We start from the raw sequence: 56,032 nt of genomic DNA, 5'->3' as shown, positions 1-56,032 counted from the left end.
AGCCAGGGCCTGCCGGCACAACTGCTGCACAGGCGCTGGGCCGAGGCCGGACGCGAGCCGGAGCAACTCGGCAGCGCGCTGAAAAAACTCTTCGTCGACGACTGGATCGCGCTGACGCCGAACAGCGATCCGCCGCATCTGCGCTTCACCGTCGAAGGCTATCGGCGGCTGATCGAGGCGCTGGCTCTGCCTGCCGCCGTGGCGGAGCCGCCTCCGGCGGCAACGCCGGCGACGGCGACGGCGACGGCCGCCGAGCCGGCATCAACCGCCGGCAGCCCGGCGCAGCGCCCGCATTTGAGCGAGCTGCGCCTGCGCAACGACATTCTTGGCGTGTACCGCGAGCTGCGGCTCAAGGCCGACGCCCGGCTGATCGGCATGACCCTGTCGCGCTACTGGCAGGAGATGGGCCACCGCGCCGGCGAGCTGCGCACCGGCCTGGACGTGGTGGTGCGCGACGGCCTGCTGCTGCCGCGTCTGATCGGCATGGACCGCTACTGGCAGCTGACGCGCGACGGCGAAGCCTGGCTGCAGGCGCCGCGCTCGCCCGACGCGCTGCTGCGCCTGGCGCCACCGCTGGCCGAAGTGCAGACCGCGCCGACCGCCGAAGAAGCACATCGGCTGGTTGCCAAGCAGCTCGCCGGGCTGCCCGCCGACGTCGGCTACGAAGCGCTGCATGAAGCCTGGCAGCGCTCCGCGCCGAGCTATGACGACAATGCGCTGCTGACCGGCCTCGATCTGCTGCTGCGCCACGGCCACGCGCGCCTGGGCGATGGCGACGCGCCGCGCTTCACGCTGAGCGATCGCGGCCGCGCCTTCGCCAGCGAAGAGCCGCCACGCTTCGCCAAGCTGCTGGCGGCGATGAACAAGGTGCTCGGCTAGCCGCGCACGGCAAGGCACGCGCGGCCGCCGGTCGCGCCGGTCGCGTCAGGACCGCACGTTCATCGGCGGCGCTGCGCCAGGCAACCCGGCGCGCACTAGCTTGCGTCCATGCCTTACCAACACTCGACACCGCCGCTGCGGCGCGCAGCCCCCCTCGCCGCCGCGCTGTTCGCCGCCCTGCTGCTCGCGGCCTGCGGTGGTGGTGGCGGCTCGAGTTCGGACAGCGCACCGGCCGCAAGCGCCGGCAGCGACGGCGCGACCGGGACGGGCACGGGTAGCGGCACCGGCTCTGGAACCGATGCCGGTAGCGGCACGGGTACCGGAACCAGCGGAAGCGGAAGCGACACCGGAACCGGCACGGACAACGGCTCCGGCAGCACACCGACCCCGACGCCGACCAGCTACGACTGGAGCGCGCTGGCGACCCGGCTCGACGCCAGCGTCGGCAGCGACAGCGGCCAGGTCGCCGGCTATAGCTTCGCGGTGGCGGTCAGCAGCAGCACCGCCAGCAACAGCCGCTACACCCGTGGTGGTGGCAATCTCGCCAGCACCGCGCGCGTGGCCCTGGCCTCGGCCAGCAAGGGCCCGACGGCGCTGCTGGTCCTGAGCCTGGTGCGCGACGGCCTGCTCGATCTCGACATGCCGGTGGTGAACTATCTCGGCAGCGACATCAGCTGGCCGGCGGCCAAATCCGCGATCACGCTGCGCATGCTGCTCGACCACACCTCGGGCATTCCCTACTCCTCGGCCTGCCTGTCCGACACCGCCAGCACGCTCGCCGCCTGCACGCAGGAGATCGCCGATACCGCGCTGGTGTTCCCGCCGGGGACGCGCTTCGGCTATAGCGGTGCCGGCTATCAGGTCGTCGGCTACGTCGCGCAGCAGGTCAGCGGCGTCGCCTGGAACACGCTGTTCCGCCAACGCATCGGCACGCCGCTGGGCTCAGGCCTGAGCTGGGGCGATTCCACACAGAACCCGCGCATCGCCGGCGGCGCCGTCGCCAGTACCGACGACTACGTCAAGCTGCTGCAGATGCTGCTCGACGGCGGCCTCGCCGCCGACGGCACGACGCGCCTGCTCGACGCGGCGCAGGTGCAGTCGCTGCAGCGCAGCGAGATCGACGGCCTGCCGGTGTACTACACGCCGGCGCCGGCCAGCGCCGGCCTGCACGGCTATTCGCTAGGCTGGTGGATCACCGACACCGCGTCCCACCCCGGCAGCGCCGGCCCCGAGTTGTCCAACCCCGGCCTGCTCGGCAGCCTGCCCTGGGTGGACTTCGACCGCCGCTACGCCGCGGTGCTGCTGACCAACAGCGACACCGACACCGCCACGTCGATCTGGGGCGCGCTGCGGCCGCTGATCCTGGATCAGGTCAACGCGGTTCCGAATTGATGCCGTGGATCTACTCCGCCGGATAGCCGGCCTCGCGCGAATGCCGGATTGCCAGCACCAGCACGCTGTCGTCGGCAGGCTCGTAGCTATAGAGCGCCACATACGCCGTTCTGCCGCGTGAAATGATCAGTTCGCGCAGGCCCGCCTCGATGCCACGGCCGATCAGCGGATGGTTCGCCATAACCTGAACCGCTTCGGTGATGAGCGTGGCGGCCTGCGGCGCCATCGGCGCATCGACCTCGAGCAGAAGATCGATCAGGCGATCCAGATCAACGAGCGCCTGCCGGGAATAGATCAGCTGCGCCAAGGCCTAGCCGCGGGCCGGGGCGGCTTTTTTCCCTGCGCACGCTTCTGCAGATAGTCGTGAACCTCGGCTGCCGGATGACCGCTGCCGGTTCGCAGCGTCTCCGCCCTGGCCTCGACCGCTTGCGCAACGAACGCCGCCCGACGCTCCTCGGCGCTGGCAACCTCACGGATCGCCTCGACCATGAAAGCGTGGGAGCTGATGCCGCGCAGCTTGGCCGCGGCAGCGGCCAGTCGCTTGACGTCTTCAGGAAGCTTCAACGAAGTGGTGGCCATGGCGCACTCTGAGTCAAGTGTTACCAAAGTAACACCGCGTCAGGACGGGGTAAAGCCAGCCTCAGCCCTGCTGATCCAGCACCCGCCCGATCAGCGCCACCAGTGCATCGATGCGATACGGCTTGCTCAGGAAGCCGGCCGCGACGCGGCTGGTGTCGATCTCCGGCGGCAGCGCGGCGCTGGTCAGGATCACCGGCACCGGCGCGAACGCCGGCTCGGCCTGCATCGCTTTGATCAGCTCGATACCGTTCATGTGCGGCATCATGTAGTCGGTGACGACGATGTCCGGAATCTCCAGCTTCAGGGTCTCGAGCGCGCGTTTGCCGTTGGCCGCCTGGGTGACGCGATAGCCCATCATCTCCAGCAGAAGGGAGACGGTGATCATGGCGCCCGGCTCGTCCTCGACGAGCAGAACATGGCGGGGCACGGCATTCATCCGCTACGACCCGGCTGGCTTGTGGCGACGCGCATGACCGGTGAGCAGCCCCTCCATGGGCGCAGGCAGGGGCTGCAGCTTGAGCCCTTTCGAGGTGATGGTCAGTTCGCGCAGCGTCGCGTCGAAATCGCTTTCGCGAACCTTGACCAGCGAGAACACTCGACGCAGTGCCGAATCCATTTCGACGTAGCGCAGCAGCATGATGTTTTCGGCGACCGCCGATACCGCGCCGAACGCGATCTCGGCTTCGCCGCCGACCAGCTGCGGAATCTCCGAGGTGAAGATCGAGGTCACGCCCTCGTCGCGCAGCGCATTGGCCAGCGCGGCGAGGAAAGGCGCCAGCCGCGCCGGATAGATCGAGGACTGCTCGATGGCGTCGATGCCGTCGACGAACAGGCGCTTGACGCCGCGACGACGCACCGCGCCGAGCAGGCGGTAGCCGATGTCGTCGAGCAGGGTGTCGGTCAGCGACTGCCACAGCACCTCGACACTGCCGTCGGCGATCTGCTGCTCGATGTTCAAGCCCAGGCTGGCGGCCTTGCGGCAGATGCGCTTGGGCGTTTCATAGAACGAGAAGATCAGGCCGGGCTCGGCGGCGCTGGATTCGCCGACGAACTGCAGGCCGAGCGTGGTCTTGCCGATACCGGTCGGCCCCAGCGCCAGGCTGCTGGAGCCATGCGGCAGGCCGCCGTGCAGCATCGCATCGAGTTCGGTCGCGCCGGTGGGCAGCGGCGGCTCGTCGCTGCCGTTGTTCGGCGCCAGGCCGGTGACGGTCTCCAGCCGCGGCAGCACGCGCATGCCGTCATTGCTGATCAGCGCCATATGCCGGCCGAGCACGAAGCCGCTGCCACGGAACTTGTGCATCTGCAGATAGCGGTAGCTGCGGTAATCGAGCGTCATCATGCCGATCTCGATCCAGCCGTCGACCATCGTGTACTCCGGGCTGGTCGGGCCGCGACGGCTGTTGGTCAGCAGCAGGATGGTGCTGCCGAGCAGGTTGGCCAGGTTCGACAGGTAGTTGATGAACTTGCGGAACTCGCGCTCCGAGGCGACGCTCTCCTCGAGCACGAACAGGCCGTCGATGACGATGGTCGTCGCCTTCAGCCGCATGCTCTCGCTGTTGAGCAGCTTGAGGATGCCCTGCAGACCCTCGCTCTGCAGATCGTCGAAGCCGCTGACGTAGAACACCGAGCCGGGGATCTGGCCCTCGTCGTAAAAACTCATACCGCTGAGGTGCTGCATCAGCCGCGAGTGCGACTCGGCCAGCAGCGTCAGGTACAGCACCTTCTCGCCCTGGGCGACGCGGTGGAAACAGAACTGGTTCGCCAGGATTGTCTTGCCGGCGCCGGGCTGGCCCTGGACGATATAGACCGCGCCGGGAACCAGGCCGCCGTCGAGAATGTTGTCCAGGCCGAAGATGCCGGTCGAGACTCTTTTCGGCATCGCTGCCCGTGACTTTGCCGCGCTGGCCTCGCTCACACGCCTGTCCTGTTGCTGTCGCTGTGGTGATCCGCGACGAGGCTAGCAGATATGCGCCGGGGCAGATGTCCGGCGTCTGAACACCTACGCGCAGGCCGCAGCCGCGGCCCGAAGGCGACTCAGGACAGCCGGCCGCAGCGCAGGTTGGCGGGCACCGCGACGTGCATCAGCTGCGGCACCGGCAGGTTCAGGCCGTTCATCAAACGCGCATATTCGTCGGCGTCGCGCACCTGCAGCCGCGGGTTGTGCGCGCGCTCTTCGGCCACCGTGGACACGGTGCGGCCCTTGTAGTCGTGTGCCGGGTAGACCAGGGTGTCGTCGGGCAGGCGCAGCAGCTTGTTGAAGATCGAATCGTAGGCCGCGTAGGGATCGCCGTTCTGGAAGTCGGTGCGGCCGGTGCCACGGATCAGCAAGGCGTCGCCGGTGAACACCCGGCCCTCGCCCGCCGCGTCGGAACGCTCGACCACCAGGCTGAAGGATTCATCGGTGTGGCCCGGCGTATAAATCGCGCGCAACGCGATGCCGTCCAGGTTCAGGGCCTCGCCATCGCGAAAGCGCGTGCTGACGCAGTCGGCGCGGCTGTGCTCGCCCATGGCGGTGACGCAGCCGGTGGCTGCACGCAGTGCGCCAAGGCCGGTGACGTGGTCGGCATGGGTATGCGTGTCCACCGCGATCGCCAGCTTCAGACCCAGCTCGTCGATCAGCGCGACCAGCTCATCGGTCTTCTCCAGCACCGGATCGATGATCAGCGCCTCACCGCCGGCGCGCGACGCCAGCAGGTAGGTGTAGGTGCTGGAATTACGCTCGAAAAGCTGGCGGAAGATCATGTGTTTTCAGTGGCAATGACCGTGCCGTCTTCGGTTGCCTTCTCCCTTCGGGAGAAGGTGGCGCGCAGCGCCGGATGAGGACGTTCAAGTGCAGCGCTCACGTCGAGTCCCTCAGCCCTGCCCCTTTCCCAAAGGGAGAGGGGTTTTGGCTGCCGCGAACAGGATCGGCGCGAGCCTGGCCGACAGCACCATGCCCGCCGCCATCGCCGCGACGAACACGATGGCGCCGACGCTGCCACCGCTGGCGACCACCAGCACCGGGCCCGGGCACAGGCCGGACAGACCCCAACCGGCGCCGAAGATCGTCGCACCGGCCAGCAGCTGCGGCGTGATCGGCGAACGCGCCGGCAGCGTGATCGGCAGATCGGTGACCAGCGTACGCCGGCGGCGCCGCGCGATCGCGAACACCGGGAACGCGATCGCCAGCGCCGAGCCCATGACGAAGGCCAGCGACGGGTCCCAGTCGCGGCTGACATCCAGAAAGCTCAGCACTTTCTTCGGATCGGCCATGCCGGAGACCAGCATGCCGCTGCCGAACAACAGGCCGGCGAGCAGCGCGATACCGCGGATCAGCAGGTTCATGCGACACCTCCGAAACCCAGTGCGACGACCAGCGCCGCGACGCCCATGAAGATCATCGTCGCGGTGACACTGCGCTGCGACAGGTTGGCCATGCCGCAGATGCCGTGGCCGCTGGTGCAGCCCGAACCGAGCTGTGTGCCGATGCCGACCAGCAGGCCGGCAAACAGCAGCTTGGGCCAGGCCGGGTTGGCCAGATAGTCCGGACGCGACCAAAAGCCGAGCAGGCTCGCCACCCACGGCGCGGCGAGCAGGCCGGTGATGAACCACAGCGCCACCGCGGTGTAACGCCCGGTGATCAGCGAGCCGAACAGCCCGCTGATGCCGGCGATGCGGCCCAGGCCGAGCAGCATCAGGCTGACCGAGGAGCCGATCAGCACGCCGCCGATCAGCGCGTGGATTACCGATTGCAAAGTCATCTCGTCACCTTCAATTCTCTGCCCTCTCCCCTTGTGGGAGAGGGCAAAAAAAGCCTCAGAAATCCCAGTTCAGGCGCACACCGTAAGTCACCGGCGGCGCCAGCGTGTCCTCGCGACCGAAGTCGGTGTGGAACTGCGCGAGGTCGTAGCGCTCGTCGCCGAGATTCTCGCCGAACAGCGTCAGGCGCAAGGTCCAGGGCTCGTAGAGATAACTGATACGCGCGCCGATCAGGTCGTAGTGCGGCTCCAGCGAATTGGGCGAGTTCTGCGCCAGGTAGTAGTAGCCCGAGTTGTAGTAGTAATCGCCGGCGATGTCGAGCGTGCCACCGGGCACGTCGAAACTCTGGCTGATGCTGGCGGTGGCCGAGAACTTGGGCGTGCGCACGATGCGGTTGCCGTCGAAGGAGTTGCAACGCGGGCTGTCGGGATTGCTGCAATCGCTCTGCGCGGCAAAGCCGCTGTCGGTGAAGTAGTGGCCGCTGTCGTAGTCGGTGTAGATCGCCTTGAGCCAGGTCGCGCCGCCGGACAGCACCAGACCCGGATCCCATTCGCGCAGCGGCTGCCAGACGGTGTCGACTTCGACGCCGCGGATGCGCGCCTTGCCGGCGTTTTCGAAGTTGATCGCACCGCCGGACGTGAACGAGACGAAGCCGGTCTGCAGATTCTTGATCTCGTTCTGGAACGCCGCGACGTTGAAACGCAGCGAGCGCTGGAACCATTCCGACTTGATGCCGGCCTCGTAGGACGTGACCTCTTCGGGCTTCACGTAATCCGGCGGCGTGTAGATGTTGATGATGTTGTAGGTCGCGCTCTTGAAGCCCTTGGTGTACGAGGTGTACAGCATGAAGTCCTTGAACGGACGCACTTCGATCGAGGCTTTCGGCGACAGGTTGTGCACCGTCGACGACTGGTCGCTCCACGGGATCAAGGTGCTGTTGCCGCCGCCGAGATTGCCGATGCTGAAATCCGAATCCAGCAGCTTGCGCGTCTCGCGCTGGTAGCGCGCGCCGAGCGTGAAATCCAGCCAGCGGGTCGCGCTGGCCGTGGTCTGCGCATAGGCCGAATACGATTCCGCCTGCACCAGGCCGTTGAAATAGAACGTCAGCGACGACGGCAGCGGCAGGCCGCCGAGCGCTTCCTGCAGCGGATCGCCGAGCGCGTCGGGCAGCGCGTCGAGCACGCCATTGACCACATTCGCCAGCGGCAGGTTGATGCTGTCGACCAGACGCAGATAGCCGGGCTTGTAGCCACCTTCACTGCGCAGGTAGTACAGACCGCCGACCCACTTCAGCCAGCTGGCTCCCCAGCTTTCGGCGTTCGACGTGAACTGCAGTTCGCTGGTGACGATGCGCTGGTAATCGCTGTCGGCGCCATAAGTCGCGATCGGCTGCGACGAGCCATCGAAGTCGTAAACGTAATCGTGGGCGTTGGTGTAGTAGTAGCTGCCGAGCAGCTTCACGTCGACGCCGGGATGCTGCCAGTCGATCTTGCCGTAATAGGCGCGCGTGTCGGTGACCAGCGAAGGCTGCGAGTTGGCGGTGACGACGTAGTCGCGCGTCTGGGCCGGGATGGTGACGCCCAGGCCGTTCGGATCGGTATTCGCCGAGGTCGTCGTCGACGTGCCGCGCTGCTGCATCAACATGCCGCTGAGCACGATCTGCAGATTGTCCGCCGGGTAGAAGCCGAGCTTGACGCGGCCGCCGCGGTTGATTTCGGTCGGCAGGCCATGATCGCCGCCGTTGTCGAGCTGGTAGTAATTGTCGGCACGGTTATAGAAACCCGAGACGCTGAATGCCAGGTTGTCGCCCAGCGGCACGCTGGTATAGACGCGGGTCTTGCTGTCTTCGAAGCGCGGCGCGTAGCTCGCCTGGATCGAAGTCTCCGCAACCGGACCCGGGTCCTTGGTCCACAGCATCACCGCGCCGCCGGTGGAATTGCGGCCGAACAAGGTGCCCTGCGGGCCTTTCAGCACTTCGATGCGCTCCAGCGCACCGAAGGACTGCGCCATGCTGTGCGCCGACGGAAAGTACACGCCGTCCAGATAGGTCGCGACGCTGGGATCGGCCGACGGGATGAAGGCGTCGGTACCGATGCCGCGGATGTAGATCAGGTTGTAGCCGGCCAGATCGGTGAACTGCAGGCCGGGCACGGCGATGCCCAGATCGCGCACGTCGACGATGCCGCGCGCGTCGAGTTGCTCGGCGGAGAACGCCGAGATCGACACCGGTACGTCCTGCAGCGGCTCGGCGCGCTTGCGCGCGGTGACCACCACTTCTTCCAGCAGCACCGGGCCGGCGTCGTCGGCACGCTGCGGCGTCGCTTCGGCCGGCGTCTCGGTCTGCACCGGCACGGTGTCCAGCGCGGCATCGGTCTGCGCCCACACCGGCGCACTCAGCAAAGGCAGCAGCAACAGACCGCTGGCGCCTTGACGGCGGCGGCGGAGACGGCCCGAACTCATCGCGAAACTCTCCCAGAAAAAAAAGAACCAAGGCTTGCCTCTCCCACCGGGAGAAGGGAAAGCATGAGCCGGCGCATCAACGGCGAAACTGATCGAGCAAGGCCGCGCCCTGCACCGCGATGCGCTCGTCGGCCGCCAGCGCGGCCTGCGCGACCCACACCGTGTCGCGCTGCGTATCGACGATCTGCACGCTGCGGCGCACGAACTGCTCCGGCGCCTGATGCACCCAGACCCAGGCCGCATCCGATGTTCCCTGCACGCTCGCACGCGGCAGACTCAAGCTCGTCGCGATCGCCTGTTTAGGCGCGGCATTCAGCGACACCTCGGCCAGTGCGCCGGGCGCCAGTGAAGGCGCCTGCGCATCGAAATCCAGCAACAAGGTCCAGCCCGGCTCCGGCGATGCGGCCGAATAGCCGACCGCGTGCAGCGGATAAGTCCTGGCATCGACCGTCGCGCTGGCGACGATCGCGCCGCGCGTGTAGCGCGGATCGTAGACGCGCACCGCGAGCCGCGGCCGCGCGCCGGCGAGTTCGAACAGCGCCTGGCCACGCGCCACCACTTCGCCCGCGGAGACCGGCGCACGCTGCAGCCGCCCTGCCTCGCCGGCGCGGATCTCGACGCGCCCGGACAAGCCCTGCTGCGCCAGCTCGATCTGACGCTGCAGGGTTTCGTACTCGGCGAAAGCGCCTTCGACGTAGGTGTTGCCTTCGGCGCCGATACCGCTGGCGCGCTGCTGCAGGCGCAGCCGGTCGACGTTGATCTGGGCGATGCTGATCTTTTGTTTCAAGCTCGCCAGATCGACTTCGCGCCGCGCTCTTTCACGCTGGCTCAGCGCCGGCTCCAGCACCGCCAGCAACTGGTTGGCGGCGATGCTCTGCCCGGCGACCGGCCAGCCGCCGCCGACCGCGAGCAGACGGCCGGCTTCCGGTGCCTGCACGCGCCAGTTCGATTCCGGCCGCTGCAGCACTTCGCCGGTGAGCTGCAAGGCCGTGGCGGCGCGCGCATCGCCGACACGCGTCGTCGTGATCGCCAGCTCGTGCTGAAGGTTCTTGCTGACGGTGACGACCGCAGCCGGCGCGGCCACCGCGCCGCCGCCGTGGTCTTCGCCGTTGTGTGCCTGCGCACCGACGTACACACACAGCAGTAGCAGTAGCCCGGGTGAAACCCGGGAGATTTTCCAGCGGAGCACAACCCCGGGTTTCACCCGGGCTACGAAGTTCATCGCAGCCGCAGCAGGCTGGCGGCATCGACGACGACGCGGTCCTGCTCGCCGATGCCGTCGGTGACGATCAGGCTGCGCTCGTCCGCTGCCGCGAGCTTGACCGTGCGCGGCACGAAGCGCTCGGCGGCTTCATGCACCCAGACCTGGGACTCGTTCCGATCGAGAAACGCGCTGGATTTCGGCAGGCGCAGCTGCGCGGTTTTCAGCGGCACGTCGATCGCCAGCATCTGCCCCGGCGTCAAGCTCGCGACCGCATCCGCATCGACCGAATACAGCGCGCGCCAGGCACGCAACGCGGCGTCGTAGCTGTCACCGATCAGCTTGAGCTTGGCCGCGCCGAGCTGCGCGCCATCGAGCAGCAGTGGCTGGCGATCGTCGTGGACCAGCTCGATCACCAGGCCGTCGGCGGCCGCACCTTCGAACAGCGCGTCGCCCGGAGCGGCTTGCTGCCGGCTTTGCGCGAAGCTCGCCAGCAGCACGCCAGCGGCCGGCGCCTTCAAGGCGATGCGGTCGGACAGCGCGCGATCCAGCACTTCGCCGCGCGCCTGCGAGCCGTGGTAGTCGGCGACGATCGCCATCGACGGTGTCGGCAGGCTGATGTCGATCTGCTTCTCGGTGTCGATGTCGAAGCGCCGCACCTGGACCTGCGCCAGATCGAAATCACGCTGCTGCGCGCGTCGCTCGGCCAGCAGATCGCGGCGCTCGGGATCGGTGTAGGACGGCCGTATCCAGGCCAGCACCTGCCCGGCGCTGACGCTCTGCCCGGCCACCGGGAAACCGCCGGCCGGCGCCTCGAGCACCCCCGGCTGATCGCTCATCGCGCGCCAGCGCCGGCGTGGATCGGCGAGCACGCGGGCACTGAGTTTCACGCGGGTCTGCAGCTGCGGCTGCTGCGTGGTGATCGCGAGCTGGTGTTGCAGTTGCTTGTCGATCTGCAGCGAGGGCGGTGCGGAGAATGCACTGGACGAAACGGCCGCAAACAACAAAAAGACTCCCCGCTCCCGCGTGCGGGAGAGGGTGCCCCGCCAGGGGCGGGAGAGGGCGATGCGCGCGCCGCCCTCTCCCCCCGCTTCGCGGGACCCTCTCCCGCAGGCGGGAGAGGGGAATTCGGCAGCTCGGCGCGACAAGTTCAGCTCAGGGCGTCGCCGTCGCCGGCTTGGCTTCGAGCAGCTCGACGATGCGCGACAGGCCGCGCAGCTGCGCGACCTTGACCGGCGTGTAACCGGACTGCGTCGCGATCGTCGGGTCGGCGCCGTGCGCCAGCAGCAGCTGCACCTGCGGCTCGTGACCGGCGGCGCTGGCCAGATACAGCGCGGTCAGGCCGCGATTGTTCTGCGCGTTGAGCTGGGCGCCCTTGTCGATCAGCAGGCTCAGCAGCTCGTTGCCGGAGCCGAAATACGCAGCGTGAATCAGCGGCGACCAGCCGGCGTGATCGGCCAGGTTGACGTCGGCGCCGCGCGCGATCAGCTGCTTGGCGCATTCGACCTGGTTCTGGCTGACGGCGGCGATCAGCGGCGTCTGGTCGAGCGTGTCGAAGCCGTCGATCGGCAGACCCGACTTCAAGGCCGGCTCGATCTTGTCGCATTCGCCGCGACGCACGTCGTTGATGAAGAACGCGAGGCGGTCCTGCGGCGTGAGCTCGGCTTCGGCCGGCGCCGGGTCGGCAGCGGCGGTGGTCGCCGACGGGTTGTGGGCGCAGGCCGCGAGCAGCAGCGGCGCAGCGAACAGCAGCCGGTTCAGCAGCTTGTTAAGCGAAGTGGTTTTCATCGTCGTCAGGCCTTACTTGTTGCTCTTGGCAGCGCCGCCGCCGTTGCTGGCGGTCGCGCCGGGGCCGGTGATCTTGGCGCCCTTGGTCAGCGAGGCCGTCAGTTCTTCGATCTTCAGCTGCGCGGTGCGCTGACGCAGCGCTTCATGCGAGCCGTCGTCGAGCTGGTCGTACGGCAGCGGCTTGGCGACCGGGCGCGGCCCCTCTTCGAGCTTGACCACGTGCCAGCCGAAACGGCTGCGCACCGGCGCCTTGCTGTATTCGCCCTTCTTCAAGGCCACGACCGCATCACTGAAATGGTGGTCGACGAAAATATCGGGACGGAACCAGCCGAGGTCTCCACCATTGGACTGGCCACCCGGATCCTGGGTGTAGCGCTTCGCGACTTCGGCAAAGTCTTCGCCTTTCTTCAGCGCGGCCAGCGCCTCAAACGCCGAGGACTGCGACGAGGTCAGGATCTGGCGCACGTGATACTCGGTGATCTTGCCGTTGGCGCGGTTCCACTCGTAGGCGGTGCGCAGGCTGTTGTCGTCGACCGGGTTGGCGTTGAAATAGTCTTCCAGATACGCACGCGACAGGATCAGGCGCTGCTGGTAGGCGAGCTGGTCGGAGACGTCGGGCTGCTTGTCCAGACCTTTCTTGCGTGCGGCCTGGGCCAGCACTTCTTCGGTGATCAGTTCGGCGCGAGCTGCATTCTTGACGTCGTCGCCGTTGAGCTGGCGCGCACCTTTCTGCTCGTCCAGGCCCGAGGACATCAGCCGCACGTGGTTGACGCTGATCGGCTGGCCGTTGACGACCACATCGGCGGCAAGGCCGGAGTTATCAGGCAAGGCCTGATCATCGGCGGCGAAAGCGCTGCCGGCAACGGCGGCCAACAGCGCGGCACCGGTGAGACGGCTGACAGTTCGGAACACGGGCAACTCCTCTGAAAAATACTGAATCGAATATCGAGACGAAAGATTGGAATCTCATCACTTAAGAATTCCGTCGCCCGCGTACGGACCAGGGAATTCCTAAATGAGCGGGCGTCGCGACGAAAACCGTGTCGCGACGCCCGCCCCACTACTGACGACTACGGCTTACAGATCGCCGTCCGGGTTCAGCGGCGCGGCCGGGAAGTAGCCCGGGCCGAACAGCGCAGCACCGTCACGCTCGAAGATCGCGGCGTGCGGCTTGGCGCCGCCCTTGGCGCCGCGTTCACCCGGCCACAGCCAGGCATCGCGAGCCGCCGAGTCGAAGTCCAGGCAGGGCGTGCCGAGCAGTTCGTCGGTGAACGACGTGTCGAGCACGGTGGCACCGGTGGTGCGATCGAGCTTGCCGAGGCACACCGTACGATCGCCGTCCGAACCGGTGCCGGGCAGCGGCACGTGGTTGAGTTCGACGAAGTACTGGATGAACACGTAGCGCTCGGTGCCGCTGACCGCCGGCTTGCCGATCACCTGGTCACGCGGCGTCTTGATCGCGCTCGGGGTCAGGTCACGATAACCACCCTCACCGCTCGGCGTGGCCTGGTAGCCAACGCGGTCGATGTTGGTGAAGTGAGGACCACCGTGCGTGTACAGGTTCTGCAGCGAGTTCAGGTTGCCGCTGCCCGGCGAGCCGCCGGTACCGGAGGGTTCGCCACCGGCATGTGCCGCCGTGACGACGATGCCCTGCGGCGTCAGCGCGCGCACTTCGGTCACCGCCTCGGCGAGACGGACGTACGGAACACCAGGCTGGCTGGTGTTGGACGAGGCCGTGGTGGCCAGGCCAACGCCGGTCGGGCCGGTTTCGAACTGACCGATCGCACCACGAACGCGCGGGCAATCGTCGGCTTCGTTGTTGTGATGCAGCACGTTGAACTTGCCGCTGACGCCACCCGACAGGTCGGCGCGCTTGGCCTTGGTGCCGAGCGTGGTGTTGGCGGTACGGCTGGCATCGGCTTCCGGGAAGTCGCAGGCAATGGCCGTGGCCTTGGTGCTCGCGGTGCCCTTGGCCAGCAGCGGACGGATGTCGACGGTCAGCACGCGACGGCTGTGCTCGCGCGGATAGTCACGATCGAAGTCGATGGAGCCGGCTGCGTCGATGGACTTCGGCGATTCGATGCCCGAAACCGGCAGCACCAGGAAGCGATCGTCGTCGGTGATGCTGAAGTACGACACGCCCGAGCAGGGGCCGACGTCGTACACCGCACGCCAGTACGGACCCTTGCCGCCGAAGGCGTTGACCGCATCGCCGCGGATGGTGATGTCCGGGCTGTAGAACAGCACGCCGCCGCACATCGAGGCACTAAACGCGCCCTTGTGCGGAACGTAGTCGGACGAGCCTTCCGAGCAGCTGGTCGCGGACTTGGTCGCCGCGGCATTGGCTGCCACGCCGGCGCTGGAGACGGCCCTGTCGTAGCTCGGGTCGCCGTTGTTGATCCAACCCTTCTGACCGACGCAGTGATGCGACTGGTGCGGCAGGCCGAACGCCATCAGGCCTTCGTTTTCTTCGTGGATCAGGATCGGCTCCTGGCGCGGGCCATCCGGCACGGCCGAAACCGAGCGCAGATACGGGTTGCTCGCATAGACGCCGGCTTCCTTCAGCGAGTCCTTGGTCTTGCCGTAGGTGTACTCGCCGCTCGGTTCCCAGACGCGCACGGACGAGCCGAAGCTCGAACCGCAGACGCCGAGCGGGCCGATGCCGGTGCCGGTGCCGCCGTTGGCGGCGCTGCCGCAGAGTTCGCCGAGCGCGCCGTTGATGGCCGCCGCACCGATCGAAGCGGCAACCGCGTAATCCGAGGTTGCCAGGTATTTGCCGTCATAAGTCAGCGCCATGCCGTGCGGCACGGATTCCAGACCGGCGTCCTTGTTGCCCAGGAAGAACAGACCCTGGTTGGCAGTACGCGTCTGGCGGCTGTCGGGCGAGCTGGTGTAAGCGGTCGGGTTGCGCGGCTGATCCGCACGAACCGAAGCCACGTACTCGGTGATGCCTTTGTGGCCGAGCAGGGGGTTGTCGTCGGCGCCGACGCCGAGATTGGCGATCAGGCCGAACTGCTTGGCGTTTTCGGTCAGGCCGGTGACGGACGGAACCGCCGGCAAGCAGCCGCCGAGCGCGGTCGGGGCAACGCGGCCCGGATCGATTTCGGTGATGGTGCCGCCCGGGCCGTACACGTAGTTGCTCATGTAGGTGTACATGATCTTGTGACCGCCGGTCTTGGACGGCATGACCACGAAATCATCGGTCAGCGACGAGCGACGCAGCTGGGTACCGCAGACCGCGATCTCGGCCTTGCGGATGCTGCGCACGCTGGTGATGTCGTAACGGAACACGTTCTTGGAGATCACGCCGCCGGCCAGCGTGTACTTGCGGCCGGCCTTGAGGCCGTCGCTGCCGTCGGAGATGTACGAGGTGTAGGCGAGCATGTGATGCGGATCGTTGTGCGAATCCGAACCGAGCACGCCGACGATGTTGCCGGCGACGTTGGAGGCGAGCACGTTCGGCAGCTCGGCGGTCCAGATCACGTTGCCGTAGGTCGTCGAGTTCGGTTCGGCGTCGACTACCGCCAGAAAGTCCTGCGAGGTGCTCGGATTGCACAACGGCGTCGAGCAGCCGTCGCCGGTCCACAGCAGCAGCACGGCACCGTTGGCGATCTGGCCGCCGGTGTACTTGTTGATCGCCGGCGGCGCGTTGCCGCCGGTGGCAGCCGCGGCTGCGTCGCGCGTGCTCAGCGACGACGTCGTGCTTTTGACGATACCGGTGGTGGTGTTGAGCACGTTGCCGAGCAACGCTGAGGCCGCGACCGGTGCGGCCGCATTGGCGGCTCCGGAAGCGAGCATGGATGCAGCCGTGAAGCAGGCCGACGCGGTGGATAGCGCGGCCGCCCCCCAGGCCTTGTTTCGTCCCCTGGGACGCGATTTAAAGAAACTCATTGAGGCACTCCTTGTTTTATAAGCAATCGATGGCATCCGGGATGCAACGCTTTTGCTCACTCCTCTTCGTGAGGTGGCCGGCGTCAGTTGCTTTCCGCTCCCTGCGGTGACGCGAAGATACACGCGCAAACTGTTATTAAGCTCACACGGAATTAGACTTTTTTGGGCACCTCTAAAGCGCTTCGGTTCTAAGGCGAACCGCGTGTCAGATTCCACTTACAAACGGTGCTGCAATTGTTCAATCGGTAAAACGGCGGCTCACGACGGCCCCCTAAAACGGCGGTCTCAACCGGTTTTTTGCATATCGATAGATCAAAACCGGCGTCAGGAAACTGTCGAGTGCGGTGCCGATCAGCAGGCCGCCGAATATCACCAGCGCCACCGGATGCAGCACTTCCTTGCCCGGCGCATCGCCGGCCCACAGCAGCGGCGCCAGCGCCAGTGCGGCGACCAGCGCGGTCATCAGCACCGGCAGCAGCCGCTCGCTGCAGGCGCGCTGCACCAGCGCGCGCACATCGGCCTGCGGCGACTCGCGCGCCAGCTGCAGGCAGTGGCTTAGCTTGAGCAGGGTGTTGCGCGCGGCAATGCCGAACAGGGTGACGAAGCCGACCGCGCTGGCGGCACTCAGCGGCGTGTGCGTGAGCGCCAATGCGGCAATGCCGCCGATCGCCGACAGCGGCACGATCGCCATCACGATCGCGCTCAAGCGTGCATCGCGGTAGCGAGCATGGATCACCGCGCTCATCAGCAGCAGCGAGATCAGGCCGAGAGCTAGCATGCGACGCAAGGTCGCGCCCTGCTCCGCCGCCTCGCCTTCCAGATGCGCCTCGTAGCCGGCCGGCAGATGCAACTCGGCCAGCGCGTCGGCGACGGCATCGGCGGCCGGCTCCAACGCATCGCTGGGATACGCCGACACCACCAGCCGCCGGCGCAGATTCTCGCGCTGGATCTGGCTCTCGCCGTTGACCAGCACCGAGTCGGCGATCGCCGCCAGCGGCACCGGCCCGGCCGGCGATTCGATCAGCAGGTCCGGCAGCGTCGCGCTGACTCTCTGCGCCTCGGGTACGCGCAACACCAGATCGAAGCGACGCTCGCCCTCGACGATCTGCCCGAGGGTCTGGCCGCCGGCGAGCGCGGCGATCTGATCCTGCACGCGCGGCGGCGACAGGCCCCAGGCGCCGGCGCGCGCGACATCGACGCGGGTCTGCCATTGCGCGACCGGCGTCTGCCGCTCGACCTGCACGCCGGTCAGCCGCTCGTCGTGCTGCAGATGCGCGGCGAGTTCGGCGGCGAGGCGGCGCAAGATGTCGAGATCGTCACCGATGAATTTCACCGCCAGCGGCGCGCGCACACCGGACAACACGTGATCCAGACGATGTGAAATCGGCGCGCCTATCGACAGCGTGCCCGGCAGCCCGGCGAGCGCGTCGCGAATGCCCGCCTGTGCCTGCGCGCGCGACGCGCCTTGCGCCAGCGTCACTTCGAATTCCGAGTAATGCACACCCTCGGCATGCTCGTCGGCTTCGGCGCGGCCGCTGCGATGCGCCGCGCGAATCACGCCCGGCACCGCGAGCATGCGCTTCTCCGCGAGCAGCGCGACGCGCTGTGATTCGCTGAGCGCAACGCCGGGCTGCATCACCAGATTGACGGTGAGCGTGCGCTCGGAGAACGGCGGCAGAAACGTGCGCGGCAGCAACAGCGCGGCAAGCAGCGCGAACACCGCCAGCAAGCTCGTCAGCAGCAGCGGCCAGCGCGGCCGGTCGAGCACGAGATCCAATGCTTGCGTGTAACGCGCCCTCAGCCGCTGCACCCAAGGTCGCTCGGTCGGCAACTTGCGCAAATCGAGGCCGAGCAGATAAAGAGCGGGCGTCACCGTCAGCGCGACGACCAGGCTCGCCAGAATCGCCGCGACGTAGGCGAACGCCAGCGGCGTGAACAAACGCCCGGCAACGCCGCCCAGCGCCAGCACCGGCGCGATCGCCAGCACGATCACCAGCGTCGCGACCAGAATGCCGGAGCGCACTTCGGACACCGCGCTGACGATGACGGCCGTCGTGCTGACAAAACCCCGTTCCTCCCGAGTGGCGGACTGCGTCCGCGTATCGAGGGACGCATCGCGCAGTCTCCTGACCACATTTTCGACGCCGACCACCGCATCATCGACCAGCTCACCGACCGCGATCGCCAGTCCACCGAGCGTCATCGTGTCGATCGCGAAACCGAAGCCGTGCAACAACAGCACGGCCGCAATCAGCGACAGCGGTATCGCCACGGCCGCGGCCAGTGTCGCGCGACCGCTGCCGAGAAACAGCAGCAGCACCAGCGCCGCGATCAGCGCACCATGCAGCAGCGCGTCGCGCACATTGCCGACCGAGGCCTCGATGAAATCCGCCTGGCGGAATACCGCCTCGACCTGCGCATCGCCAGGCATACCGTCGCGCAACTGCTGCAGGCGCCGATCGATCGCCGCGCTCAACCGCAGGCTGTCGACACCGGGCTGTTTCTGTACCGACAGGATTACCGCGGCCTCGCCGTCGACACCGGCATCGCCGCGCTTGATGCGCTGGCCTTCGCCGACGTCGGCGACCTGCTGCAGGCGAATCGGCGCATCGCCTTTCCAGGCGACGGCAGCCTGGCGCAGTGCGTCGATCTCGAACGGCCGGCCTATCGTGCGCAGCACGCGCTCCCTGCCGTCGTCCTCGACGATGCCGGCGCCGCCATTGCTGCCGTAGCCGCGCATCGCGCTCTCGATCTGCGCCAGCGTCACGCCATTGAGGCGCATGCGCTGCAGATCCGGCCGCACTTCGTACTGACGCAGCTCGCCGCCGATCACCAGCACCTGCGCGACGCCTGGTACGGCGAGCAAGGCCGGGCGCGCCGACCAGTCCGCCCATTCGCGCAGCGCCGCCGGCGTCACTGCCGCATGCGGCGAGCGCAGGCCGAGCAGCATCACCTCGCCCATCAGCGACGTGATCGGCCCGAGCCGCGGCTGCAGGCCAGGCGGCAACGATGCACGCGCGGATTCGAGGCGCTCGGTGACGAGCTGCCGTTGCCGGTAGAGGTCACTGCCCCAGTCGAATTCGACCTGGATCAGCGCCAGTCCCGGTGTCGAGGTCGAGCGCAAACGCTGCAAGCCCGGCAGGCCGGCGAGCGCGGCTTCGAGCGGATAGCTGACCAGCGACTCGACGTCTTCGGTCGCCAGCGTCGGCGCCTCGACCTGCACGGTCACGGTCGGCCGCGTCAGATCCGGCAGCACGTCCACCGGGATCTCGCGCAGCTGCAGCGTGCCGAGCAGCAACAGCACCGCCGCGGCGGCGAGCACCAGCAGGCGCTCGCGCAGACTCCAGGCCACCAGCGCGGAAATCATGCGCGCGGTCGTCGGCGCCAGGCGACGAAGGCGAGCACCAGCAGCGCGACGAAGATCAGTATCGCGAGTGCCAGTGTCACGACGGAATATGCCGGCGGCGCCGCGGCATCCACCGTGCGCGCACGTGGCAGATGCCCGGCGTATTGTTCTTCCCACTCCCGGCCGCGCAGGCTCAGGCTCAGCTCGAATTCGCGCTGATCTGCACTGCCGAGCAGATCGAGCGGTACGCGATAAGTACCGGCTTCGATCGGTTGCGCCTGCACCGATGAGCTGCCGACGCGCACGCTGACGGTGATGTCCGACAGCGGCTGGTTGCTGGCGAAGTCATCGACCCAGACGATCAGACCTTGCGTATCGATCAGCGCGACCGATTCGAGGCGCGGCGACTGGTAGCTGAGGCGCGGCGTCTGTGCAGTGGCGTCGACGACGGCTGCCGCTTCGTGATCCTCGTCGTGGCCTTCGTGTGCGCTTGCGAAGGGCATGCAGGCGAACAGCGAGATCAGCAAGGCCAGCCTGCAGACGCGGCCGGCTCCCTCGATACGCCGCGTTGCGGCTACTCGGGACGAACGGGGATTTGTTCTGTCGTCCAGAATTTCTCGGCCCTCCGTTCGTCCCGAGTAGCGGGCAGAGCCCGCGTATCGAGGGAGCGGACCGCGCTCCCGGCGCCTGGCGCTAGCGCGCCGCTGCTTCTGCAAAACGTCGGTCATGAAGAAAGCGGTCATCGCTCAGGGTTTGTAGGAAGGCCAGCAAGTCGGTGGCTTCGGCGTCGCTCAGCGACGCCGCCTTTTGCAGCTTCGGATCGGTCAGCGCCGCCGGCGCGATGCCGCCGCGGTAATGCGCAATCACCTGCTCCAGCGTATCGAAGCGGCCGTCGTGCATGTACGGCGCGGTCTGCGCGATGTTGCGCAGGCTCGGCACGCGGAACAGGCCGCGATCCTGCTGCTTGCCGGTGATCAGCGCGCGGCCGATGTCGTCGTTGGCGACCCCGTCGCTGCGATATTCATGGTCGGTGAACAAGGGTTCGGTGTGGCAGGACGCGCAGTGCTCGCGAAACGCGACCAGCCCGCGCTGCTCTTCGGCGCTGAACTTCTCGCGGCCGGCGACATGGCGGTCGTAGCGCGAATCGGCGGAAATCATCGTCGCCAGAAACTGGCTGAGCGCGCGCAGGAAACGCTGCGAGTCGATGAGCTGACCGTCGTTGCCGGCTGCGCCGAAGGCGCGCTCGAATTGCGCGACGTACTGCGGATCCGCGCGCAGCTTGGCGAGCACGCCATCGAGTGTTTCGCCCATCTCCACCGGATTGCCCAGAGGCGCCAGCGGCTGCAACTCCAGATGAGTGATGCCGCCGTCCCACATGAAATCGCGTTGCCAGGCGAGGTTGGCCAGGCCCGGCGCGTTGCGCGTGCCGTTGGCGCCATTGAGGCCGTGGCTGAGGCGATGATCGTAGTGCGCGAACGCGGCGAACTGCTGATGGCAGCTGGAGCAGGCGACCGTGCCGTCTTTCGACAGGCGCGTGTCGTAGAACAGGCGTCGCCCGAGTTCGAAGCCGGCGGTCGTGACCGGATTCTGTGTGGCGTCGTACGCCGGCTCCGGCCAGCCGGCCGGTGTGCTCAGCCGCGGCGTGCGCTGCTGATCGAACCAGGCCGCCAGCGGCGTCGCCCAGCCAACCGCGGCCAACGAGCACAGCGCGGCAAGCGCCAGCAGCAACTCACGAAGGCGGATGATGCGGCGCATGCGCCGCCGTCAGTGCCGCGGCTCGTGATGCACGTGGTCGACGCGAAACGCCTGCGCGTATTGATCGGCAACGAGCTTGCCGCCGGCCGGGTCCATGATGCTGGCGTGCTCGGCAATTTTCAGCGTGGACGGCGGTTGAAACAGCGCGCCGATGTCGGCGTGCAGGTGCACGGTCGAGATCAGCTCCGGCGTCAGCTTCAGCGGTTTGCTGCCCAGCGGAAGATAGATCGTGCGCAGGTTGTTGGCGGTGTCGCGGCTGCCGCCGATGTGATAACTGACGCCGTTGCCCGAAGCGCTCGACTGCGGCGAGTGGCCTTCGAGCTTGAAGAAGATGTAACCGGTGTTCCAGGTCCAGAACATGCCGTGCGCCGGATCGAGCGCGCCGGTCTGCGCGCCGGCCGCATTGCGTGCGGCGTCGACACCGACCAGGAACTCGATGCCCTCGTAGTCGCCGGATGAAAAGCCGCTGACATCGAAAATCTTCGAGCTGCCCTGCGCCTCGTCGACCAGGAAATAATTGCGCGCGTCCTTGTCGCTACACGCGGCCGCCGACCAGCTGCCGTCGTGCTTGCGCAGCCGGAAGTTGCTCAGGTAATAGCGCAGCTTGTCGACGCTGAGCTGCTCGCCATTGGACAGGCTCAGCGGCGCGCCGAGCTGCAGCGGCTGCGCGCCGACGACGTGGCTGATCTCGACGTGCAGCGGCGCGCCGGCGTCGTCGCCGTGGCAGGCGCTCAGGCTCAGCATCGCCAGCAGCGCGCCGCCGAAGCCGAACCATCGATCACGCCTGCCTGCTGCCCGCAGTCCATCCGCCGCTGCCATGCGTTGTTGCCTCCCGAAGCCAAGTGCGGCGAATCTAAGGAAGCGCTATAAGCTTGCGAAGGAATATTTGGCCTTACTCTTATGCCCAAAACCTACAGTCTCTCCCCGCGCCCGACTTTTTCGGCGCTATCGGCCGCGCTTTTCGGCATAAGCACGGCCGCCGCGGCGCTGACGTCGGGGCCCGCCAGCGCCGCCGACCGCGTAACCGGCCGCGCTTTCGCCACCCGGTCCGAGGTTATTGCGAGCCATGGCATGGCCGCGACCAGCCAGCCGCTGGTCACGCAGATCGCGCTCGACGTGCTCAAGCAAGGCGGCAGCGCGGTCGACGCGGCGATCGCCGCCGACGCCGCGCTCGGCCTGATGGAGCCGACCGGCAGCGGCATGGGCGGCGACCTGTTCGCGATCGTCTGGGACCCGAAGACGCAGAAGCTTTATGGTCTCAACGCCAGCGGCCGCTCGCCGAAGTCGCTGACCCTGGCCGAGTTCCAGAAACGCGGCTTGACGCATATTCCGCCGCGCGGCCCGCTGCCGGTCAGCGTGCCGGGCTGCGTCGACGGCTGGTTCGAGCTGCACGACAAGTTCGGCAAGCTGCCGATGAAAAAAGTGCTGGCGCCGGCCATCGGCTACGCACGCGACGGCTTTCCGATGACCGAGCTGATCGCCTACTACTGGGATCGCACGGTGCCGCTGATGGCGCAGTATCCGGGTTTCCTGGAGCAGTTCACCCGCAACGGCCAGGCGCCGCGCAAGGGCGAGATCTGGAAGAACCCGAACCTCGCCAACACGCTGGAAAAAGTCGCCAGGGGCGGCCGCGACGCGTTCTACAAGGGCGACATCGCGCGCACCATCGACACCTACTTCAAGGCCCAGGGCGGCTATCTGTCGTACGAGGACCTGGCCGCGCACAAGAGCGAATGGGTCGAGCCGATGTCGACCAATTATCGCGGCTACGATGTCTGGGAGCTGCCGCCGAACAGCCAGGGCCTGACCAGCCTGCAGATGCTGAACCTGCTCGAGGGCTACGACATCAAGGCGATGGGCTTCGGCAGCGCCGAGCACCTGCACACCTACATCGAAACCAAGAAGCTGGCCTTCGAAGATCGTGCGAAGTACTACGCCGACCCGGCCTTCGCCAAGCTGCCGCTGGCCGGGCTGATTTCCAAGGACTATGCCGCCGAGCGCCGCAAACTGGTCGGGCCCAAGGCGGCCAAGCGCGTCGACGCCGGCAACCCGGCGCTGTATGCCGGCGACACCATCTACCTGACCACCGCCGACAGCAGCGGCATGATGGTGTCGCTGATCCAGAGCAATTACCGCGGCATGGGCTCGGGCATGGCGCCGCTGGGGCTGGGCTTCATCCTGCAGGACCGCGGCGAGATGTTTTCGCTCAAGGAAGGCGAGGCCAATACCTACGCGCCGGGCAAGCGGCCTTTCCAGACCATCATCCCGGCTTTCGTCACCAAGGACGGCAAGCCCTGGCTGAGCTTCGGCGTCATGGGCGGCGACATGCAGCCGCAGGGCCATGCGCAGATCCTGATGAACATCATCGATTTCGGCATGAACATCCAGGAGGCCGGCGACGCGCCGCGCATCTACCACACCGGCTCCAGCGAGCCGACCGGCGAAGTCATGAGCGACGGCGGCGAAGTGTTCCTTGAGTCCGGCTTCCCGCTGGAATCGGTGCGCGAGCTGCGCAACCGCGGCCACGCGGTCGGCTGGGGCATCGGCGAATACGGCGGCTACCAGGCGATCCAGCGCGACCCGGTCAGCGGCGTGTATTACGGCGCCTCGGAGTCGCGCAAGGACGGGCAGGCGGCCGGGTATTGAGCGGCGAACGGAAAGCAGCGGGTGGATCAGGCAGCGCGTGCTGCGAGCCTTGCATCGGTAGAACCGAGCGGATCGACATCCGCTGTCGCCATCGTGCGGATGCGCAAGCTGATTTCGGCGTACGGCGGCCACGCCGGCGTGCGCAATCCGGCGGTGTCTGACGCCGCCTGGCAGCTGGCGATTAAGCCGAAATAACCGATCATACGGGGCATGACCCGCCCCCTGAAACCAATCCAAGCGCTGGACTGGGCCATGCTGGTGATGGCGCTGGCCTCGATCGCGCTGCTGCTGTGGGACAGCTTCGCCATATTGAGCGAGGCGCAGCAGCAGGCGATCAGGATGATCGATCTCGCGATCTGCGCCTGCTTCGCCGCCGAGTTCCTGTATCGCTGGCGGCAACAGCGTTGGTCAGCGCGCTATGTGGCACGCAACTGGTACGACGTGCTCGGCATGATCCCGGTGCAACAGCCGGCGCTGCGCGCGTTCCGGCTGGTCCGCATCGTCATTCTGGTATCGCGTTTCGGCATGGCCGCGGATCGCGCTTTCGGCGACGAGACCGCACATCGCCTGAGCTGGCGCTTCAAGCAAATGCTGGTCGACGCTTTTGCCGGCGTGGTCACGCTGGCGGTGATACGCGAAGTGGAAACCGTGCTCTACCAGGGCACGTACACGCGCAACCTGTCGCGCGCGCTGGATCGCAATCGCGACGGCCTGCGCGAACTGGTGCTGGACAAGATGCGCCAGGACCCGAAAACCGGGCGGCTGTCGAAAATCCCGTTCTACGACGACATCGTCGAAAGCGTCGTCGACGCGGCCTTGCGGGTCAGCGGTGATCTGCTGGAGGACCCGCGCGCCGACCAGTTCGTGGCCGATCTGTTGCGCGAGAACCTGGAGCAGATCCGCAGCGCCGTCGAAAAGCGCGAGCAGTTCCATCCGCAGGCGCCGCCAGCGGGCTGAGGGCGCGGCGTGCTTCCGCGGAGAGTCAGGCAACACACTCGATACTCGCGCCGTGTTCGACCTCGCCCGGAAATGCGCCATGCCCCGCCCGCCCCTGCTCTGCCTGCTGTTGCTCTCGTCGCTGAGCATGACTGGCTGCCATCGAATCGAGGCGGTCGAGACGCTGCCGGAAGCGAGCAGCCCGGCGCCGACCGTCGAAGGCTCGAAGACCTCGATTGAACGCAAACCGGTGCTGCGACCATCGCGCGGCGAGGCGCTGAGCATGTGCGACGCCTACATGGGCTTCGAAAAGAACGACTGCCTGTACAAGGTCAAACGCGACTACGACCAGGTGGTCGCTTCGATCGGCTCCAGCATCGCGGGGTGGCGTCATGCAAGCTGAAGGCGCGGTGATTCCGCAAGCACGCCTGCGCTGGCTGGAGCAGGGAACAATCAGCGAAATCATGACGGGCGAGCTGTTCGCGAATCGCACGCTGGTGCTGTTCGCATTGCCCGGTGCATTCACGCCGACCTGTTCGAGCCTGCATCTGCCGCAGTACGAGGAATTGATGCCGAGCCTGCGCGAGGCCGGCGTCGACGAAGTGGTCTGCATCGCCGTCAACGACGCCTTTGTGATGGCGCAATGGGGCGCTCAGCAGCAGGTTCGCGAGGTGCGGCTGCTGGCTGACGGCAACGGCGAGTTCACCGAGGCGATGGGCATGCTGCTCGATGACAGCCGCCTGGGCATGGGCCGACGCTCGCGGCGCTACTCGATGCTGGTGCGCGACGGTCGCATCGAAAAAATCTTTGCCGAAGCCGAGGGCGACGGCGATCCGTTCAAAGTCTCCGACGCGGCAACGATGCTGCGTTATCTGGCGCCGGACAAAGCTGCGCCGCCGCACATCGCACTGCTGAGCAAGCCGGGCTGTCCGTTCTGCGCCAAGGCGCGCGCGATGCTCGACGAACATGGCCTGCGCTATACCGATGTGCCGCTGCCGGATGCGACGCGCGCCCGCGTACTCGCGGCGATCGCCGGCGCCAGCAGCACGCCGCAGGTCTATGTCGACGGTCAGTTGATCGGCGGCAGCGAGCAACTCGAAGCCTGGCTGGGCGCACGGGCACGCACGACGGCCTGAATCCGCGCATCGGTGGCGACACTGCCCGCCCGGGCTGCTAGTGTCATGCGCTGCAAGCATTCCCATCGAACAAGAGGAAGCCGGAGACCGCATGCTGACCGTCCACCATCTGAACAATTCGCGCTCGCAGCGCATTTTGTGGCTGCTCGAAGAACTCGGCCTGCCCTATGAAATCAAGCGCTATCAGCGTGACCCGTCGACGATGCTGGCGCCGAAGGAACTCAAGGCGATCCACCCGCTGGGCAAGTCGCCACTGCTGACCGACGACACCGCCAACGGCCGGCTGACCATCGCCGAATCCGGCGCGATCATCGAATACCTGCTCGACACCTACGGCAACGGCCGGCTTGCGCCCGCGCGCGGCAGCGCGGAGTTCCTGCGCTATCGCTTCTGGCTGCACTACGCGGAAGGCTCGATCATGCCGCTGCTGGTGATGAAGCTGGTGGTCGGCTCGGTGGCCAAGCGCGCGCCGTGGCTGGTTCGGCCGGTGGCCAAGGGCGTGGTCGATGGCATCAACAAGGCTTTTCTCGGTCCGCAGCTGAAACTGCATTTGAGTTTCATCGAAGCCGAACTCGGCAAGAACAGCTGGTTCGCCGGCGAAGAACTGACGGCCGCCGACGTGCAGATGAGCTTTCCGCTGGAAGCCGCCAGCGTGCGCGCCGGAGGCGCCGCGATGCCGAACATCGACGCCTTCGTCAAACGCATTCGCGCGCGCCCCGCCTACCAGCGCGCGCTTGAAAAAGGCGGCAAGTTCGAACTGGGGAGCTGAAACGCAGTCCAAGCCCCACACCGCAGCAGTTGCAGCAACAATTTAAGGAGATCGACATGCCAAGGACGGCAAGCAGCAACAGTCGCAACGACAAGCCGCGCAGCGAGCTGGACTTCGACGACGACAACATTCGAGCCGTCGCTGACGCCAAAGACGACGACGTCAGCGCCGACGATCTCGCGCCGGAAACGCTGCTGGACGAAGAGGGCACGCATACATCCGACGGGCCGGCAGATCAGGGCCTGCGCGAAACACGCGCATCGACCATCGGCGCCGGCGGCGGGCTCGACGAGGCCGAGCTGGCGGACACGCAGCCGGTCGGCAAAAGCGAGGCCGAGCGGCTCAAGCGCAAGGCCGACGAGCATGCCAACGACCCCAACGCGTTCGAGCCAGCCGAGGCCGCGGAAGTCGCCTCACGCAACAAGAAGAAGCGCTGACCTTGGAGCGGCTCGTGAACCGCCCCTTGATTCAACCCCGAACCGCCGCGGCTCTCGACCCGCCCTACTTCGTTCGGCTCACTCCGCCGGTATCCCCGCTGGCCTAAGCTGCGGCGGGACCAACGGGGGAATCACATGGCGGCAGACTGGACTCTGGCGGACATGCCGTCACAGCGCGGGCGTGTGGCGCTCGTCACTGGCGCCAATCGCGGCCTCGGATGGCAGATCAGCGACGCGCTGGCCGCAGCCGGCGCACACGTCGTCATGGCCTGCCGTGATGGCCAGCGCGCCGCTGCCGCCGCGGAGTCGATTCGTGCGCGCCATCCGCAGGCGAGCCTGGAAATCTCGTCCGTCGACCTGGCCGAACTGGCCTCGGTGCGCCGCTGCGCCAGCGCGTTCTGCGAACGCCACGCGCAGCTCGACCTGCTGATCCACAACGGCGCCGCAATCCTGGCACCGCACGGCAAAACGCGCGATGGCTTCGAGACGCATCTCGGCATCAATCACTACGCGCCGTTCCTGCTGACCGGCCTGCTGCTGGAGCGTTTGCAGGCAGCGCCGGCAGCGCGGGTGATCGGCACATCGAGCCTGGCGCACAAAATGACCTCGGGACTCGACCTGTCCGACCTCGACTACCAGCGACGGCCGTACAAGGATATGGACGCCTACGGTGCCAGCAAGCTCGCCGCATTGCTGTTCACTGCCGAACTCGATCGACGTCTGCAACACGCCGGCTCGCGTATCGTCGCGGCGGCCGCGCATCCCGGGTACAGCAACACCAACCCGGAAACCGGCGGCTTCTGGATGCGGCTGGCGACGCGGCTGTTCGCGCAAAAAGCCGATATCGGGGCCCTGCCGGCGCTGTACGCGGCGACGGCCGGCGACGTTCGCGGCGGCGACTACTTCGGCCCGGGCGGATTCAAGGAACTCGGCGGCGCACCCAAGCGTGCGGCGCCGAGCGACGAGGCGAAGGATCCGCAGCTCGCCGCGCAGTTGTGGGAATTGTCGGAGCAGAAAACCGGCATCCGCTATCTCAGCCTGTAGGAGCGGATCCTATCCGCGACTCGACTCTGCGAGTGCACAGTCGCGGATAGGATCCGCTCCTACACTCCGTAGCTAAGCCGGCGCCGCTCCCGGCGGCATCTCCGATGTACCGACGCCTTCCGGCGCCGTGCCGGTATTCGCGGCGACCTTGCTCGGCGCGGCGATGCCCGCCCAGGCGCGGATCGCGGTTGCATGCTCTTCGACCAGACGCCGCCCTTCGCGAATCGCCTCTTTCGCTCGATGAAAATCCATCAGCGCGAAATCCTCCAGCAGCGGCACCAGCGTGACTTCAGGCGGATCGCCGGCCATGCGGCTGCGGGTGATGCGGTCCTGCATGATATTGACGCTGGACGCGACGACGTCGAAAAAACTCGGGTTGTCGCTGGTGCTGCTGGTGAAGTACTCGCCGGCGCGTTGCCAGAAACTGCGCTCGATTTTCGGCACGGCTTCGGTGGCCGCTTGCTCGCCGTGGCCGACCATCGACACGTGCGCGCCCACCAGCTGCGCATTCAAGTTCACGGCGATGACGATGTCCGCTCCCAGCGCACGCGCTGCCGACACCGGCACCGGATTCACCAGGCCGCCGTCGAGCATCCAGCGATCCTCGAACTTCACCGGCGAGAAGATGCCGGGGATCGCGCAGCTGGCGCGCGCCGCCGGCAAAATCGGCCCCTTCGTGATCCAGATTTCGCGGCCGGTCTTCATGTCGGTGGCGACGCTGACATAACGCCGTTCCAGCGATTCGATCAGCGGATTCTTGTGCACTTCCTCGAAGAAGCCGAACAGCTTCTGCCCCTTCACCATGCCGCCGGACAAGGTGAAATCGAGCAGGCTGAACACGTCGCGCGAGCTGAGCTTCTGTACCCACTCGCTGAATTCCTTCAGCTGACCCGACACGTAGACCGCGCCGACCAGTGAGCCGATCGAGGTGCCGGCGATCACCTGCGGACGCACGCCGATTTCTTCCAGGCCTTCGAGCACGCCGATGTGCGCCCAGCCGCGTGCGGATCCGCTCCCAAGCGCGATACCGATCACCGGCGGCTTGGCGGGGTTGATGGGACTCGATGCCATATTCTGTCGCCCTGCTGTAACGGGGAGAAACAATCGCCGCCGTGAAAACGAAAAAGCCCCGCCAGCTTATCGCCGGCGGGGCCGTTGTGCTGGAGCGGCTTAGCTGCTGGCCTTGGCTTCCAGCGTATTGGTCACGCTCTTGACGCCCTTGGTCTTGGCGACCACCTGCTCGGCGAGTTCGACCTGCGCCTTGTTGTCGACACTGCCGCTCAGCGTCACGACGCCGTCCTTGGTCTCGACATGGATGTCCAGCGCACTGAGGCCTTTCTGCGCGGCGAGCTTGGTCTTGACCTTGGCGGTGATCGCCGTGTCCTTGGTAGCCTGGCCGGCGGCATCGAGATTGGCCTCGACCTTGGCGCCGGTGGTGGCTTCCTGGGCGGTGGCGGCGAGCGGCAGCAGCGCGCCGGCGGCGAGAACGGCCGCAGCCATCATCGCAAGCGTGGGAATGTTTTTCATATTGGTCTCCTGTAGGTCGGCGCGGAGCCGGTGGCCCCGCGGGTCACGGCGCACAGTCTCGCGGACCTCACTGAATCTGCTGTGAATCCGTACGATCAGAACAGCTCGCTCTGGCTTTCCGCCGGCTCGGGCTCGCTGAAGTTGCCGAGGCCGACGCCGACGAGGCGGTAACGCGTGGCATCATCCAGCTCGACCTTCGCGCGTAGTTGCAAGGCGAAACCGACGAAGCTCTCCAGGCTGGCCGGCGGCGTCGGCGGGGTGTAGCTGCGCGTCAGGATGCGGAAGTCCGCAGTCTTCAATTTGAGCACCACGGTGCGGCCGACGCGCGGTGTCTTGCGCGACGCGTCCCAGGCCTTTTCCGCGAGTTTCTCGATATGCGGCGCCAGCTCCGACAGCGGCAGATCCTGCTCGAAGGTGTCTTCGGCCGAGATCGATTGGGTCGGCCGGTCCGGCTGCACGCGGCCGTTGTCGATGCCTTGCGAGAGCTGATGCAGACGCGCGCCGTAACGGCCGAATCGCTGCTCCAGTTCGCCGAGCGCGACTTGCTGCAACTCGCCGCACAGCGTGACGCCGAGCGCGGCAAGTTTCTCGCCCATGACCTTGCCGACGCCGGGCAAACGCGCCACCGGCAGGCTCGGCATGAAGGCGGCGACTTCCTCGGGACGGATCACGAAAAGCCCGTCCGGCTTTTTCCAGTCCGATGCGATCTTTGCCAGGAACTTGTTCGGCGCGACACCGGCCGACGCAGTCAGCGACAGCTCGTCGCGTATCGATTCGCGTATCGCCTTGGCGACCTTGGTCGCGGTCGGCAGTTCGGTCTTGTTCTCGGTGACGTCGAGATAGGCCTCGTCCAGCGACAGCGGCTCGACCAGGTCGGTGTGGCGCAACATGATCTCGCGCACCGCGCGCGACACCGCGCGATAGCGCGTGAAGTCCGGCGGCACGAACACCGCGTCCGGGCACAGGCGCTCTGCTCGCACCGCCGGCATCGCCGAGCGCACGCCGTAAGTGCGCGCTTCGTAGGAGGCTGCGCAGACCACCGATCGCGCGCCGCGCCAGGCGACGACCACCGGCCGGCCGCGCAAGCTCGGATCGTCACGCTGCTCGACCGACGCGTAGAACGCGTCCATGTCGACGTGGATGATCTTGCGCAAGACCGCCTCGCGGCCGTCAGCGCGGCGTCACCGCGGCGCGCTGCGCGGTGATCGGCAAGCCCGCGACGCGCTGCATCTCCGCCGTCTGCAGCAGGGCAGGATTGTCCAGCCATGCCATCAGCAGCGGCGTCGAATCATTGCCCCAGAACACCTCGTCGCCGACGACCAGGCTCGGCACCCCGAACACCTGCTTGGCGACCGCCAGATCGTAGTGGTCGCGCAGCGCCTGCTTGACCGGCGCGGCCGAGACGGCCGCGGCGATGTCGCTGATGCCGAGTTGCAACGCGAGCGGTGCCAGCGCTTCGACGCTGTCGCCGGCGCGGCCGTCGCGCCAGATCCAGTCGAAGATCGCGGTGATCGCCTCCGGCGTGCTGCCGGCGGCGATGCACAGGCGCAGCGCCGGTACCGGATTGAACGGATGCGTCGGCGGGAAGCGCAAGGTGCGGCCGGCCTGCTGCGCCTGCCACAGCGCCATGCGATAGGTGAACACGCGCTTGGCCGGCATCTCCGCCGGCCCGACCGTGCCCAGATGATCGAGCAGCGCGCCGAACAGGATCGGCCGCGGCGTAACGGCCACGCGGCCCTGCAGCGCGCGAATGCTCGGCCACTGCAGGTAGGAAAACGGCGAGACGAAATCGAAGAACCAGTCGGCTTGCATGCTGTGCTCCGCAGGGTAAAGCGGAAGCATAGCGCCGGCTTGAGTCTTGAACGTCATTCCCGCGAAGGCGGGAATCCAGGAGACGTCAGGGCCGCACTGGATTCCCGCTTTCGCGGGAATGACAAGGAGCGATCAGTACAACAACCGCGTCTTCAGCGTGCCCGGAATCGCCGACAGCTTGTCCTTGAGCGTCTCGGCCTGGTCTTCGTTGGCGGACACGTCGATGACGACGTAGCCCACTTCGCCGGCGGTCTGCAGGAACTGCGCGTCGATGTTCACCGCCTCGGCCGAAAACAGGTTGTTGATCTGCATCAGCATGCCCGGCATGTTGCGGTGGATGTGCAGCAGGCGGCGGCTGGTCGGGTGCTCGGGCAGCGACACTTCCGGGAAATTCACCGCCGACAGCGTCGAGCCGTTGTCGCTGTAGCGGACCAGCTTGGCCGCCACTTCCAGGCCGATGTTCTCCTGCGCCTCCAGCGTGCTGCCGCCGACGTGCGGCGTCAGGATCACGTTGGCCAGGCCTTGCAGCGGCGACACGAACGCGTCGGCATTGCCCTTGGGTTCGACCGGGAACACGTCGACCGCGGCGCCGCCGATCTGGCCGCTCTTGATCGCCTCCGCCAATGCCTCGATGACGACGACGGTGCCGCGCGAGGCGTTGATGAACACCGCGCCCGGCTTCATCGCCGCGAACTCCGGCGCACCGATCATCCACTGCGTCGACGCGGTCTCCGGCACATGCAGCGTGACGATGTCGCTCCTGGCCAGCAGCTCGCCCAGCGAAGCCGCCGGCGCCGCGTTGCCGAGCGCCAGCTGGGTTTCGATGTCGTGAAAGATCACGCGCATGCCCATGCTCTCGGCGAGCACCCCGACCTGGGTGCCGATGTGGCCGTAGCCGATGATGCCCAGGGTCTTGCCGCGCACTTCGTAGCTGCCGACCGCCGACTTGGACCAGCCGCCCTCGTGGCACTGCTTGTCTTTCTCCGGAATGCGGCGCATCAGCATGATCGCCTCGGCGATCACCAACTCGGCGACGCTGCGCGTGTTCGAATACGGCGCGTTGAACACCGGGATGCCGCGCGCCTGCGCGGCGCCGAGCGCGATCTGGTTGGTGCCGATGCAGAACGCACCCACCGCCATCAGCCGGCGCGAGTTCTGGAAGATCTCCGGCGTCAGCTGGCTGCGCGAGCGGATGCCGACGATATGCGCGGACGCCACCGCCGCGGCCAGCTCGGCCTCGGGCAGCGATTTTTCATGAAACTCGATGTTGCTGTAGCCAGCGGCGCGGAACGTTTCGAGCGCGGTACGGCTAACGCCTTCGAGCAGCAGAACCTTGATGTCCTGCTTGGGGAAAGAGGTCTTCTTCATCCGCATCACCCGGGGGGCCAGATTGGGGGCGCGCACTATGCCAGAGGGGGGCGGAGCTGAACATGTTAGGAAGCGAATAGCCCCTCTCCCACCGGGAGAGGGGTTGGGGTGAGGGCCGGGACGTGCGTGCGAACTGAGACTCCCTGATCCGGCGCTACGCGCCACCTTCTCCCGGAGGGAGAAGGGATAAGCGTCACGCCGCCAAGGTCTGCGGCTTCTTCGACGCCTTGCTGCGGCCCTTGGCGGCTGCGGCCGGCACCTGCTGCAGGCCGGCCTGGTACTGCACCAGCGTGTCGTGCACGAAGCGCAGCTTGTTGATCGCCGGCGGCGACAGCATGAACGGATAGCTGTCGGGCTGGCCGAGGCTGCGGCTGAGGTTGTTCAACGCATAGGTCAGCGCCAGCCAGCTCTCGATCAGCTGGTCGAAAGGCTGGGTACGCGCCGCCTCGGCGCTCGGCGGCGCCTCCAGCACCGGCTCGTCCTTGCGCCTGGGATCGAGCTTGAGACCGCAGGCCGCCGCGGTTTCCAGCGAGTCGACCATGTGCATGTAGTGCGCCCAGGTCTCGGCCCAGTCTTCCCAGGGATGCGAGCTGGCGTAGGTGCTGACGTAGTGGAGCTGCCAGTCGGCGGCGGCAGCGCCCTCGCGGTAGTGGCGCTGCAAGGCGGCCGCATAGTCCTCGCGCTCGTCGCCGAATAGTGCGCGACAGGCCTCGATACGCTCGGCGTCGTCCTTGATCAGCTGATCCCAGTAGTAGTGCCCGACTTCGTGGCGGAAGTGGCCGAGCAGGGTGCGATACGGCTCATGCAGCTGCAGCCGGCGCTTCTCGCGCTCCAGGTCGTCGGCCTCGGCGACATTGATCGTGATCAGGCCGTCGTCGTGGCCGGTCAGCACCGGGCCGGCCGGAGCCAGCTGGTCGCTAAGGAATTCGAAGGCCAGGCCCTTGACCGGGTCCTGCTGGCGGCTGAGCAAAGGCAATTTCAGTTCGAGCAGGCTGTAGACCAGCCGGCGCTTCGCGGTCTCGAGCTTGGCCCAGGCCTCGATGCCGCCGGGCAGCTTCAGGTTCGGCAGCACCTGGGTCAGCTTGCACGAGGTGCACAGCGTATCCTGGCAATCCGCCGGCACCGCCCAGTTGCAGACCTGGTGCTGCAGATAATTCGCGCACAGCCGATAGCGCCGGTCCTTCGACTTTGGCGCCAGCGAGCGCCACAGATCGTTTTCTTCCGGGTCGAGCGCGGCGAGTTCGCAGGTATCCGGCAGAAACGCCAGTGCGTGGCCGCAATGCGTGCAGTTGACGTTCTCGAAGAACACCGTGTTCTGGCAGTTCTGGCAATGGAATACTTTCATGCGGCACCCGATCTCGAGTCTGGTCTGTAAGGCTGGCGGCGAACGTGGCGGCCGCTTGATGCGAAACTGGCGCGCATCTGCGCAGCCGCAGACTCCGTTCTGGAATCAGCCGCGCCATGGTGAAGATCACGACTGGACTCAACATGAACAGGCAGCCCGAGCAACACCGTGATCAAAGCGCCGGCAGGCTGCTGGGCGCCGACGACCCCGATCCGGTATGGATCGCCAACGCGGCAGGCGCCTCGAACCTGCTGCTGACCTGCGATCACGCCGGACTGCAGGTTCCGGCCGCGCTGGGCAATCTCGGCGTGTCGGCTGCGGACATGCGGCGCCACATCGCCTGCGACATCGGCGTCGAGGCTTTGGGCCGGCTGCTGGCGCAGCAGCTCGACGCGGTCTGCATCGGCCAGCGCTATTCGCGGCTGGTGATCGACTGCAATCGCGAGCCGGGCAGCGAAGGCTCGATCGCCGAGATCAGTGACGGCACGACGATTCCGGGCAATCTCGGCCTCACGCCAGCACGGGCCGCGACACGCCGCAGCGAGATCTTCGACCCCTACCACGCCCGCCTCGTCAGCGAACTCGATGCGCGCCGCGAGCGCCGGCAGCCTTGCGCGCTGATCCTGCTGCACAGCTTCACGCCGGTCTGGGACGGGACCGCGCGGCCCTGGCACATCGGCCTGCTGTACAACCGCGATGCACGGCTGGCACGGACGCTGCAACAGGCTCTGCAACAGCAAAACGCGGCGGACCTGCTGGTGGGCGACAACCAACCCTATTCGGGAAGCGACGGCACCGACTACGCGCTCAACCGCTACGGCGAGGCGCGTGGCCTGCCGTATGTCGAACTCGAAATCCGCCAGGACCTGATCGGCGACAGCGACGGCCAACAGCGCTGGGCCGGGCGTCTCGCCCGGGCCTTGCCCGTCGCGTTTTCAGCGCTTTGAGCCGCGAGACCGGCATCCTTATCGACTTCAGTTTTAAGCAAGCTGCCCGGTCCATGATGGCGCCGATACACGGCATTGCGCCGTTGGCGGCGTGCTATCGGACAGCGCGTCGCGACACTACGAAAGGATGCGAACCATGCTGATTCGTCTGGGCTACGAAATGATTTTCCAGTGCCCCCAGCCGACGCCGATGATCCTGACGCTGCACGTGCATTCCTGCCGTAGCAACGATCTGGTGATACCGGACAACCTGCAGATGGAGCCGGGGGTCCCCTTTCGCACTTACCGCGATGGCTTCGGCAACGGCTGCACGCGGCTGGTGGCGCCGGCCGGGCGTTTCCGCATCACCGCCGACGCGACGCTGCGCGACTGCGGGCTGATCGAGCCGGCTTATTTCGATGCGCGCGAGACGCCGATCGACGAGCTTCCCGAAGAAACGCTGGTGTTCCTGCTGCCGAGCCGCTATTGCGAAAGCGATCTGCTGTCGCAGACCGCGTGGCAGCTGTTCGGCAACCTGGCGCCGGGCTGGTCACGCGTGCAGGCGGTGTGCGACTGGGTGCACCACCATCTGAGTTTCGGCTACCAGTACGCACGCCCGACCAAGACCGCATTCGAGGCCTACAACGAGCGCCAGGGCGTGTGCCGCGATTACGCGCATCTGGCGATCGCGATGCTGCGTGCGCTGAATATCCCGGCGCGCTACTGCACGACGTATCTGGGCGACATCGGCGTACCGAAAGTCGATGCGCCTATGGATTTCGCCGGCTGCCTGGAAGCCTACGTCGGCGACGCCTGGCACTTCTTCGACCCGCGCAACGGCGCCCGTCGCATCGGCCGCGTGCTGATCGCGCGCGGGCGCGATGCGGCGGACGTGGCGATTTCGACGTCCTACGGTCCGACGATTCTGGAGAGCTTCAAGGTGTGGACGGACGAGGTGCCGGAGCAGCTGGCTGCGGCTTGAGCGTCGCAGGTCGCGGGCAAGCCCGCTCCTACAAAGGCAGCCTGTAGGAGCGGGCTTGCCCGCGACCGAAGATATCCGCCAGCAACTACCGCTTGTTGATCCGCGCGACCAGGGCGTCCGTGAAACTCTTGGTATTCGCGCTGCCGCCCAGATCACCGGTGCGCACCTTGTCGATATTCACCGTCGCATCGATCGCCTCGCGCAGCCGCGTGGCCTTGTCGTGCAGCTTGACGTGGTCGAGCATCATCGCCGCACCGAGCATCAGCGCGATCGGGTTGGCGATGCCCTTGCCGGCGATGTCCGGCGCCGAGCCGTGTACCGCTTCGAAGATCGCCGCGTCGGCGCCGATGTTGCCGCCCGGCGCCATGCCCAGGCCGCCGACCAGGCCGGCGCACAGATCGCTGATGATGTCGCCGAACAGGTTGGTCGTCACCAGCGTGTCGAACTGCCAGGGATTGATCACCAGCTTCATCGTGCAGGCGTCGACGATCGCCTCGTCCATCAGGATCCTGCCCTGATACTTGCTCTTGTAGAGCTTGCGCGCCTCGTCCAGAAAGATGCCGGTCAGCGCCTTCATGATGTTGGCCTTGTGCACCACGGTGACTTTCTTGCGGCCAAGCGCGATCGCATTGTCGAAAGCGTATTCGAGCAGACGGCGTGAACCGGCGCGCGTGTTGACACCGGTGGCGATCGCGACCGCCTCGGGATCGTCGTCGATCGCAATGAAATGTTCGTAGCCCATGTACAGGCCCTCGACATTTTCGCGAAACACCAGCAGATCGACATTCTCGTAACGGCCACCGGGAACGATGGTCTTGGTCGGGCGCACGTTGGCGTAGAGCTTGAACGCTTCGCGCAGGCGCACGTTGCTGCTGCGATAACCGCCGGCGCTCGGGGTTTCCAGCGGGCCCTTCAGCGCCAGGCGCGTGCTGCGGATCGACTCCATCGTCGCCGGCGGCAGCGCGTCGCCGGTGGCTTTCACTGCGGCCAGGCCAGCGGTCTGCAGGTCCCACTCGAAAGGCGCTTCCAGTGCCTCCAGCGCTTTGAGCGTGGCGTCCATGATTTCGGGGCCGATGCCGTCTCCGGGAATCAGGGTGGCGCGAATGGGAGTCGTGGTCATGGCGGCTTATCCGTTGGTCGTCTTGTGCAGGCGTGTCACTCTAGCGCCGGACGACTGACTAATCGACGGGGATTTTCCGATGCGCTTGATCCAATTTTCGGCGTGCGCGGTATTGGTGCTCGCGGCCTGCACCCAGAATGCGACGAAACCCGCGCCGGTTTCCGCTGCGAAAGCTGCCGTACTCAACAACGTCAGCGAAGTATTGGCGCAGACCCGGCCCGCAGACTGGCGCGAGCCCGCGCCGGACAATCTGCTGGTGATGCAGCTGGCTACCGGCAGCGTGGTGATGGAACTGGCGCCGCAGTTCGCACCGCATCACGCCGACAACATTCGCGCGCTCGCGCACGAGCATTACTACGATGGCCTGTCGATTCTGCGCGTACAGGAAAACTACGTGGTGCAATGGGGTGATCCGGACGAGAAGCGCGAAATCAAGAGCGCGCAGCGCACGATTGCCGGCGAATTCTGGCGACCGACGACCGGCCTGAATTTCACGCCGCTGGCCGACGGCGACGTTTATGCGCCGGAAGTGGGCTACAGCGACGGCTTCGCCGCGGCGCGCGATCCCAAGCGCGGAGAAGCCTGGCTGGCGCATTGCTACGGCGCGCTGGGCGTCGGCCGCGGCATGGGCGCGGACAGCGGCGGCGGGCCGGAGCTGTACGTCGTCATCGGCCACTCGCCGCGCCACCTGGACCGCAACATCACCGTCGCCGGCCGCGTACTGCAGGGCATGGAACATCTGACGGTACTGCCGCGCGGCACCGGCGCGCTGGGCTTTTACGAAAAGCCCGAGCAATACGTGACGATCAGGAGCCTGCAGGTCGCCAGCGACATGCCCGCCGCACAGCGCCCGCAACTGCAGGTACTGCGCACCGATACCGCGAGTTGGGATGCTTATGTCGATGTGCGCCGCAACCGCCGCGATTCCTGGTTTCTGGACCCGGTCGGGCATGTCGAACTGTGCAATGTCGGCGTGCCGGTGCGGACCAAGCCGGGGTGATGCGCAAAAAAAAGCGCGAAGCCTCGCAGCTCCGCGCCTTCGACGTGGCAGGGTGTGATGGGCACCCTGCCCTTTCCTGCTTAACGACCGGTGCTGCCGGAACTTTAGCGCCAGCCCTGTGGCAAAGAATTACGGCTGCGGCTTCTTCGCCGGCTTTTTCCTGGCCGCTGGCGGCGCCGCCGTCAGACCACGACGCTCGAGCAGCGGCGCGATGATCGGATCACGGCCGCGGAAATCGCGGTACAGGTCCATCGCCTCGATGCTGCCGCCTTTCGACAGCAGATGCTCGCGATACCAGTCGCCGTTCTCGCGCTTCAGGCCACCTTTCTCCTTGAACCAGTCGTCGGTGTCGGCGACCAGCACTTCGGACCAGATGTAGGAGTAGTAGCCGGCCGAATAGCCACCGGAGAACGCGTGCGAGAAATACGTGGTGCGATAGCGTGGCGGCACCGGCGCGTAGTCGATGCCGGCCTTGGCCAGCGCGTCCTTTTCGAACGCGGCAACATCGCTGATCTTGGCCGCGTCTTCCGGCGACAGCTGATGCCAGGCCTGGTCGAGCAGGGTCGCCGCCAGATACTCGGTGGTGGCGAAGCCCTGGTTGAATTTCTCGGCGGCCTGGATCTTCTGCACCAGGCTCAGCGGCATCGCCTCGCCGGTCTTGTAGTGCTTGGCGTAGTTGGCCAGCACCTTGGGCCAGGTCGCCCACATTTCGTTGGCCTGCGACGGGTATTCGACGAAATCGCGTGGCACGTTGGTACCGGAGAACAGCGGGTATTTCACGTTGGAGAACAGGCCATGCATCGCGTGGCCGAATTCGTGAAACATCGTCTGCACTTCATCCGAAGTCAGCAGCACCGGCTCGCCGGCGGCGGGCTTGGGAATGTTCAGGTGATTGGCCACCACGGGCTTGTAACCGAACAGGTCGCTCTGATCGATGTAGGAGTTCATCCAGGCGCCGCCGCGCTTGGAGTCGCGCTTGTAGGGATCGAAGATGAAGATGCCCAGTGGCGCACCGTCGCGAAACACCTCGAAGGTGCGGATGTCCGGATGGTACTTCGGCAGGTCGCTGCGCTCCTTGAAGCTCAGGCCATACAGCTCGTGCGCGGCGTAGAACACGCCGTTGCGCAGCACGCTGTCGATTTCGAAGTAGGGCTTGATCTGGGTTTCGTCGAGGTTGTACTTCTGCTTGCGCACTTTCTCGGCGTAGTAGGCCCAGTCCCAGGCCGCTAGCTTGAACGCACCTTCGTGCTGATCGACGATCAGCTTCTGCATGGCGGCGGCTTCGCGCTTGGCATTGGCTACCGCCGGCGGCGCCAGCTGCGCCAGCAGCTTGTTGACCGCATCGGTGGTCTTGGCCGTGGAATCTTCCAGCTGGTAGGCAGCGTGGCTCGGATAACCGAGCAGCTTGGCGCGCTCGGCACGCACGCGCACGATCTCGGCGACCACCGGCTTGTTGTCGGCGTCGTTGCCGCGGTTGGCGCGCTCGATCGACGCGCGATAGATGCGCTCACGCAATGCGCGATTCTTCAGATCGGTCTCGGCCGGCTGGCCGGTGGTGTTCTGCAAGGTGATCAGGAATTTGCCTTCCTGGCCCTTGGCCTTGGCGGCTTCGGCGGCCGCGGTGATCGCGCCCTCGTCGAGGCCGTCGAGCTCTTCGCGCGTAGCGACCAGCACCGCCGAATCGTTGCTCTCCTTGAGCAGGTTCTGCTGGAACTGCGTGGTCAGCTTGGCGAGCTGCTCGTTGTAGGCGGTGAGTTTTTTCTTGTCGTCGTCGGACAGCTGCGCGCCGGCACGCACGAAGTTGGTGTTGTAGCGCTCGAGCAGGCGCAGGCTTTCCGCATCGAGACCGAGCTGGGCGCGGCCGTCATACAGCGTCTTCACGCGCGCATAAAGCTTGGTGTCGAGGTTGATCGCGTCGTTGTACGCGGACAGCTTCGGCGAAATGTCGGCCTCGATCTTGTCCAGCGTGTCGTTGGTGTTGGCGCCGGTGAGATTGAAGAACACCGCGGCGACGCGGCCCAGGGTCTGGCCACTGCGCTCCATCGCGACGATGGTGTTGTCGAACGTCGGCGGCTCGGGGTTATTGGCGATCGCATCGATCTCGGCGCGTCCCTGCTTCATGCCGATTTCGAACGCCGGCATGAAGTCTTCGTTCTTGAACTGGTCGAACTGCGGATAGTGATACGGCAGCGGGCTCAGCTCGGTCAGCGCGTTGGGCGCGGCGGCGGGCTTGGCAACAGGCACAGGCGCCGCCTCCGGAGCGGGCGTGCTGGCGCAGGCGGCCAGCCCCAGGCAGCCGGCGAAGCCGGCCGACAACAACATAGTTCTCATCGGATCCCTTCTAATTTTGAAGTGTGACCGCGCACGAAGAGCGTGCGGCGATCGTTAATGACACAGGGTCGCGGTGCGTGGTTCCACTGGAAATCACCCAACGGCCGCGCAAGGAATTACTCAGCGTCGTAGCCCGGGTGAAACCCGGGGTTTAAGTCGGGACAAGAATCCCCGGGTTTCACCCGGGCTACGGACAGCGGGAACTGCGGACCGCAATGGCGATCGCATCGGCGAGCCGGTCGAGCGCCGCCTGGTGCCCGGCGACCAGCGCATCAAAGCCCTCGCCGACCTGCTCGGACACGCGCGTCGCGCACTCCAGCGGAGGATTGCGGCCGGCGCGCAGCTCCCATTGCGCCTCCAGCAGCGCGTAGGAGTCGAGCACCGATTCGAAACGGGTGACATCGACGCTGAGCTTCAGATCATCCGCGCCGGCGGGCGCTGCGACCGAGGACAGCCGCGCGACCAGACCGTTGCGGATTTCCTGCGGCAGCGGCGCGATCCACTGCCGCGTTTCGATCAGCTCCACCCGCTGCGCGCCCTGGCGCAGCACCAGTTGCGGATAGTCCGCCGCGGCCGGCACCTTGACCGGCAGCACGTCGACGCCGGACAGGCGCTGCGGCGCGGCACCGGCATCCAGCGGCTTGACCAGGGTGTAATAGCGCACCGGCGCGGCCGAACTGCAGGCCGCGAGCGCGGCCAGCAGGGACGATGCGGCGAGAGCCTTCACGGCGTGCTTCATGGCTTGTCCTGCACAGCGGGAGGAAGGGGGGCGGCCTGCGCTCCGGGCGGCGGCGGCAACGGCGTCGGTGCCAGATCCTGCTCGCCTGACGGACGCCCGCGCAGCAGCGATTCCGGATGGCGCTGCAGGTAGTCGGCGAGCGTGCGCAGCGAGCGCGCGGCGCGACCGACTTCGTCCAGCGTGCCACGCGTATCGGTCTGCAGGCGGCCGTTGTCGGACAGCGCATCGGTGGCGGCGCCGAGCGTCTTGTGCGCCTCCTCGACGGCCTTCTGCACTTCCGGAATCACCTGGCCGTCGAGCTTCTTGACCAGGGAGTCGGCGGACTGCAGCGTGTTGTTGAGGTTGTTGCCGATCTGGTCGAACGGGATCGCGTCGAGCTTGGTGACGATGCTGCTGATCTGCTCCTGGATCTGGTCGAACTCGCCGCGCGACGTCGGCACTTCCAGCGGCGTCTGGCCGGCCGGCGGCAGCACTTTCGGCGCTTTCGGATCGAAGTCCAGCGCGATGTACAGCTGGCCGGTGATCAGATTTCCGGTGCGCAGCTGGCCGCGCAGATTGCGCTCGATCAATGCGCGGAAGAAGGTGTCCGCGGTCTTGGGCTCGCGCTGGGTATTGCGCTGCCAGCTGGCGAAAGCGCGGCCCATGCTGCGCGGATAGACGTCGATTGCGACATCGGTCCAGAAGTCTTTCTTGTCGCGATCGTAGTCCAGCTCCAGTGACTTGACCTTGCCGACTTCGATGCCCTGGAAGTCCACCGGCGAGCCGGCGGTCAGGCCGCGCGTGGTCTGGTAGAAGCGCAGCCGCAGGCGGATCGACTCGGACTCCGACGGTGCCTCGGCCGCATTGCGATCGTCGAACAGCTTGAACTGGGTGTTCTCGGCCGCCGGCTCACCGGGCTGGTCCTCGGGGAAGGGCTGGAACGCAATGCCACCGGCGATCACCGTCGCCAGCGACTGCGTGTTGAGCTTGAAGCCGGTGGCGTCGACCTGCACGTCGACGCCGCTGGCGTTCCAGAAGCGGGTATTGGTGGTGACGAACTTGTCGTAGGGCGCGTCGACGAACATCTGCAAGGTGATGCGCTTGCCGTCGGCGTCGAGGCTGCGGTCGATGATGTGGCCGACCTGGATGCGCCGGTAATAGATCGGCGAGCCGGCGTCGAGCGAGCCCAGGTCCACCGTGGTCAGCACGAAGCGCCGGCCGCGCTGGTCGTTGGTCACACCGGGCGGTTTTTCCAGGCCCTGGAACTCGCGGCGCTCCTCGGCGGAATGGCCCAGGTCGACACCGATATAGGCGCCCGACAGCAAGGTGCCCAGGCCGGAGACGCCGCCGATGCCGACACGCGGCCGCACCACCCAGAACTGCGAATCCTCGACCGCGACGATCTCGGCGTCGTGTATCAGCGACACGTGCACGCGCACGTTCTGGCCGTCGTCGGTCAGCTCGGTACGCTTGACCTTGCCGATCGGCACTTCCTTGTAGCGGATTTCGGTCTTGCCGGACTCGATGCCTTCGGCGGTCTTGAAGTCGATCGTGATCGACGGCCCGGCGCTCAGGTAACTGCGCACGCCGAGGATACCGGCGGCGACCGCGGCAATGAACGGCACCACCCAGATCACGGAAACCGTCCAGCGGCGCGGGCGGCGCACCGAGGGCTCGGGCAATTGGCTCAGATCGGGTTCGTCGGATTCGCTCATGTTTTTCTGTTGTCTGCGACAGGTTCCCGCGGGGTATCCCAAATCAGCCGCGGGTCGAAACGCCGCGACGCGAGCATCGTCAAAATCACCACCGCGCCGAACGCCACCGCGCCGGGCCGCGGCGTGGCGTCGGCCACGGTCTGGAAGCGCACCAGCGCCGCCATCAGTGCGACCACGAACACGTCGAGCATAGACCAATGGCCGACGAACTCGATCAGCCGGTAGACACGGCCGCGGCCGAGCTGGGCCCAGCGCGAACGGCGCTGCGAGGTGATCAGCAGCAGCGCCAGCATGCTGACCTTGGCGATCGGCACCAGCACGCTGGCGACGAACACGATCACCGCCAGATCCCAGGAGCCGGCGTCCCACAGCTCGATGACGCCGCTCATGATGGTGTCGTCGCGCGCGGCACCGCCGAGCGTGCGCGTGCGCAGGATCGGCAGCAGGTTGGCCGGGATGTACAGGATCGACGCGGCGATCAGCAGCGCCCAGGTGCGCGCGAACGCGTTGTGCTTGCGGTGGCGCAATGGCGCGCTGCAGCGCGGGCAAGGTGCGCCTTCGCAGTGATCGCAGAGCTTGACCACCTGGCCGCAGGCGGTGCAGGCGACGATGCCGAGATCGGTCGCGGTGATCACCACCGGCGGCGGCTGATCGCTAGGCTCGGCCATCGCAACGCTCCTCGGCGATGTCCCAGAGCTCGTGCAGGTCGTAGCTGTTGAGCCAGGTCAGCAGCAGCGTCAGCACGGCGAAACCCCACATGCCGATTTTCGGCGTGACCTCGGCCATGCCGGCAAGCTTGACCACGGCCACCAGCACACCGAGCACGAACACCTCGACCATGCTCCAGGGCTGCATCGCCCGCAGCAGGTGCATCGAGGTGTTGAACGCGGCGCCGCGCATGCCGACGCGCAGCGGCAGCAGCACGTGCAGATACAGCAGCAGCTGCAACAGCGGATAAAAGAACACGGTCAGCGCCGCCAGCAGCGCGACGAAGCCGACGCCGCTGTCGTAGGTCGCCAGGATCGCGCCCCACAGCGTGGCTTCGCGGTCGTCGTTGTTGACCTGCAGGTTCACGATCGGGAACACGTTGGCGACGATCAGCACGATCAGCGCGGCGCTGGCCAGCGCCAGCATCACGTCCAGATCGATCGGCCGGTTGCGGTACAGCGGCGCCTGGCAGCGGCTGCAGCGAGCCAGGCCGCCGGGCGCCAGCGGGCGCCGGCGGTAAACCGCGTCGCAGTGCTCGCAGATGACGATCGTGGCTTCGGACATGAGGCGCTATTTTGCCGTGACGGGCTTAACTGCGCGCCGTGCAACGGTCGAGCCAGGACGGCAGCTCGCGCATGGACGCGAACACCGCGTCCGGCGGCGCGGCGGCAAAATCCGCTGCGCCGCCATAGCCGTAGCTCAGACCGACCACCGCCATGCCGGCGGCGCGCGCGGCCTCGACGTCGTGCCGCGAGTCGCCGACCATCAGGCAGGCACCAATGCCGGCGTTGAACTGTCGTGCGAGATGCAGCAGCGGTTCGGGATGCGGCTTGCGCTCGGGCAAGGAATCGCCACCGAGCAGCGCGGCGAAATATTGGTCGACCTGCAGCGACTTCAGCAGCGGCGCGACGAAGCGCGACGGCTTGTTGGTGCACACCGCGAGCTTCAGGCCGCGCGCGGACAAGGTCGCCAGCGTCTCGGCGACGCCGTCGTACAGCCGCGTCTCGCCGATCAGGTGTTCGCCGTAGTGCACCATGAAGCGCTCGAACGCTTTCTCGAAATCGAAGTCTGATGCGGCAGTGTCGACGCCGTGATGATCCAGCGCCGCCTGCAGCAGTACGCGCGAGCCGCGGCCTATCCACGGCGCGACGCGCTCGCGGCCGACCGGCGGACGGCCGTAATCCGCCATCGCCGCATTCACCGCCAGCACCAGATCGGGCAAGGAGTCGACCAGGGTTCCGTCGAGATCGAAGATAATCAGCTGCATTCGTGGTCCACTTGTCCCGACATTCAAAAATACATCCGGCGCAGCCCCGCTGCTGCGCTCACAGGAGTCGATCGATTTTGCATCAGCCTGCTTTGTGCCCGTCACCCGCGCTGCGGCGCCTGGTGGCGGGTTGTACCGCCGCGCTACTCGCCTGGTGTCCGCTGCCGGCCTTCGCCGACTTTACCGCGCTGAAGAAACTGCAGGCTGAAGGCGCGCTGGTCACCGCCGCGATCTACGACCTCGACACCCGCGAAACCATACAGACCCTGGACCCCTCGCAGCGTCTGGCGCCGGCCTCGGTCAGCAAGATCGCGGTCGCCGCCGCGGCGCTCGACGCCTGGCCGGCGGACAAGGCCTTCCAGACGCGGCTGCTCGGTCTGGGCGGCGTCAAGGACGGCAAGCTCGACGGCGACCTGGTGCTGCAGAGCGAAGGCGATGCGACGCTCGATCATCAAAGCCTGTGGCTGCTGGTGGCGCAGCTGCGCGGCGCCGGCGTCGAGGCGATCGGCGGCAAGGTCGTCGTCAACCCGGCCTACGGCCCGCTGGGCTGCGACAATGTCGACCGCTGCGAGGCGCTGGAGCGCAGCGACACCGCGTTCAACGTGCCGCTGGCCGCGGTCGGCGTCGATTACGGCACCTGGTGCGTCTCCGTGCAGGCCGGCGCCGCCGGTGATCCGGCTGAAACGCGCGGCTGTGGCACCGTCCGGCTGCCGGTTCCGGTCGAGGGCACGATCGTCACGGTCGCCGCCAACGGCAAGAACACCTTCTGGGTCGAGCGCATGACCCGCGACGGCCAGGACCTTCTGCGCGTCGGCGGCACCATTCCCGTCGGCATGGACCAGCGCGTGTTCCGCGCGATGTCCAACCCGGCGCTCGGTGCTGGTCAGACCCTGCGCGAAATGCTGGTCGAGTTCGGCATCAAGGTCGCCGGCAAGGACGTCGCCGTGGTCCACGGCCCGCTCGCCGGCAGCTCGCACGTGCTGGCGCAGACCGAAGGCCTGGCGCTGCGCGAACAGCTCGGCCGCATGCTGCGCTACTCGAACAACTACATCGCCGACCTGCTGACCCTGAACCTCGGCGCTGCGCGGCTGGCGAAGCCGCCGGCGCAGCTCGCCGAGGCCGCCAAGGCACTGGCGGATTTCGTCGCCAGCACGCGCGAGAATTCCAAGGGCGCGCCGCCGAAACCGCCGCAGATGTTCAGCGGCAGCGGCCTGACGCCGGAGAACGAACTCAGCGCCGACGACCTGATCGGCCTGCTCGCCCACCAGTACCGCGACACGCGCAACTTCCCGGCGTTCTACGGCGGCCTGGTGGTGCCGCGCCAGGCGCCGTTCGCATTCGTGCGCCAGGGCAATGCCGACTGGCTGGACCGGGTGACCCTGAAGACCGGCACGATGAACGAGCCGCGCTCGGTGTGCGGAATCGCCGGTTACCTGCGCAAAAAGAACGGCGGCTGGATGGCCTTCGCGGTAATCGTCAACGGCGGACCGAAGCAGAAGCACGTGCCGCTGTACAAATCCATGGAAGCAGCGCGCAACGATATCCAGGCGGTGCTGGCGAAGTATTGAGGCGGCCGGTTTTCTTTCTGCCCAAACCAAAACCCGTTCGTCCCGAGTAGCCGCTTCGGCGGCGTATCGAGGGATGCGATCGCGGTCCGGTCCCTCGTTACGCGCCTTCGGCGCTACTCGGGGCGAACGGGGTTTAGTGCAATCGTCGACAAAGGCGAAAGCAGCGCAGCCCGGCCCGGCCCTTGCTTGCCACTCAGCCGGGCTGGTTGCGCATCCAGTCGGCGGTCTGGAAGAACGACGTGCGCAGGCGGCGCAGCACCGGCTCGGGCAGGCCGACCTGGAGCATCGCGTCGTTCATGCAGGCCAGCCACTGGTCACGCTCGGATTCTCCGATCGCGAACGGCAGGTGGCGCGCCCGCAGCCGCGGGTGGCCGAAACGCTGGATGTAGTGGTCCGGCCCGCCGGACCAGCCGCACAGGAACCAGTAGGTCTTGTCGCGCGAACCGGAAAGGCTCACCGGATGCAGGCTGCGCAGACCAGCGTAGGCTGGCTCGCTGTCCATGCGGTCGTAAAATGCGTCGACCAGGCCGCGCAGGCCGGTCTCCCCGCCGAGCAGTTCGAAGAGGCTGCCGGATGTGTCGATGTCGCTGTCGCTGATTTGCATATGAGAGGCATGGTAAGCCGGAACCACGATGACTGATCGCACCTCAAGTGCACCCAGCGACATCCGCAAGGGCGCTCTGCTGTTCATTTTCTTCACGGTGCTGCTGGACGTGCTCGGCCTGGGCCTGGTGATTCCGGTACTGCCGAAGCTGGTCGAGAGCTTTGCCGGCGGCAATACCGCACATGCGGCCGGCATCCTGGCGCTGTTCGGCACCGCCTGGGCGCTGATGCAGTTCCTGTTCTCGCCGCTGCTCGGCATGCTGTCGGACCGCTACGGCCGGCGCCCGGTGATCCTGATCTCCTGCCTGGGCCTGGGGCTGGACTACGTGCTGATGGCGCTGGCGCCGGATCTGAGCTGGCTGTTCGTCGGCCGGCTGATTTCGGGCATCACCGCGGCCAACTTCTCCACCGCCGGCGCCTACATCGCCGACGTGACCCCGCCCGCCAGGCGTGCCGCCGGTTACGGCGTGATCGGCGCCGGCTTCGGCGTCGGCTTCGTCGTCGGCCCGGCGGTCGGCGGCCTGCTCGGCAGCGTCGACCCGCGGCTGCCGTTCTGGATCGCCGCGGCGCTGGCGCTGGCGAACTTCGGCTACGGCTGGTTCGTGCTGCCGGAATCGCTGCCCAAGGCCAAACGCACCGCGAGCCTGGTCTGGCGCCGCGCCAACCCGGTGGGGGCGCTGAAGCTGCTGCGCACGCACCCGGACCTGCTCGGCCTGGCCAGCGTCTACGGGCTGTTTCACCTGGCACATCAGGTGTTTTCCAACACGTTCGTGATCTACGCCAGCTACCGCTACGGCTGGGACACGCGCCAGGTCGGCTGGGCACTGACCGCGGTCGGCGTCTGCGGCATCATCGTCCAGGGCGGCCTGGTGCGGCGCTGCGTGGCGCGCTTCGGCGAGCGCCCAACCCTGCTCGCCGGCCTGGCCTTCGGCACCGTCGGCCTGTCGCTGTGGGCCTCGGCGGCGACGCCGACGCTGTTCTGGGTCGGCCTGCCGATGATTTCGCTGATGGGCCTGTTCGGCCCATCCGCCCAGGGCCTGATGACGCGCCACGTCAGCCCCAGCGAGCAGGGCCGCCTGCAGGGCGCCAACGCCAGCCTGATGGGCATCGCCGGCGTCGTCGGCCCGAGCCTGTTCAACCTGAGCTTTTCCTGGTTCATCGCGCCCTCGGCTGGCCACCACCCCTGGCCGGGCGCGCCGTTCTGGCTGGCGGCGCTGCTGCTCGGCGGCGGGCTGCTGCTGGCCGCGCACTACACCCGCGCCGCGCAGCGCCATGTCGAGCAGCCGGCCTGAGCTAAGCTGCGCCGCATGAGTACGTTTGAGCCGGTAAGGCTGGACAAATGGCTGTGGGCCGCGCGCTTCTACAAGACCCGCACGCTGGCCCAGGAGGCGATCGACGGCGGCAAGGTTCGCTACGAGGGTGAACGCGCCAAGCCGGCCAAATCGGTGGCGCTGAACGCGACGATCCGCCTGCGCCAGGGCTATGAGGAACTGGAAGTCGTCGTCAAAGGCCTGTCGGACAAGCGCGGCGCGGCGCCGGTAGCGCGGTTGCTGTATGAGGAGACCGAGGCCAGCCGGCGAGAGCGCGAAAAAGCAGCCGAGCTAAGGCGGATCCAATCCGCGTCGTTCGAGTCGGTGAGACCGGACAAGAAGCAGCGCCGCCTGCTGGAAAAGCTCAAGCGGACCTTGATCGATAGCGGCCACGATTGAGTCACGGCGCAAGCCCGGGCTCCAGCCGGGCCGCGGCCAAATAAGAGGCTGGCCTCACTTTCTGCCGGCCTCAACGACAAAAGCCGCCACTGAACGAATCAGCAACGGCCTTTGAAGGCGGTCGTTCCCTGCCAACACTGGGAATTGGAAGAGCCGGGCCTTCCCTGCCTGCTCGTCCGATTCCTCGCCACGCATCCTTGCGTAGTAGCCCATGGCTCGGGACCGCAGGCCAAGCATGCCAAGCAGGCACTGAATTGACAATGAACTCCTCGGAATGGGGCGCCAGAACTTGAGAACTCGAGGTTCTAAAGATAGCCGGATTGATATCGCTTGATTGTGGACACCGCGTCACATCCCTAAAATGCGACTTCGCTCCATTTGCCTGGTTTGCCCTTGTCAGCCCCCGCCGCTCCCACGCCAGCCCCCTCGGCCAGCCCTTATGTGCAGGCCGAAACCGCCCCCGTGCCGCGCCGGCCGGTGGTCGACAGCGCCGCGATACAGTTGCTGAACCAGCAATACGCGCCGCTGGACTTCGAGGCGCGGATCCGCCGGCTGTACAGCGACTTCCCGCCCGAGAAAGTGCTGGTGACCTCGTCGTTTGCGGCGACCTCGGCCTACTTTCTGCACATCGTCGCGACGATCCGCCCCGAGCAGGTCGTGCACTTCATCGATACCGGCTACCACTTCCCGGAAACCCTGGAATACCGCCAGTACCTGATCGACCGCTTCGGCCTGACGGTCAAGGACGTGCGCGCCGAGGACTGGCAGCACCAGTTCACCCAGGAAGAGAAAACCTGGGCCAAGGACCCCGACTTCTGCTGCTCGGTCAACAAGGTCGAGCCGCTGGAACAGATCAAGGCGCAGTATCAGGTCTGGGTGTCGAGCCTGATGCGCTGGCAGACCGAGCACCGCGCCGAGCTGGACATCTTCGAAGTGCGTCGCGGCGTGATCAAGTTCAACCCGATGATCGACGTCAGCCAGGAGGAGCGCGACGCCTACATCCGCGAGCACGACCTGCCGTTTCATCCGCTGGTGGCCAAGGGCTACTCGTCGATCGGCTGCAAGCACTGCACGGTGCCGGGCGACGGCCGCAGCGGACGCTGGGTCGGCAAACCCAAGACCGAGTGCGGGCTGCACCTGTAGGCGTCGCCATCCCGGGTTTCACCGGGGCCAGGGATCGCCAGTAGCCCGGGTGAAACCCGGGAGGTCTCAGGCCACCAGCTGCAAGTTCGCCAGCCGCGCGTACAACCCGCCGCTCTTGAGCAGCTCGGCCGGCGTGCCGATCTCCACCACCCGGCCCTGCTCGATGACGACGATGCGATCGGCGCGCTGCACCGTCGACAGCCGGTGCGCGATGATCAGCGTGGTGCGGCCGCGCATCGCCGCTTCCAGGCCCTTGCCGACCAGCACTTCACTCTCGGCATCGAGCGCGCTGGTGGCCTCGTCCAGCAGCAATAGCGGCGGATTGCGCAGGATCGCGCGGGCGATCGCGATGCGCTGGCGCTGGCCGCCGGACAGGCGCACGCCGCGCTCGCCGAGGAAGGTCTGGTAGCCCTCGGGCAGACGCAGGATGAAGTCGTCGCACAGCGCGGCCCTGGCCGCCGCGATCACCTCGTCGTCGCTGGCGGCGGCGCGACCGTAGCGGATGTTTTCCATCGCATTGGCCGAGAAAATCACCGGCTCCTGCGACACCAGGCTGATCTGCTCGCGCAGTTCACGCGGATCCAGATCGCGGATGTCGACGCCGTCGAAACGGATCGCGCCCTCGGCGACGTCGTAGAAGCGCAGCATCAGCTGGAACAGCGTGGTCTTGCCGGCACCGCTGGGGCCGACCAGCGCGACGGTCTCGCCCTCCTTCACGTCGAGCGTGATGCCGTCGAGTGCAAGCTGCGTCGGACGCGACGGATAACGGAAGCTGATGTTGTCAAAAGCCAGCCGCGCCTGACGCAGGTTCGGCAGATGTTGCAGTCGCACCGGCGCGGCGATCATCGGTTTGGCGGCGAGCAGTTCCATCAGCCGCTCGGTGGCGCCGGCGGCGCGCATGATGTCGCCCCAGACTTCGGCAAGCACACCGACACCGCCGGCCGCGAACACCGCATACAGCACGAAGGACGCGAGTTCACCGGCGGTCATCGTGCCGGCCGTTACCGATTTGGCGCCCAGCCACAGCACGAACACGATCGCGCCGAACACGCCGCCGATGATGCCGGCGGTCATCAGCGCGCGAACCCGCGAGCGGCGGATCGCCGAGGCGAAGCTGGTTTCAACGGTGACGTCGAAGCGCTTGGCCTCCGCCGGCTCCTGCGTAAACGCCTGCACCGTCGGCATCGCATTCAGGATCTCGCCCGCCATCGCGCTGGAATCGGCGACGCGATCCTGCGATTCGCGCGACAGCTTGCGCACGCTGCGGCCGACCCAGACCAGCGGCGCGACCACCACCAGCAGCAACACCACGGTCACCGCGAACAGCTTGAAGCTGGTCACCGCCAGCATCACCAGGCCGCCGATGAACTGGAAGAAACTGCGCAGGCCCATCGACACCGAGGAGCCGACCACGGTCTGCACCAGCGTGGTATCGCCGGTCAGCCGCGACAGCACTTCGCCGGTGCGCGTGGTTTCGAAGTATTCCGGCGACTGCTCGAGCATGCGCGCGTAGACCGCACTGCGCAGATCGGCGGTAACGCGCTCGCCGATCCAGCTGACCGTGTAATAGCGCGCGGCCACGGTCACGCCCCAGAACAGCGCGATCACGAACAGCGCGAGAAAATGCCAGTCGATCGACTCCTTGCCGATGAAGCCGAGGTCGATCAGATCGCGGAACGCCAGCGGCACCACCAGCATCGTCACCGAGCCCAGGACGAGCATGACCAGCGCCAGCGTGATGCGGCCACGGTAGGGGCGCAGATATGGCAGCAGTTGCTTGAGCGCGCCGACCCGGCGCGTACGTGCCGTCGCGGCTTTGGCGGCGGCTTCGGAATCCGGGCCCGTGACAGGCGCGGTGGTAGTTGCAGTCATGAGGACAGATTGATCCGGACGAAGACGGTCTAGGCAGACAGCCCTTAGCATACGCCCTCGCCCGCCCGCATCCGGCTCAAACCCATGACTGCTGCCACCGACCGCCCCCTGGATCGCCGCGATCTGCGCACGCTGGGCCTGGCCGCGCTCGGCGGCGCGCTGGAGTTCTACGACTTCGTGATCTTCGTGTTCTTCGCGGTGGTGATCGGCAAGCTGTTCTTCCCGCCGGACACACCGGAATGGCTGCGCCAGTTCCAGACCTTCGGGCTATTCGCGGCGGGTTATCTGGCGCGGCCGATCGGCGGCATCGTGATGGCGCATTTCGGCGACCGCGTCGGCCGCAAGAAGATGTTCACGCTGTCGGTGTTCCTGATGTCGCTGCCGACGCTGGCGCTGGGCCTGTTGCCGACTTACGCCACCGCCGGCTACGCCGCGCCGCTGTTGCTGCTGTTGATGCGTCTGCTGCAGGGCGCCGCGATCGGCGGCGAAATTCCGGGCGCCTGGGTGTTCGTCTCCGAGCACGTGCCGGAGCGCCGCGTCGGCTTTGCCTGCAGCGTGCTCACCGCCGGCCTGACCTTCGGCATCCTGCTCGGCTCGCTGGTGGCGACGGCGATCAACCTGAGCTTCAGCCAGGAAGCGATCCTCGATCACGTCTGGCGGCTGCCGTTCCTGCTCGGCGGCGTGTTCGGCCTGATCGCGGTGTGGCTGCGCCGCTGGTTGCACGAAACGCCGATCTTCGAGGCGATGCGTCAGCAGAAACAGCTGTCGGCCGAGCTGCCGCTGAAAGCGGTGTTGCGCGACCACTGGCGCGCGGTCGCCGGCGGCATGCTGCTGACCTGGACGCTGACTGCGGCGATCGTCGTCGTGATCCTGATGACGCCGACGCTGATCCAGAAAATGTTCGCGGTGCCGGCCCCGCAGGCGCTGTTCGCCAACAGCATCGCCACGCTGTGCCTGACCATCGGCTGCCTGATTTATGGCCTGGCCGCGGATCGCTTCGGCGGCCCGCGCGTGCTGCTGCTGGGCTGCCTGGCGCTGCTGGCATCGACCGCGGCGCTGTACACCGGCCTGGCGCACGCTTCGCTGCCGCTGCTGCCGCTCTACGGGGTCGCCGGCTTCTGCGTCGCCATCGTCGGCGTGATTCCGTCGCTGATCGTGCGCTCGTTCCCGGCAGCGGTGCGCTTCAGCGGCCTGAGCTTCAGCTACAACATGGCCTACGCGATTTTCGGCGGCATGACGCCACTGATCGTCACCTACGCGCTGAAGTGGAGTCCGCAGTTCGCGCCGGCCTGGTATGTCGGCGCGCTGTGCCTGCTGTGCTCGGGTTTTGTTGCCGTCCGATACTTTCTGCTGCCGCCGCGGACCGCGCCGGCCGGGTTGACCGCCTGAGGATAGCCGCTATCCTGCCCGGCCCTGTTTTCTTCTTCTGCGGAGCTTGTGCCTCGTGTGGTTTAAAAATCTCCAGCTGTATCGCCTCGACAGGGAATGGACGCTGCCCGCCGGCGAACTCGAGGACAAGCTGGCGTTACGGCCGCTGCTGCCGTGCAGCGCGATGAGCAGCGAAAGCCGCGGCTGGGTGTCGCCGCGCGGCGACGAGCAGCTGGTCTACGGCGTCGAGAAGCACCTGATGCTGGCACTGGGCACCGAGCAGAAGCTGCTGCCGTCGTCGGTGGTCGCCGACGCGGTCAAGCAGCGTGCCGCCGAGTTCGAGAAAGAGAAAGGCTTCAAGGCCGGGCGCAAGCAGCTGCGCGACTTCAAGGACATCGTCTCCGCCGAACTGCTGCCGCGCGCGTTCGCGCGCCGCAACGTCACCCGCGCCTGGATCGACCCGGTGGCGCAGCGCATCGTCGTCGACACCAGCTCGCCGACGCGTGCGGAGCAGGTCATCGAGCATCTGCGCGACACGCTGGGTGAGCTGTCGGTATCGCTGCCGGTCACCGAGGTCTCGCCCGGCCAGAGACTCACCGAATGGCTCAGCGCGCGCACCGCGCCGGGTCACTTCGACCTCGGCGAGGAATGCGAGCTGACCGGTACCGACGCGGCCAAATCGGTGGTGCGCTATCTGCGCCATTCGCTGGAAGTGGACCAGATCCGCCGCCATCTCGAGGAAGGCCTGAAAGCCAGCCGCCTGGCGCTGACGTGGAATGGCCGGCTCGGGCTGGTCGTCAACGACAAGCTGCAGATCAAGCGCGTCAAGTTCCTGGAAATGGACGAGGCCGACGAAGGCTCCGGTACCGAGGACGCCGAGCGCGCGTTCGAGGCCGAGTTTCTGCTGATGGCGGGCCAGTGCGGCCCGATGATCGACGAGCTGCTGCAAGCCTTCGTCTGAGCTGGTTCGCGGGGCAGCGCTACAATCAGCGGCATGAGCCTGCCGATTGCCGATGCGGTGACCGCGATCTTCGCCGAGGGCGGCGAGATCTTCATGACGCGCCGCCACCCGGCGATGCTCGCCTTCCCCGGCTACCAGGCTTTTCCCGGCGGCAAGGTCGACAAGGAAGACGCCGCCGGCGCGGCCTTCGAGCATCCATTGCTGGCGACGCACGACCGTCGGCTGATGCACGCGCTGTCGCGCGAGCTGCGCGAAGAACTGGCGTTCGATCTGCCGGCGGCAGTGGATTCCGGCCTGGTCATCGGCATCGAGCTGTGCGCGCGCGCGCTGACGCCGACCGCGTTCCCGCGCCGCTTCGATACCTGGTTTTTCGTGCTGCGGCTGACACGTCGCCCGGCGTTCGTCGTCGACGAGCGCGAGGCCATCGACTGGAGCTGGGCAGCGCCGGCGCAATGGCTGGCGGCCTGGCAGCGCGGCGAGATCATCGCCGCGCCGCCGACCAAGGCCTGCCTCGACGCATTGACGTTGGACATGAGCAAACCGGTGGTGCGGCGAATGACGCCGATCGACGATCCGCTGGGCGATCCGCTGAAGGATCCGACCTCGGAGGCCGACGACGCGCTGACCGTGATCCAGAGCATCAACGGCCTGCGCCAGGTGTTCGTGCGCTCCAACACGCTGCCGCCGGCCGAGCACACCAACTGCTTCGTCATCGGCGACGAAGGCGCGCCGCGCATCGCCGTCGATCCTTCGCCGCGTGACGCCGCCGAACTGGCAAGACTCGAAGAAACCCTGCTGGGCCTGGGCGTTAATCAACTGCTGATCACGCATCACCACGTCGATCACAACCAGTTCGCCGACACGCTGGCGCGCAAGTTCGGCTGGCCAATGCTGACCAGCGCGACCACACGCATGCGCATCGCCAAACGCTCACCGGGCTTCTTCGACGGTCTCGATCTGCGGCTGGTCGCCGAAGGCGACGAGATCACGCGCTGGCTCGGCGAACCGGTGCAGGTTCTGGAAGTGCCGGGCCACGACGACGGCCAGATCGCGCTGATGCCGCAGGGCCGCGCCTGGTGCATCGTCGGCGACCTGATCCAGGGCGTCGGCACGGTGGTCATCAGCAAGCCCGAAGGCGACATGCGCCGCTACTTCGAGACGATGGACCGCATGATCGCGCTCGCGCCGCGCTTCATCTTCCCGTCGCACGGCGTCGGCATGGGCACCACGTTCCGGCTTGAGGAAACCATGCGCCACCGGCGCATGCGCGAAGCCGAAATCCTCGCGCTACAGCGCGCCGGGCAATCGATGCAGGACATGCTGGCCGCGATCTACAAGGACCTCGATCCACGGCTGATACCGCTGGCGCTGCGCAATATCGAGAGCCATCTGGACAAGCTGCGCGCGGACGGAATGTTGATCCTGTAGGAGCGGGCTTGCCCGCGACTGCGAAACCTCAGTCGCGGGCAAGCCCGCTCCTACATCGCGAAATCGGCGTTCATGCCTGATCAAGTGCACAAGTGCTGCGATGCGTCTCTTCAACATCGCGGAGACTCCCATGGCACGTCCGATCTGGACCGGCACCATTTCCTTCGGCCTGCTCAACGTGCCGGTGCAGCTGTACTCCGGCGAGCGCTCGGTCGATCTGCATTTCCGCCTGCTGGATTCGCGCGACAAAAGTCCGATCCGCTACGAGCGGGTCAGCGCCGAAACCGGCAAGGAAGTCGCGTGGAAGGACATCGTCAAGGCCTTCGAATACCGCAAGGGCAATTACGCGGTGATCGATGAAAAGCAGCTGCGCAAGGCCGCACCGGAAGCGACGCAGACGATCGACATCGAGACCTTCGTCGACCGCGAATCCGTGCAGGCCTCGTATTACGAAAAACCCTACGTGCTGGTGCCGATGAAAAAGGCCGACAAGCCTTATGTGCTGCTGCGCGAGACCTTGAAGAAAACCGGCAAGGTCGGCATCGCCAAGGTCGTGATCCGCAC

52 protein-coding genes and 1 pseudogene (2 of these 53 running past the window's edge) are annotated in these 56,032 nt (G+C 66.7%); 21 read left to right on the top strand and 32 right to left on the bottom strand.

The features are described from left to right. Positions 1 to 879 carry the 3' portion of a hypothetical protein gene (locus ACQZF9_RS06770; RefSeq protein ID WP_428312494.1) on the top strand. The gene continues 72 nt to the left of window position 1, outside the view, so only the last 879 of its 951 coding nucleotides appear in the window; its start codon lies beyond the left edge, outside the window; the stop codon is at positions 877 to 879. A gap of 108 nt (positions 880 to 987) precedes the next feature. Then, positions 988 to 2,271 (top strand): serine hydrolase domain-containing protein, encoded by a 1,284-nt coding sequence (locus ACQZF9_RS06765; protein WP_428312493.1) that lies wholly within the window; start codon positions 988 to 990, stop codon positions 2,269 to 2,271. Positions 2,272 to 2,281: 10 nt separating this feature from the next. Here the strand turns inward: ACQZF9_RS06765 and ACQZF9_RS06760 are convergent, their stop codons facing one another. The 17 genes and pseudogenes from ACQZF9_RS06760 to ACQZF9_RS06680 all read right to left on the bottom strand — a co-directional run bounded on the left by ACQZF9_RS06760 (position 2,282) and on the right by ACQZF9_RS06680 (position 21,848). Beyond that, positions 2,282 to 2,578, bottom strand: coding sequence for a type II toxin-antitoxin system RelE/ParE family toxin (locus tag ACQZF9_RS06760; RefSeq protein ID WP_428312492.1), 297 nt, complete (start codon positions 2,576 to 2,578; stop codon positions 2,282 to 2,284). Next, positions 2,566 to 2,850, bottom strand: a complete 285-nt coding sequence (locus ACQZF9_RS06755) for a hypothetical protein (protein WP_428312491.1) — start codon at positions 2,848 to 2,850, stop codon at positions 2,566 to 2,568. The genes ACQZF9_RS06760 and ACQZF9_RS06755 overlap by 13 nt, the downstream gene beginning before the upstream one ends. Positions 2,851 to 2,911: 61 nt before the next feature. Further along, positions 2,912 to 3,286, bottom strand: coding sequence for a response regulator (locus tag ACQZF9_RS06750; protein WP_428312490.1), 375 nt, complete (start codon positions 3,284 to 3,286; stop codon positions 2,912 to 2,914). Positions 3,287 to 3,289: 3 nt separating this feature from the next. Beyond that, positions 3,290 to 4,729 carry an RAD55 family ATPase gene (locus ACQZF9_RS06745; RefSeq protein ID WP_428312489.1) on the bottom strand — a complete coding sequence of 480 codons (1,440 nt, stop codon included), beginning with the start codon at positions 4,727 to 4,729 and terminating at the stop codon, positions 3,290 to 3,292. A gap of 167 nt (positions 4,730 to 4,896) precedes the next feature. Further along, positions 4,897 to 5,592 (bottom strand): annotated as a pseudogene (locus ACQZF9_RS06740) (MBL fold metallo-hydrolase); the annotation flags it as partial. Positions 5,593 to 5,703: 111 nt separating this feature from the next. Then, positions 5,704 to 6,174 carry a DUF6691 family protein gene (locus ACQZF9_RS06735; protein WP_428312488.1) on the bottom strand — a complete coding sequence of 157 codons (471 nt, stop codon included), beginning with the start codon at positions 6,172 to 6,174 and terminating at the stop codon, positions 5,704 to 5,706. After that, positions 6,171 to 6,590, bottom strand: coding sequence for a YeeE/YedE family protein (locus ACQZF9_RS06730; protein WP_428312487.1), 420 nt, complete (start codon positions 6,588 to 6,590; stop codon positions 6,171 to 6,173). The genes ACQZF9_RS06735 and ACQZF9_RS06730 overlap by 4 nt, the downstream gene beginning before the upstream one ends. A 55-nt stretch (positions 6,591 to 6,645) precedes the next feature. Continuing rightward, positions 6,646 to 9,048 (bottom strand): TonB-dependent receptor, encoded by a 2,403-nt coding sequence (locus tag ACQZF9_RS06725; RefSeq protein ID WP_428312486.1) that lies wholly within the window; start codon positions 9,046 to 9,048, stop codon positions 6,646 to 6,648. A gap of 76 nt (positions 9,049 to 9,124) precedes the next feature. Further along, complete coding sequence (locus ACQZF9_RS06720; RefSeq protein ID WP_428312485.1) at positions 9,125 to 10,270, bottom strand: efflux RND transporter periplasmic adaptor subunit; 1,146 nt, start codon at positions 10,268 to 10,270, stop codon at positions 9,125 to 9,127. Next, a complete protein-coding gene (locus ACQZF9_RS06715) occupies positions 10,267 to 11,253 on the bottom strand; it encodes an efflux RND transporter periplasmic adaptor subunit (protein WP_428312484.1) in 987 nt (328 codons plus the stop codon). The genes ACQZF9_RS06720 and ACQZF9_RS06715 overlap by 4 nt, the downstream gene beginning before the upstream one ends. A gap of 151 nt (positions 11,254 to 11,404) precedes the next feature. After that, positions 11,405 to 12,037 (bottom strand): ankyrin repeat domain-containing protein, encoded by a 633-nt coding sequence (locus ACQZF9_RS06710; RefSeq protein WP_428312483.1) that lies wholly within the window; start codon positions 12,035 to 12,037, stop codon positions 11,405 to 11,407. Positions 12,038 to 12,049: 12 nt separating this feature from the next. Beyond that, positions 12,050 to 12,949 (bottom strand): peptidylprolyl isomerase, encoded by a 900-nt coding sequence (locus tag ACQZF9_RS06705; protein WP_428312482.1) that lies wholly within the window; start codon positions 12,947 to 12,949, stop codon positions 12,050 to 12,052. A gap of 165 nt (positions 12,950 to 13,114) precedes the next feature. Continuing rightward, a complete protein-coding gene (locus tag ACQZF9_RS06700) occupies positions 13,115 to 15,835 on the bottom strand; it encodes a hypothetical protein (RefSeq protein WP_428312481.1) in 2,721 nt (906 codons plus the stop codon). Positions 15,836 to 16,199: 364 nt separating this feature from the next. Beyond that, complete coding sequence (locus tag ACQZF9_RS06695; protein WP_428312480.1) at positions 16,200 to 19,295, bottom strand: efflux RND transporter permease subunit; 3,096 nt, start codon at positions 19,293 to 19,295, stop codon at positions 16,200 to 16,202. After that, a complete protein-coding gene (locus ACQZF9_RS06690; RefSeq protein ID WP_428312479.1) occupies positions 19,292 to 19,777 on the bottom strand; it encodes a hypothetical protein in 486 nt (161 codons plus the stop codon). Before ACQZF9_RS06690 ends, ACQZF9_RS06695 begins: the two co-directional genes overlap by 4 nt. A gap of 190 nt (positions 19,778 to 19,967) precedes the next feature. Continuing rightward, positions 19,968 to 21,029: a cytochrome-c peroxidase gene (locus tag ACQZF9_RS06685; protein ID WP_428312478.1), complete on the bottom strand. Its 1,062-nt coding sequence runs from the start codon at positions 21,027 to 21,029 to the stop codon at positions 19,968 to 19,970. 9 nt (positions 21,030 to 21,038) lie between these two features. Further along, on the bottom strand, positions 21,039 to 21,848 hold the full coding sequence (locus ACQZF9_RS06680; RefSeq protein WP_428312477.1) for an MbnP family protein: 810 nt from the start codon (positions 21,846 to 21,848) through the stop codon (positions 21,039 to 21,041). Positions 21,849 to 21,929: 81 nt separating this feature from the next. Here ACQZF9_RS06680 and ggt point away from each other — a divergent pair, with 81 nt between their 5' ends. The 8 genes from ggt (at position 21,930) to ACQZF9_RS06640 (ending at position 27,997) form a co-directional block, all read left to right on the top strand. Continuing rightward, positions 21,930 to 23,675 carry a gamma-glutamyltransferase gene (ggt, locus tag ACQZF9_RS06675; protein ID WP_428312476.1) on the top strand — a complete coding sequence of 582 codons (1,746 nt, stop codon included), beginning with the start codon at positions 21,930 to 21,932 and terminating at the stop codon, positions 23,673 to 23,675. 21 nt (positions 23,676 to 23,696) lie between these two features. After that, a complete protein-coding gene (locus tag ACQZF9_RS06670; RefSeq protein WP_428312475.1) occupies positions 23,697 to 23,870 on the top strand; it encodes a hypothetical protein in 174 nt (57 codons plus the stop codon). A gap of 15 nt (positions 23,871 to 23,885) precedes the next feature. After that, the gene (locus ACQZF9_RS06665) at positions 23,886 to 24,632 is read left to right on the top strand and encodes an ion transporter (RefSeq protein WP_428312474.1); all 747 of its coding nucleotides are present in this window, start codon (positions 23,886 to 23,888) and stop codon (positions 24,630 to 24,632) included. 79 nt (positions 24,633 to 24,711) lie between these two features. Next, a complete protein-coding gene (locus ACQZF9_RS06660; RefSeq protein WP_428312473.1) occupies positions 24,712 to 25,014 on the top strand; it encodes a hypothetical protein in 303 nt (100 codons plus the stop codon). Continuing rightward, positions 25,004 to 25,747 carry a glutathione peroxidase gene (locus ACQZF9_RS06655; protein WP_428312472.1) on the top strand — a complete coding sequence of 248 codons (744 nt, stop codon included), beginning with the start codon at positions 25,004 to 25,006 and terminating at the stop codon, positions 25,745 to 25,747. The genes ACQZF9_RS06660 and ACQZF9_RS06655 overlap by 11 nt, the downstream gene beginning before the upstream one ends. A 91-nt stretch (positions 25,748 to 25,838) precedes the next feature. Next, positions 25,839 to 26,516, top strand: a complete 678-nt coding sequence (locus tag ACQZF9_RS06650; RefSeq protein WP_428312471.1) for a glutathione S-transferase — start codon at positions 25,839 to 25,841, stop codon at positions 26,514 to 26,516. A gap of 56 nt (positions 26,517 to 26,572) precedes the next feature. Then, positions 26,573 to 26,953: a hypothetical protein gene (locus tag ACQZF9_RS06645; RefSeq protein WP_428312470.1), complete on the top strand. Its 381-nt coding sequence runs from the start codon at positions 26,573 to 26,575 to the stop codon at positions 26,951 to 26,953. A 135-nt stretch (positions 26,954 to 27,088) separates the two neighbouring features. Next, positions 27,089 to 27,997: an oxidoreductase gene (locus tag ACQZF9_RS06640; RefSeq protein WP_428312469.1), complete on the top strand. Its 909-nt coding sequence runs from the start codon at positions 27,089 to 27,091 to the stop codon at positions 27,995 to 27,997. Between the two features lie 72 nt (positions 27,998 to 28,069). Here ACQZF9_RS06640 and rssA read toward each other — a convergent pair whose 3' ends face one another. From rssA to ACQZF9_RS06610, 6 genes are all read right to left on the bottom strand, one after another. Beyond that, the gene (gene rssA / locus ACQZF9_RS06635) at positions 28,070 to 29,068 is read right to left on the bottom strand and encodes a patatin-like phospholipase RssA (protein ID WP_428312468.1); all 999 of its coding nucleotides are present in this window, start codon (positions 29,066 to 29,068) and stop codon (positions 28,070 to 28,072) included. 99 nt (positions 29,069 to 29,167) lie between these two features. Continuing rightward, positions 29,168 to 29,524, bottom strand: a complete 357-nt coding sequence (locus ACQZF9_RS06630) for a BON domain-containing protein (protein ID WP_428312467.1) — start codon at positions 29,522 to 29,524, stop codon at positions 29,168 to 29,170. A 95-nt stretch (positions 29,525 to 29,619) separates the two neighbouring features. Beyond that, positions 29,620 to 30,678: a DNA polymerase IV gene (gene dinB, locus ACQZF9_RS06625; RefSeq protein WP_428312466.1), complete on the bottom strand. Its 1,059-nt coding sequence runs from the start codon at positions 30,676 to 30,678 to the stop codon at positions 29,620 to 29,622. A 16-nt stretch (positions 30,679 to 30,694) separates the two neighbouring features. Continuing rightward, positions 30,695 to 31,336, bottom strand: a complete 642-nt coding sequence (locus ACQZF9_RS06620) for a 2-hydroxychromene-2-carboxylate isomerase (RefSeq protein WP_428312465.1) — start codon at positions 31,334 to 31,336, stop codon at positions 30,695 to 30,697. 132 nt (positions 31,337 to 31,468) lie between these two features. After that, positions 31,469 to 32,710 (bottom strand): phosphoglycerate dehydrogenase, encoded by a 1,242-nt coding sequence (gene serA / locus ACQZF9_RS06615; RefSeq protein WP_428312464.1) that lies wholly within the window; start codon positions 32,708 to 32,710, stop codon positions 31,469 to 31,471. Positions 32,711 to 32,897: 187 nt separating this feature from the next. After that, positions 32,898 to 34,049 carry a zinc-binding metallopeptidase family protein gene (locus tag ACQZF9_RS06610; RefSeq protein WP_428312463.1) on the bottom strand — a complete coding sequence of 384 codons (1,152 nt, stop codon included), beginning with the start codon at positions 34,047 to 34,049 and terminating at the stop codon, positions 32,898 to 32,900. Between the two features lie 143 nt (positions 34,050 to 34,192). On the opposite strand from ACQZF9_RS06610, the gene ACQZF9_RS06605 reads away from it, so the two are divergent. Then, positions 34,193 to 34,996: an N-formylglutamate amidohydrolase gene (locus ACQZF9_RS06605; protein ID WP_428312462.1), complete on the top strand. Its 804-nt coding sequence runs from the start codon at positions 34,193 to 34,195 to the stop codon at positions 34,994 to 34,996. Between the two features lie 136 nt (positions 34,997 to 35,132). Further along, entirely contained in the window at positions 35,133 to 35,957 is an 825-nt protein-coding gene (locus ACQZF9_RS06600; protein ID WP_428312461.1) for a transglutaminase-like domain-containing protein, read from the top strand. An 85-nt stretch (positions 35,958 to 36,042) separates the two neighbouring features. Here ACQZF9_RS06600 and ACQZF9_RS06595 read toward each other — a convergent pair whose 3' ends face one another. Then, positions 36,043 to 37,077, bottom strand: a complete 1,035-nt coding sequence (locus tag ACQZF9_RS06595; RefSeq protein ID WP_428312460.1) for an isocitrate/isopropylmalate dehydrogenase family protein — start codon at positions 37,075 to 37,077, stop codon at positions 36,043 to 36,045. Between the two features lie 79 nt (positions 37,078 to 37,156). On the opposite strand from ACQZF9_RS06595, the gene ACQZF9_RS06590 reads away from it, so the two are divergent. Next, the gene (locus tag ACQZF9_RS06590) at positions 37,157 to 38,077 is read left to right on the top strand and encodes a peptidylprolyl isomerase (protein WP_428312459.1); all 921 of its coding nucleotides are present in this window, start codon (positions 37,157 to 37,159) and stop codon (positions 38,075 to 38,077) included. 129 nt (positions 38,078 to 38,206) lie between these two features. Here the strand turns inward: ACQZF9_RS06590 and ACQZF9_RS06585 are convergent, their stop codons facing one another. From ACQZF9_RS06585 to ACQZF9_RS06560, 6 genes are all read right to left on the bottom strand, one after another. Further along, entirely contained in the window at positions 38,207 to 40,408 is a 2,202-nt protein-coding gene (locus ACQZF9_RS06585) for a M3 family metallopeptidase (protein WP_428312458.1), read from the bottom strand. Between the two features lie 187 nt (positions 40,409 to 40,595). Continuing rightward, a complete protein-coding gene (locus ACQZF9_RS06580; protein WP_428312457.1) occupies positions 40,596 to 41,147 on the bottom strand; it encodes a PqiC family protein in 552 nt (183 codons plus the stop codon). Next, positions 41,144 to 42,841 (bottom strand): intermembrane transport protein PqiB, encoded by a 1,698-nt coding sequence (locus ACQZF9_RS06575; protein WP_428312456.1) that lies wholly within the window; start codon positions 42,839 to 42,841, stop codon positions 41,144 to 41,146. Before ACQZF9_RS06575 ends, ACQZF9_RS06580 begins: the two co-directional genes overlap by 4 nt. Then, entirely contained in the window at positions 42,838 to 43,509 is a 672-nt protein-coding gene (locus ACQZF9_RS06570) for a paraquat-inducible protein A (protein WP_428312455.1), read from the bottom strand. Before ACQZF9_RS06570 ends, ACQZF9_RS06575 begins: the two co-directional genes overlap by 4 nt. Beyond that, positions 43,496 to 44,113: a paraquat-inducible protein A gene (locus ACQZF9_RS06565; protein ID WP_428312454.1), complete on the bottom strand. Its 618-nt coding sequence runs from the start codon at positions 44,111 to 44,113 to the stop codon at positions 43,496 to 43,498. Before ACQZF9_RS06565 ends, ACQZF9_RS06570 begins: the two co-directional genes overlap by 14 nt. 25 nt (positions 44,114 to 44,138) lie before the next feature. Beyond that, on the bottom strand, positions 44,139 to 44,816 hold the full coding sequence (locus ACQZF9_RS06560; protein WP_428312453.1) for a phosphoglycolate phosphatase: 678 nt from the start codon (positions 44,814 to 44,816) through the stop codon (positions 44,139 to 44,141). Between the two features lie 77 nt (positions 44,817 to 44,893). On the opposite strand from ACQZF9_RS06560, the gene dacB reads away from it, so the two are divergent. Continuing rightward, positions 44,894 to 46,384, top strand: a complete 1,491-nt coding sequence (gene dacB, locus ACQZF9_RS06555; RefSeq protein WP_428312452.1) for a D-alanyl-D-alanine carboxypeptidase/D-alanyl-D-alanine endopeptidase — start codon at positions 44,894 to 44,896, stop codon at positions 46,382 to 46,384. 193 nt (positions 46,385 to 46,577) lie between these two features. On the opposite strand, the gene ACQZF9_RS06550 is transcribed toward dacB, so the two are convergent. Next, positions 46,578 to 46,988 (bottom strand): group II truncated hemoglobin, encoded by a 411-nt coding sequence (locus ACQZF9_RS06550; protein ID WP_428312451.1) that lies wholly within the window; start codon positions 46,986 to 46,988, stop codon positions 46,578 to 46,580. Positions 46,989 to 47,016: 28 nt separating this feature from the next. On the opposite strand from ACQZF9_RS06550, the gene ACQZF9_RS06545 reads away from it, so the two are divergent. The 3 genes from ACQZF9_RS06545 to ACQZF9_RS06535 all read left to right on the top strand — a co-directional run bounded on the left by ACQZF9_RS06545 (position 47,017) and on the right by ACQZF9_RS06535 (position 49,839). Further along, complete coding sequence (locus ACQZF9_RS06545) at positions 47,017 to 48,279, top strand: TCR/Tet family MFS transporter (RefSeq protein WP_428312450.1); 1,263 nt, start codon at positions 47,017 to 47,019, stop codon at positions 48,277 to 48,279. A 15-nt stretch (positions 48,280 to 48,294) separates the two neighbouring features. Then, on the top strand, positions 48,295 to 48,696 hold the full coding sequence (locus ACQZF9_RS06540) for an RNA-binding S4 domain-containing protein (protein ID WP_428312449.1): 402 nt from the start codon (positions 48,295 to 48,297) through the stop codon (positions 48,694 to 48,696). A gap of 462 nt (positions 48,697 to 49,158) precedes the next feature. Continuing rightward, positions 49,159 to 49,839: a phosphoadenylyl-sulfate reductase gene (locus tag ACQZF9_RS06535; protein ID WP_428312448.1), complete on the top strand. Its 681-nt coding sequence runs from the start codon at positions 49,159 to 49,161 to the stop codon at positions 49,837 to 49,839. 66 nt (positions 49,840 to 49,905) lie between these two features. On the opposite strand, the gene ACQZF9_RS06530 is transcribed toward ACQZF9_RS06535, so the two are convergent. Continuing rightward, complete coding sequence (locus ACQZF9_RS06530; protein WP_428312447.1) at positions 49,906 to 51,711, bottom strand: ABC transporter transmembrane domain-containing protein; 1,806 nt, start codon at positions 51,709 to 51,711, stop codon at positions 49,906 to 49,908. Between the two features lie 84 nt (positions 51,712 to 51,795). On the opposite strand from ACQZF9_RS06530, the gene ACQZF9_RS06525 reads away from it, so the two are divergent. From ACQZF9_RS06525 to ACQZF9_RS06510, 4 genes are all read left to right on the top strand, one after another. Beyond that, positions 51,796 to 53,100: an MFS transporter gene (locus ACQZF9_RS06525; protein ID WP_428312446.1), complete on the top strand. Its 1,305-nt coding sequence runs from the start codon at positions 51,796 to 51,798 to the stop codon at positions 53,098 to 53,100. A 55-nt stretch (positions 53,101 to 53,155) separates the two neighbouring features. After that, positions 53,156 to 54,040, top strand: coding sequence for a recombination-associated protein RdgC (locus ACQZF9_RS06520; RefSeq protein WP_428312445.1), 885 nt, complete (start codon positions 53,156 to 53,158; stop codon positions 54,038 to 54,040). Positions 54,041 to 54,073: 33 nt separating this feature from the next. Beyond that, positions 54,074 to 55,468 carry an MBL fold metallo-hydrolase gene (locus tag ACQZF9_RS06515; protein WP_428312444.1) on the top strand — a complete coding sequence of 465 codons (1,395 nt, stop codon included), beginning with the start codon at positions 54,074 to 54,076 and terminating at the stop codon, positions 55,466 to 55,468. Positions 55,469 to 55,598: 130 nt separating this feature from the next. After that, positions 55,599 to 56,032: the start of a Ku protein gene (locus tag ACQZF9_RS06510; RefSeq protein WP_428312443.1), read on the top strand. 493 nt of this gene lie beyond the right edge of the window; 434 of the gene's 927 nt are visible here — the first part of the coding sequence; the start codon lies at positions 55,599 to 55,601; the stop codon falls past the right edge of the window.

Source organism: Hydrocarboniphaga sp. (assembly GCF_965279055.1).
Taxonomy (GTDB): domain Bacteria; phylum Pseudomonadota; class Gammaproteobacteria; order Nevskiales; family Nevskiaceae; genus Hydrocarboniphaga.
The sequence above is the reverse complement of the archived record's forward strand: the minus strand, read 5'-3'. Positions and strand labels throughout refer to the sequence as shown.

What these genes read in the sequence shown, in the direction of transcription:
- ACQZF9_RS06725 (WP_428312486.1), bottom strand. Translation starts at nt 9,048, where the DNA reads ATGAGTTCGGGCCGTCTCCGCCGCCGCCGTCAAGGCGCCAGCGGTCTG.
- serA (WP_428312464.1), bottom strand. Translation starts at nt 32,710, where the DNA reads ATGCGGATGAAGAAGACCTCTTTCCCCAAGCAGGACATCAAGGTTCTG.
- ACQZF9_RS06575 (WP_428312456.1), bottom strand. Translation starts at nt 42,841, where the DNA reads ATGAGCGAATCCGACGAACCCGATCTGAGCCAATTGCCCGAGCCCTCG.
- ACQZF9_RS06645 (WP_428312470.1), top strand. Translation starts at nt 26,573, where the DNA reads ATGCCAAGGACGGCAAGCAGCAACAGTCGCAACGACAAGCCGCGCAGC.
- ACQZF9_RS06685 (WP_428312478.1), bottom strand. Translation starts at nt 21,029, where the DNA reads ATGCGCCGCATCATCCGCCTTCGTGAGTTGCTGCTGGCGCTTGCCGCG.
- ACQZF9_RS06650 (WP_428312471.1), top strand. Translation starts at nt 25,839, where the DNA reads ATGCTGACCGTCCACCATCTGAACAATTCGCGCTCGCAGCGCATTTTG.
- ACQZF9_RS06665 (WP_428312474.1), top strand. Translation starts at nt 23,886, where the DNA reads ATGACCCGCCCCCTGAAACCAATCCAAGCGCTGGACTGGGCCATGCTG.
- ACQZF9_RS06680 (WP_428312477.1), bottom strand. Translation starts at nt 21,848, where the DNA reads ATGGCAGCGGCGGATGGACTGCGGGCAGCAGGCAGGCGTGATCGATGG.
- ACQZF9_RS06565 (WP_428312454.1), bottom strand. Translation starts at nt 44,113, where the DNA reads ATGTCCGAAGCCACGATCGTCATCTGCGAGCACTGCGACGCGGTTTAC.
- ACQZF9_RS06605 (WP_428312462.1), top strand. Translation starts at nt 34,193, where the DNA reads ATGAACAGGCAGCCCGAGCAACACCGTGATCAAAGCGCCGGCAGGCTG.
- ACQZF9_RS06755 (WP_428312491.1), bottom strand. Translation starts at nt 2,850, where the DNA reads ATGGCCACCACTTCGTTGAAGCTTCCTGAAGACGTCAAGCGACTGGCC.
- ACQZF9_RS06530 (WP_428312447.1), bottom strand. Translation starts at nt 51,711, where the DNA reads ATGACTGCAACTACCACCGCGCCTGTCACGGGCCCGGATTCCGAAGCC.
- ACQZF9_RS06580 (WP_428312457.1), bottom strand. Translation starts at nt 41,147, where the DNA reads ATGAAGCACGCCGTGAAGGCTCTCGCCGCATCGTCCCTGCTGGCCGCG.
- ggt (WP_428312476.1), top strand. Translation starts at nt 21,930, where the DNA reads ATGCCCAAAACCTACAGTCTCTCCCCGCGCCCGACTTTTTCGGCGCTA.
- ACQZF9_RS06730 (WP_428312487.1), bottom strand. Translation starts at nt 6,590, where the DNA reads ATGACTTTGCAATCGGTAATCCACGCGCTGATCGGCGGCGTGCTGATC.
- ACQZF9_RS06655 (WP_428312472.1), top strand. Translation starts at nt 25,004, where the DNA reads ATGCAAGCTGAAGGCGCGGTGATTCCGCAAGCACGCCTGCGCTGGCTG.
- ACQZF9_RS06610 (WP_428312463.1), bottom strand. Translation starts at nt 34,049, where the DNA reads ATGAAAGTATTCCATTGCCAGAACTGCCAGAACACGGTGTTCTTCGAG.
- ACQZF9_RS06620 (WP_428312465.1), bottom strand. Translation starts at nt 31,336, where the DNA reads ATGCAAGCCGACTGGTTCTTCGATTTCGTCTCGCCGTTTTCCTACCTG.
- ACQZF9_RS06595 (WP_428312460.1), bottom strand. Translation starts at nt 37,077, where the DNA reads ATGACCACGACTCCCATTCGCGCCACCCTGATTCCCGGAGACGGCATC.
- ACQZF9_RS06570 (WP_428312455.1), bottom strand. Translation starts at nt 43,509, where the DNA reads ATGGCCGAGCCTAGCGATCAGCCGCCGCCGGTGGTGATCACCGCGACC.
- ACQZF9_RS06525 (WP_428312446.1), top strand. Translation starts at nt 51,796, where the DNA reads ATGACTGCTGCCACCGACCGCCCCCTGGATCGCCGCGATCTGCGCACG.
- ACQZF9_RS06700 (WP_428312481.1), bottom strand. Translation starts at nt 15,835, where the DNA reads ATGCTCGCTTCCGGAGCCGCCAATGCGGCCGCACCGGTCGCGGCCTCA.
- ACQZF9_RS06745 (WP_428312489.1), bottom strand. Translation starts at nt 4,729, where the DNA reads ATGCCGAAAAGAGTCTCGACCGGCATCTTCGGCCTGGACAACATTCTC.
- ACQZF9_RS06550 (WP_428312451.1), bottom strand. Translation starts at nt 46,988, where the DNA reads ATGCAAATCAGCGACAGCGACATCGACACATCCGGCAGCCTCTTCGAA.
- ACQZF9_RS06660 (WP_428312473.1), top strand. Translation starts at nt 24,712, where the DNA reads ATGCCCCGCCCGCCCCTGCTCTGCCTGCTGTTGCTCTCGTCGCTGAGC.
- ACQZF9_RS06540 (WP_428312449.1), top strand. Translation starts at nt 48,295, where the DNA reads ATGAGTACGTTTGAGCCGGTAAGGCTGGACAAATGGCTGTGGGCCGCG.
- ACQZF9_RS06640 (WP_428312469.1), top strand. Translation starts at nt 27,089, where the DNA reads ATGGCGGCAGACTGGACTCTGGCGGACATGCCGTCACAGCGCGGGCGT.
- ACQZF9_RS06690 (WP_428312479.1), bottom strand. Translation starts at nt 19,777, where the DNA reads ATGCCCTTCGCAAGCGCACACGAAGGCCACGACGAGGATCACGAAGCG.
- ACQZF9_RS06720 (WP_428312485.1), bottom strand. Translation starts at nt 10,270, where the DNA reads ATGAACTTCGTAGCCCGGGTGAAACCCGGGGTTGTGCTCCGCTGGAAA.
- ACQZF9_RS06750 (WP_428312490.1), bottom strand. Translation starts at nt 3,286, where the DNA reads ATGAATGCCGTGCCCCGCCATGTTCTGCTCGTCGAGGACGAGCCGGGC.
- ACQZF9_RS06515 (WP_428312444.1), top strand. Translation starts at nt 54,074, where the DNA reads ATGAGCCTGCCGATTGCCGATGCGGTGACCGCGATCTTCGCCGAGGGC.
- ACQZF9_RS06735 (WP_428312488.1), bottom strand. Translation starts at nt 6,174, where the DNA reads ATGAACCTGCTGATCCGCGGTATCGCGCTGCTCGCCGGCCTGTTGTTC.
- ACQZF9_RS06695 (WP_428312480.1), bottom strand. Translation starts at nt 19,295, where the DNA reads ATGATTTCCGCGCTGGTGGCCTGGAGTCTGCGCGAGCGCCTGCTGGTG.
- ACQZF9_RS06710 (WP_428312483.1), bottom strand. Translation starts at nt 12,037, where the DNA reads ATGAAAACCACTTCGCTTAACAAGCTGCTGAACCGGCTGCTGTTCGCT.
- ACQZF9_RS06630 (WP_428312467.1), bottom strand. Translation starts at nt 29,524, where the DNA reads ATGAAAAACATTCCCACGCTTGCGATGATGGCTGCGGCCGTTCTCGCC.
- ACQZF9_RS06585 (WP_428312458.1), bottom strand. Translation starts at nt 40,408, where the DNA reads ATGAGAACTATGTTGTTGTCGGCCGGCTTCGCCGGCTGCCTGGGGCTG.
- rssA (WP_428312468.1), bottom strand. Translation starts at nt 29,068, where the DNA reads ATGGCATCGAGTCCCATCAACCCCGCCAAGCCGCCGGTGATCGGTATC.
- ACQZF9_RS06590 (WP_428312459.1), top strand. Translation starts at nt 37,157, where the DNA reads ATGCGCTTGATCCAATTTTCGGCGTGCGCGGTATTGGTGCTCGCGGCC.
- ACQZF9_RS06600 (WP_428312461.1), top strand. Translation starts at nt 35,133, where the DNA reads ATGCTGATTCGTCTGGGCTACGAAATGATTTTCCAGTGCCCCCAGCCG.
- ACQZF9_RS06545 (WP_428312450.1), top strand. Translation starts at nt 47,017, where the DNA reads ATGACTGATCGCACCTCAAGTGCACCCAGCGACATCCGCAAGGGCGCT.
- ACQZF9_RS06765 (WP_428312493.1), top strand. Translation starts at nt 988, where the DNA reads ATGCCTTACCAACACTCGACACCGCCGCTGCGGCGCGCAGCCCCCCTC.
- ACQZF9_RS06560 (WP_428312453.1), bottom strand. Translation starts at nt 44,816, where the DNA reads ATGCAGCTGATTATCTTCGATCTCGACGGAACCCTGGTCGACTCCTTG.